53 protein-coding genes (2 of these 53 running past the window's edge) are annotated in these 57671 nt (G+C 61.2%); 21 read left to right on the forward strand and 32 right to left on the reverse strand.

Annotated elements, in window-relative coordinates; all coding sequences use genetic code 11:
* Both recJ and BMZ46_RS06555 read right to left on the reverse strand, forming a co-directional pair.
* On the reverse strand, positions 1-1055 hold the 5' portion of the coding sequence (gene recJ, locus BMZ46_RS06550; RefSeq protein ID WP_039769572.1) for a single-stranded-DNA-specific exonuclease RecJ. It extends 655 nt beyond the left edge of the window; the window shows 1055 of its 1710 coding nt (coding positions 1-1055); its start codon is at positions 1053-1055; its stop codon lies off the left edge, out of view.
* A gap of 54 nt (positions 1056-1109) precedes the next feature.
* Positions 1110-1652 (reverse strand): YaeQ family protein, encoded by a 543-nt coding sequence (locus BMZ46_RS06555; protein WP_064593644.1) that lies wholly within the window; start codon positions 1650-1652, stop codon positions 1110-1112.
* Positions 1653-1798: 146 nt separating this feature from the next.
* Here BMZ46_RS06555 and BMZ46_RS06560 point away from each other — a divergent pair, with 146 nt between their 5' ends.
* Both BMZ46_RS06560 and BMZ46_RS06565 read left to right on the forward strand, forming a co-directional pair.
* Entirely contained in the window at positions 1799-2998 is a 1200-nt protein-coding gene (locus BMZ46_RS06560) for a CaiB/BaiF CoA transferase family protein (protein WP_039769570.1), read from the forward strand.
* A gap of 13 nt (positions 2999-3011) precedes the next feature.
* On the forward strand, positions 3012-3905 hold the full coding sequence (locus BMZ46_RS06565) for a TIGR02285 family protein (protein WP_170844890.1): 894 nt from the start codon (positions 3012-3014) through the stop codon (positions 3903-3905).
* Positions 3906-4079: 174 nt separating this feature from the next.
* On the opposite strand, the gene BMZ46_RS06570 is transcribed toward BMZ46_RS06565, so the two are convergent.
* The 7 genes from BMZ46_RS06570 to xerD form a co-directional block, all read right to left on the reverse strand.
* Positions 4080-4361 (reverse strand): DUF3509 domain-containing protein, encoded by a 282-nt coding sequence (locus BMZ46_RS06570; RefSeq protein WP_064382409.1) that lies wholly within the window; start codon positions 4359-4361, stop codon positions 4080-4082.
* 163 nt (positions 4362-4524) lie between these two features.
* The gene (locus tag BMZ46_RS06575; RefSeq protein ID WP_039769567.1) at positions 4525-4932 is read right to left on the reverse strand and encodes a response regulator; all 408 of its coding nucleotides are present in this window, start codon (positions 4930-4932) and stop codon (positions 4525-4527) included.
* Positions 4933-5050: 118 nt separating this feature from the next.
* Entirely contained in the window at positions 5051-6421 is a 1371-nt protein-coding gene (locus BMZ46_RS06580; protein ID WP_039769565.1) for a transporter substrate-binding domain-containing protein, read from the reverse strand.
* 119 nt (positions 6422-6540) lie between these two features.
* Positions 6541-7950 (reverse strand): threonine synthase, encoded by a 1410-nt coding sequence (gene thrC / locus BMZ46_RS06585; protein ID WP_007954636.1) that lies wholly within the window; start codon positions 7948-7950, stop codon positions 6541-6543.
* 109 nt (positions 7951-8059) lie between these two features.
* The gene (locus BMZ46_RS06590; RefSeq protein WP_074691229.1) at positions 8060-9364 is read right to left on the reverse strand and encodes a homoserine dehydrogenase; all 1305 of its coding nucleotides are present in this window, start codon (positions 9362-9364) and stop codon (positions 8060-8062) included.
* A gap of 132 nt (positions 9365-9496) precedes the next feature.
* The gene (gene dsbC, locus BMZ46_RS06595) at positions 9497-10228 is read right to left on the reverse strand and encodes a bifunctional protein-disulfide isomerase/oxidoreductase DsbC (protein ID WP_039769559.1); all 732 of its coding nucleotides are present in this window, start codon (positions 10226-10228) and stop codon (positions 9497-9499) included.
* 143 nt (positions 10229-10371) lie between these two features.
* Positions 10372-11268: a site-specific tyrosine recombinase XerD gene (gene xerD / locus BMZ46_RS06600; protein ID WP_074691227.1), complete on the reverse strand. Its 897-nt coding sequence runs from the start codon at positions 11266-11268 to the stop codon at positions 10372-10374.
* A gap of 107 nt (positions 11269-11375) precedes the next feature.
* Here xerD and BMZ46_RS06605 point away from each other — a divergent pair, with 107 nt between their 5' ends.
* Positions 11376-13187 (forward strand): cation:proton antiporter, encoded by a 1812-nt coding sequence (locus BMZ46_RS06605; RefSeq protein WP_039769556.1) that lies wholly within the window; start codon positions 11376-11378, stop codon positions 13185-13187.
* 24 nt (positions 13188-13211) lie between these two features.
* On the opposite strand, the gene BMZ46_RS06610 is transcribed toward BMZ46_RS06605, so the two are convergent.
* The 6 genes from BMZ46_RS06610 to ffh form a co-directional block, all read right to left on the reverse strand.
* Entirely contained in the window at positions 13212-13625 is a 414-nt protein-coding gene (locus tag BMZ46_RS06610; RefSeq protein ID WP_011332614.1) for an acyl-CoA thioesterase, read from the reverse strand.
* 91 nt (positions 13626-13716) lie between these two features.
* The gene (gene rplS, locus BMZ46_RS06615) at positions 13717-14067 is read right to left on the reverse strand and encodes a 50S ribosomal protein L19 (RefSeq protein ID WP_003175895.1); all 351 of its coding nucleotides are present in this window, start codon (positions 14065-14067) and stop codon (positions 13717-13719) included.
* A gap of 45 nt (positions 14068-14112) precedes the next feature.
* Entirely contained in the window at positions 14113-14865 is a 753-nt protein-coding gene (gene trmD, locus BMZ46_RS06620; RefSeq protein ID WP_039769553.1) for a tRNA (guanosine(37)-N1)-methyltransferase TrmD, read from the reverse strand.
* A gap of 3 nt (positions 14866-14868) precedes the next feature.
* Complete coding sequence (gene rimM, locus BMZ46_RS06625) at positions 14869-15405, reverse strand: ribosome maturation factor RimM (protein WP_011332613.1); 537 nt, start codon at positions 15403-15405, stop codon at positions 14869-14871.
* A gap of 5 nt (positions 15406-15410) precedes the next feature.
* Positions 15411-15662 (reverse strand): 30S ribosomal protein S16, encoded by a 252-nt coding sequence (rpsP, locus tag BMZ46_RS06630; protein ID WP_003185073.1) that lies wholly within the window; start codon positions 15660-15662, stop codon positions 15411-15413.
* A 249-nt stretch (positions 15663-15911) separates the two neighbouring features.
* The gene (ffh, locus tag BMZ46_RS06635; RefSeq protein ID WP_039769551.1) at positions 15912-17288 is read right to left on the reverse strand and encodes a signal recognition particle protein; all 1377 of its coding nucleotides are present in this window, start codon (positions 17286-17288) and stop codon (positions 15912-15914) included.
* A gap of 209 nt (positions 17289-17497) precedes the next feature.
* Between ffh and BMZ46_RS06640 the strand changes: the two genes are divergently transcribed.
* From BMZ46_RS06640 to BMZ46_RS06655, 3 genes are all read left to right on the forward strand, one after another.
* Complete coding sequence (locus BMZ46_RS06640) at positions 17498-18310, forward strand: cytochrome C assembly family protein (RefSeq protein WP_039769548.1); 813 nt, start codon at positions 17498-17500, stop codon at positions 18308-18310.
* A 12-nt stretch (positions 18311-18322) separates the two neighbouring features.
* Positions 18323-19564, forward strand: a complete 1242-nt coding sequence (locus BMZ46_RS06645) for a transporter associated domain-containing protein (protein WP_074691225.1) — start codon at positions 18323-18325, stop codon at positions 19562-19564.
* Between the two features lie 235 nt (positions 19565-19799).
* Positions 19800-21116: an MFS transporter gene (locus BMZ46_RS06655; RefSeq protein ID WP_074691222.1), complete on the forward strand. Its 1317-nt coding sequence runs from the start codon at positions 19800-19802 to the stop codon at positions 21114-21116.
* A gap of 42 nt (positions 21117-21158) precedes the next feature.
* Here the strand turns inward: BMZ46_RS06655 and purT are convergent, their stop codons facing one another.
* The 5 genes from purT to BMZ46_RS06680 form a co-directional block, all read right to left on the reverse strand.
* Complete coding sequence (purT, locus tag BMZ46_RS06660; RefSeq protein WP_039769540.1) at positions 21159-22340, reverse strand: formate-dependent phosphoribosylglycinamide formyltransferase; 1182 nt, start codon at positions 22338-22340, stop codon at positions 21159-21161.
* A 100-nt stretch (positions 22341-22440) separates the two neighbouring features.
* Positions 22441-22908, reverse strand: coding sequence for a preQ0 transporter (locus tag BMZ46_RS06665; protein ID WP_074691220.1), 468 nt, complete (start codon positions 22906-22908; stop codon positions 22441-22443).
* 65 nt (positions 22909-22973) lie between these two features.
* Positions 22974-23189: a DUF1289 domain-containing protein gene (locus BMZ46_RS06670; RefSeq protein WP_007954618.1), complete on the reverse strand. Its 216-nt coding sequence runs from the start codon at positions 23187-23189 to the stop codon at positions 22974-22976.
* Positions 23186-23710: a gamma carbonic anhydrase family protein gene (locus BMZ46_RS06675; RefSeq protein WP_025112181.1), complete on the reverse strand. Its 525-nt coding sequence runs from the start codon at positions 23708-23710 to the stop codon at positions 23186-23188. Before BMZ46_RS06675 ends, BMZ46_RS06670 begins: the two co-directional genes overlap by 4 nt.
* Positions 23711-23757: 47 nt before the next feature.
* On the reverse strand, positions 23758-24357 hold the full coding sequence (locus BMZ46_RS06680) for a CoA pyrophosphatase (protein WP_039769535.1): 600 nt from the start codon (positions 24355-24357) through the stop codon (positions 23758-23760).
* 147 nt (positions 24358-24504) lie between these two features.
* On the opposite strand from BMZ46_RS06680, the gene BMZ46_RS06685 reads away from it, so the two are divergent.
* From BMZ46_RS06685 to nagE, 7 genes are all read left to right on the forward strand, one after another.
* On the forward strand, positions 24505-25056 hold the full coding sequence (locus BMZ46_RS06685; protein WP_039769534.1) for an NUDIX hydrolase: 552 nt from the start codon (positions 24505-24507) through the stop codon (positions 25054-25056).
* Between the two features lie 102 nt (positions 25057-25158).
* The gene (locus BMZ46_RS06690) at positions 25159-25674 is read left to right on the forward strand and encodes a L,D-transpeptidase family protein (RefSeq protein WP_074691218.1); all 516 of its coding nucleotides are present in this window, start codon (positions 25159-25161) and stop codon (positions 25672-25674) included.
* A gap of 330 nt (positions 25675-26004) precedes the next feature.
* Positions 26005-26736, forward strand: a complete 732-nt coding sequence (locus BMZ46_RS06695) for a GntR family transcriptional regulator (RefSeq protein ID WP_039769530.1) — start codon at positions 26005-26007, stop codon at positions 26734-26736.
* 30 nt (positions 26737-26766) lie between these two features.
* Positions 26767-27873 (forward strand): N-acetylglucosamine-6-phosphate deacetylase, encoded by a 1107-nt coding sequence (gene nagA, locus BMZ46_RS06700; protein ID WP_039769528.1) that lies wholly within the window; start codon positions 26767-26769, stop codon positions 27871-27873.
* Positions 27854-28876, forward strand: a complete 1023-nt coding sequence (locus BMZ46_RS06705; RefSeq protein ID WP_092163858.1) for an SIS domain-containing protein — start codon at positions 27854-27856, stop codon at positions 28874-28876. The genes nagA and BMZ46_RS06705 overlap by 20 nt, the downstream gene beginning before the upstream one ends.
* Before the next feature lie 35 nt (positions 28877-28911).
* Entirely contained in the window at positions 28912-31425 is a 2514-nt protein-coding gene (ptsP, locus tag BMZ46_RS06710) for a phosphoenolpyruvate--protein phosphotransferase (RefSeq protein ID WP_074691216.1), read from the forward strand.
* Positions 31426-31448: 23 nt separating this feature from the next.
* Entirely contained in the window at positions 31449-33164 is a 1716-nt protein-coding gene (nagE, locus tag BMZ46_RS06715) for an N-acetylglucosamine-specific PTS transporter subunit IIBC (RefSeq protein ID WP_074691214.1), read from the forward strand.
* 701 nt (positions 33165-33865) lie between these two features.
* On the opposite strand, the gene BMZ46_RS06720 is transcribed toward nagE, so the two are convergent.
* Together BMZ46_RS06720 and purL are read right to left on the reverse strand one after the other, a co-directional pair.
* Positions 33866-34177, reverse strand: a complete 312-nt coding sequence (locus tag BMZ46_RS06720) for a YqfO family protein (RefSeq protein ID WP_074691212.1) — start codon at positions 34175-34177, stop codon at positions 33866-33868.
* Between the two features lie 5 nt (positions 34178-34182).
* On the reverse strand, positions 34183-38079 hold the full coding sequence (gene purL, locus BMZ46_RS06725) for a phosphoribosylformylglycinamidine synthase (protein WP_074691210.1): 3897 nt from the start codon (positions 38077-38079) through the stop codon (positions 34183-34185).
* A gap of 285 nt (positions 38080-38364) precedes the next feature.
* Between purL and mltF the strand changes: the two genes are divergently transcribed.
* Positions 38365-39825: a membrane-bound lytic murein transglycosylase MltF gene (mltF, locus tag BMZ46_RS06730; RefSeq protein ID WP_011332593.1), complete on the forward strand. Its 1461-nt coding sequence runs from the start codon at positions 38365-38367 to the stop codon at positions 39823-39825.
* 124 nt (positions 39826-39949) lie between these two features.
* Here the strand turns inward: mltF and pdxJ are convergent, their stop codons facing one another.
* The 8 genes from pdxJ to lptF form a co-directional block, all read right to left on the reverse strand.
* Positions 39950-40693, reverse strand: a complete 744-nt coding sequence (pdxJ, locus tag BMZ46_RS06735) for a pyridoxine 5'-phosphate synthase (protein WP_064382428.1) — start codon at positions 40691-40693, stop codon at positions 39950-39952.
* Between the two features lie 47 nt (positions 40694-40740).
* Positions 40741-41430, reverse strand: coding sequence for a DNA repair protein RecO (gene recO / locus BMZ46_RS06740; RefSeq protein ID WP_039769514.1), 690 nt, complete (start codon positions 41428-41430; stop codon positions 40741-40743).
* Between the two features lie 167 nt (positions 41431-41597).
* A complete protein-coding gene (era, locus tag BMZ46_RS06745) occupies positions 41598-42500 on the reverse strand; it encodes a GTPase Era (protein ID WP_007957369.1) in 903 nt (300 codons plus the stop codon).
* Positions 42493-43182, reverse strand: coding sequence for a ribonuclease III (rnc, locus tag BMZ46_RS06750; RefSeq protein WP_011332589.1), 690 nt, complete (start codon positions 43180-43182; stop codon positions 42493-42495). The genes era and rnc overlap by 8 nt, the downstream gene beginning before the upstream one ends.
* Positions 43183-43364: 182 nt before the next feature.
* Positions 43365-44219, reverse strand: a complete 855-nt coding sequence (lepB, locus tag BMZ46_RS06755) for a signal peptidase I (RefSeq protein ID WP_074691207.1) — start codon at positions 44217-44219, stop codon at positions 43365-43367.
* 9 nt (positions 44220-44228) lie between these two features.
* Positions 44229-46025: a translation elongation factor 4 gene (gene lepA / locus BMZ46_RS06760; RefSeq protein WP_074691205.1), complete on the reverse strand. Its 1797-nt coding sequence runs from the start codon at positions 46023-46025 to the stop codon at positions 44229-44231.
* A gap of 172 nt (positions 46026-46197) precedes the next feature.
* Complete coding sequence (lptG, locus tag BMZ46_RS06765) at positions 46198-47259, reverse strand: LPS export ABC transporter permease LptG (protein ID WP_074691203.1); 1062 nt, start codon at positions 47257-47259, stop codon at positions 46198-46200.
* Positions 47252-48373, reverse strand: a complete 1122-nt coding sequence (lptF, locus tag BMZ46_RS06770; protein WP_039769504.1) for an LPS export ABC transporter permease LptF — start codon at positions 48371-48373, stop codon at positions 47252-47254. The genes lptG and lptF overlap by 8 nt, the downstream gene beginning before the upstream one ends.
* A gap of 306 nt (positions 48374-48679) precedes the next feature.
* On the opposite strand from lptF, the gene BMZ46_RS06775 reads away from it, so the two are divergent.
* The 5 genes from BMZ46_RS06775 (at position 48680) to rlmF (ending at position 55225) form a co-directional block, all read left to right on the forward strand.
* Positions 48680-50170: a leucyl aminopeptidase gene (locus tag BMZ46_RS06775; protein ID WP_039769503.1), complete on the forward strand. Its 1491-nt coding sequence runs from the start codon at positions 48680-48682 to the stop codon at positions 50168-50170.
* A 60-nt stretch (positions 50171-50230) separates the two neighbouring features.
* Complete coding sequence (locus tag BMZ46_RS06780) at positions 50231-50659, forward strand: DNA polymerase III subunit chi (RefSeq protein WP_074691201.1); 429 nt, start codon at positions 50231-50233, stop codon at positions 50657-50659.
* Positions 50660-50667: 8 nt separating this feature from the next.
* Positions 50668-51072: a hypothetical protein gene (locus BMZ46_RS06785; RefSeq protein ID WP_039769501.1), complete on the forward strand. Its 405-nt coding sequence runs from the start codon at positions 50668-50670 to the stop codon at positions 51070-51072.
* A gap of 151 nt (positions 51073-51223) precedes the next feature.
* Positions 51224-54070, forward strand: coding sequence for a valine--tRNA ligase (locus BMZ46_RS06790; protein ID WP_039769500.1), 2847 nt, complete (start codon positions 51224-51226; stop codon positions 54068-54070).
* Between the two features lie 132 nt (positions 54071-54202).
* The gene (gene rlmF / locus BMZ46_RS06795; RefSeq protein WP_074691199.1) at positions 54203-55225 is read left to right on the forward strand and encodes a 23S rRNA (adenine(1618)-N(6))-methyltransferase RlmF; all 1023 of its coding nucleotides are present in this window, start codon (positions 54203-54205) and stop codon (positions 55223-55225) included.
* A 125-nt stretch (positions 55226-55350) separates the two neighbouring features.
* Here rlmF and BMZ46_RS06800 read toward each other — a convergent pair whose 3' ends face one another.
* The gene (locus tag BMZ46_RS06800; RefSeq protein WP_007957357.1) at positions 55351-55632 is read right to left on the reverse strand and encodes an HU family DNA-binding protein; all 282 of its coding nucleotides are present in this window, start codon (positions 55630-55632) and stop codon (positions 55351-55353) included.
* 396 nt (positions 55633-56028) lie between these two features.
* Here BMZ46_RS06800 and yejK point away from each other — a divergent pair, with 396 nt between their 5' ends.
* Both yejK and BMZ46_RS06810 read left to right on the forward strand, forming a co-directional pair.
* Positions 56029-57033: a nucleoid-associated protein YejK gene (gene yejK / locus BMZ46_RS06805; RefSeq protein ID WP_039769496.1), complete on the forward strand. Its 1005-nt coding sequence runs from the start codon at positions 56029-56031 to the stop codon at positions 57031-57033.
* Entirely contained in the window at positions 57033-57383 is a 351-nt protein-coding gene (locus BMZ46_RS06810; RefSeq protein ID WP_039769495.1) for a glutaredoxin family protein, read from the forward strand. Before yejK ends, BMZ46_RS06810 begins: the two co-directional genes overlap by 1 nt.
* 31 nt (positions 57384-57414) lie before the next feature.
* Here BMZ46_RS06810 and BMZ46_RS06815 read toward each other — a convergent pair whose 3' ends face one another.
* On the reverse strand, positions 57415-57671 hold the final stretch of the coding sequence (locus BMZ46_RS06815) for a glutathione S-transferase family protein (protein WP_039769493.1). The gene runs 679 nt beyond the window's last position; the window shows 257 of its 936 coding nt (coding positions 680-936); its start codon lies off the right edge, out of view; the stop codon is at positions 57415-57417.

A 57671-nucleotide genomic window follows, 5' to 3' on the forward strand; every position in this document is an offset into this window, starting at 1 on the left:
AGGCACAAACCGAACGGCATCGACTCGACCGGCAAGTCCTTGAGCTGGGCCAGCGCTTCGCGCTGCATGCCTTGCTCGATGGATTTGCGGTCCTGATTCATGCCGTCCAGTTGTGCGGCCATTTCCCGCGCCAGCGCAGGGTCGTGGGTCAGCAGGCATTCGATGCCCAGGCTCATGTCATCCAGACGCCCCGCCGCGTTCAGACGCGGGCCGACGATAAAACCGAGGTCGGTAGACGTAATGCGCGAAGCTTCACGCTTGGCCACTTCCAGGATCGCCTTGATCCCCGGCCGCGCACGTCCGGCGCGAATTCGTTCCAGGCCCTGGTGCACCAGAATCCGGTTGTTGGCATCCAGCGGCACCACGTCGGCAACGCTGCCCAGCGCCACCAGATCCAGCAGTTCGCCGATGTTCGGTTGCGGTTTGCTCTCGTACCAGCCGAGGCTGCGCAGGCGTGCGCGCAAGGCCATCAACACATAGAAAATCACCCCGACCCCGGCCAGCGCCTTGCTCGGAAACTCGCAGCCGGGCTGGTTCGGATTGACCAGTGCATCAGCTTGCGGCAGTTCATCGCCGGGCAAGTGGTGGTCAGTAATCAAGACCTTCAGGCCATGGCGCTTCGCGGCCGCGACACCTTCAACGCTGGAAATACCGTTGTCGACGGTGATCAGCAGCTGCGGCTCGCGGGTCATTGCGACTTCGACGATTTCCGGGGTCAGGCCGTAGCCGTATTCGAAGCGGTTGGGCACCAGATAATCGACGTGCGCCGCGCCCAGCAGGCGCAGACCGAGCACGCCCACGGTGCTGGCCGTCGCGCCGTCGGCGTCAAAGTCGCCGACGATCAGGATCCGCTGACGCTGCTCCAGCGCCGTCACCAGCAGATCGACCGCCGCATCGATCCCTTTGAGCTGCTGGAACGGAATCAGCCGCGCCAGGCTCTTGTCCAGCTCCGCCTCGGACTGCACGCCCCGCGCCGCGTACAGGCGGGTCAGTAGCGGTGGCAGTTCACCGAGAAACGGCAGAGTGGCGGGCAACGGGCGAGGATCGATACGCATGGGGTGACAGGAGCTTCTCTTGGATACGTGGGATTTTTCGGGAGTAGCGCGGACTTAACCGCGCTCGCCTTGCAGCCAGCTGAGCTGGACTTCGTGCTGGCCACGGTCGTCGGTGACGAAGATCGTGCCTTCGCTGATCATCACGTCCCACTTGATGACGCGGGGCATGTCCTTGGCCAGGGTTTCCAGCACTTCCTGCGGAACAGCGGCAATGTTGACGTTCTTCAGGTTCTTGATCGCCGGAATCACCTTGCCTTCCCAGACGCGCAGGCTGCCGTAGGCCAGCAGGCTGGTGCGTTCGGTGCGGCGCGAGCACCAGGTCAGGCGATCGGCATCCGGCTGGCCGACTTCGATCCAGTGCAGGACGCGGTCGTCCAGGCTCTTTTCCCACAGCGCAGGTTCATCCACGTCCGACAGACCACGCCCGAACGACAGTTGCTCGTTGTACCAGAGCGCGTAGGCCAACAGCCGCACGGTCATGCGTTCTTCGGTTTCCGAAGGATGGCGGGCGATGGTCTGCTTCACGTTCTCGTAGACGCTGCGGTCAAGGTCGGTGAGGTTCAGTTCGAATTTGTAGGTAGTGGACGGCTGGGCCATGAACGGGCTTCTTGATACGAGGAAAGTCGGCAAGTCTAACCGATGCTGTAGGCAATCCACGAATTGATGGCGATCAACCTTGCGCGACTGACAGCCGGCTATGTTAAAACGCTGTATCTGCTCAGCCTTGTCCTACAGGATCTCGCATGCCGTTCGCCAACAAACCGCTCAGCGGTCTGAAAGTCATTGAATTGGGTACTTTGATTGCCGGGCCGTTTGCTTCGCGCATCTGCGGCGAGTTCGGCGCCGAAGTGATCAAGATCGAATCGCCGGACGGCGGTGATCCATTGCGCAAATGGCGCAAGCTGTACGAAGGCACCTCGTTGTGGTGGTTCGTCCAGGCGCGCAACAAAAAGTCCCTGACGCTGAACCTGAAACACCCCGATGGCCTGGCGATCCTGAAAAAACTGCTGGGTGAAGCCGACATCCTGATCGAGAACTTCCGCCCCGGCGTGCTGGAAAAACTCGGCCTGGGCTGGGAAACCCTGCACGCGCTGAACCCGAAACTAGTGATGGTGCGCCTGTCCGGTTTCGGCCAGACCGGGCCAATGAAAGATCAGCCAGGTTTCGGTGCGGTCGGCGAATCCATGGGCGGCCTGCGCTACATCACCGGTTTCGAAGACCGCCCGCCGGTACGCACCGGGATTTCCATCGGCGATTCGATTGCGGCTTTGTGGGGCGTGATCGGCGCGTTGATGGCCTTGCGTCATCGCGAGGTCAACGGCGGCCTCGGCCAGGTGGTCGATGTGGCGCTGTACGAAGCGATCTTCGCCATGATGGAAAGCATGGTGCCGGAGTTCGATGTCTTCGGCTTCATTCGTGAGCGCACCGGTAACATCATGCCGGGCATCACCCCGTCGTCGATTCACACCAGTGCCGACGGCAAACACGTGCAGATCGGCGCCAACGGCGATGCGATCTTCAAGCGCTTCATGCTGATCATCGGCCGTGAAGATCTGGCCAATGACCCGGCGCTGGCCAGCAATGACGGGCGCGATACTCGCCGCGATGAGTTGTACGGGGTGATCGACCGCTGGGTCAAGTCGCTGCCGCTGCAAACCGTGCTGGATCTGCTGAATCAGGCCGAAGTGCCGGCCAGCCGGATCTTCAGCGCCGAAGACATGTTCAACGATCCGCAGTACCTGGCCCGGGAAATGTTCCTCCACGCCAAACTGCCGGACGGCAAACCTTTCAAGATGCCGGGCATCGTGCCAAAACTCTCTGAGACACCCGGCACGTCCGAATGGGTCGGACCGCAGCTCGGTGAGCACAATGCGCAGGTACTCCACGATCTTGGCTACGACGAGAAGCAGATCGCCCGGTTGCGCGAAGACGGAGCCATCTGAGCTGAAGCCCCTGATGCCCTCGGCCTCGAACCGCGCCCACCATTGGTGGACCTGGCGGTTGTTCGGCCTGCTGTTCCTGCTGGTGCTGCCGGCGTGGGCGCAGGCCAAACCGACGCTGATCTGGCTGTTGCGCGACCTGCCGCCGCTGACGATTTTCGAAGGCCCGAAAAAGGGCCAGGGCGTTATCGATCAATTGATGCCGATGCTGATTGCCGGCATGCCGCAATACGAACACACCTTGCTGCGGGTCAATCGCGCCCGTGGCATTCAAATGCTTCATGAACATCCCTTCGCCTGCGATCCGTCGCTGATCTGGAACAAGGAGAGGGCGCAATGGATCGCCTTCTCCATTCCCGCGTTTCGTGCTGTCAGCAATGGCCTAGTGGTGCGTCAGAGAGATCGCGAAGTGCTGGAGCCGTTTCTGGTCGAAGATGAAGTCGATCTGTCGGCATTTCTGGCCAACGGCGAGCGAAAAGTCGGCGTGGTAGCCGAGCGCAGTTATGGCGAGTACATCGATACATTACTGCATCAGGCACCGAGCGGCGCGCTGACGCCCCATTACGGCAACGACGCGCTCAGCAGCCTGCTGTCGATGCAGCGCCTGGGACGTTTGCAGGTAGTTTTGGGTTACTGGCCGGAAATCCGCTATCAGGCGCGCCAGGCCGAGATCACCGAGGACGAACTGCTGTTCTTCCCGATTCGCGGCACGGGCAAGTACCTGTCGGGCCATGTCGGCTGCACCGACACCACGGCGGGTCGCCAGGCGATCACCGAGATCAATCAGCTGTTGCGCACCCTGCCCCACGATCACCTCAACCAGCTCTACGCCGACTGGCTCGACCCCGAAAGGCGTCAGGATTATCTGGAACAGGCGCGGATTTTCTTCCAGCGACAAGCCGCGCAGTAAAATCCGGGCAAAAAGAAACCCCGAGAAGTGGGGAGACGACTCGGGGTTAAACGTGGCCTGTATCAAAGACCCGTAGCAGCAAGCGACAAGCACCGGAGCACAATGCTTGCTCCTGCTGTTACGGGGTCTGACCGACCTGAATGCAGGAAGGTTCCCACAAATGAAAAATCAGTTTCAGAGGGCCGGGTGCTTGTCGAGGGCTGCGTTTCGCAACGCGGCGATCACACAGGGTTCCAGCCGGCCTTCGGCAATCAGGATGTCACGGTGCAGGCCATCGACCACATCCGTCAGTTGGCGCTTGTCGCTCAATTGCGCCTGATTGAATTCGCGCTCCACCACGATCGCGCCGCTGCCGTTCTTCAAGGTCACCAGGCATTCGCCATGGCGACCCCGAGGGGTCAACGTCACTTGATACGGGCTTAGAGCCTCACCGAGCAATAGACTGATACTTTCCATCTCGATCTCCACTCAATAGTCCGAAAACACAGTGCCTGGGGCGTGTTCACAGTAAATGACCACCGGCCCGAGAGGAAAGTTCTGCTTGTCGCCGGCTTCTCCCGGAGCGTCACCGGCCTATCGGAGCATGCATGGGGAAGATGACAGAAAAATAATCGGGGGCTCAGGCGTCGACGGAATGCCTGGGGAGGGTCATGTAGGCATCCAGCAGCGCCCTCATCAACACCGCCGAGACTGGCGTGTGCAAACGGCCCAGCAAGGTGATCCGGTGCTCGCCCAGCAAGGTTTCCAGATCGTCCAGCAGGCTGGGTGCCACGGCCCCCAGCAGAATCATCGCCCGCGCTTTCTGTCGGTCGGCCAGATGCCGAATCAGCGCAAGCCCGTCACCGTTCTGCAATTGTGGATTGCACAGGGTGATGTCCACGGCTCCGCGACGCTCCAGTGAGCGCTTTGCCGAGCCCAGCGACGGCGCGGTCAGAACATCGTAGATACCGATGGCGTTGAGCATCTGGTGCAACGCCATCAACTGGAACGGATTGGGTTCTAGAATCAGGATCTTGAGCGAGCGCATGGGACGACCTCTGGAGCGACAATCGCGGATTCACGCCGCAGTGGCCTGTCACTCTAGGGCAGTCGTCCTAAGCCTCCCATCAGAAAAGGAATCGCGGTTTATAGGACTTTTCCCATCTTTAATGCAGACATTGACACCCGCTCTCCTTCCGCCGCTCGGTGATGTCGGTCCAGCCTCCGAGCAGGCCACGCAGTTTTCCATCGGCACTGTAAAACGGCACCGTCCACTGATAAATCTGACGGGGGCCGCTCTTGAACATCAGCTGTCGTTTGCTGAAACGTGTTTTACGAGTGCCCAACTGCGCCATGAACTCGTCGTGCAACATCAGTGCCGTGGCCTGTGGAAGCGCATCGATCTCGAACAGCTTCCGGCCCTGTACCTGCTCCAGCCGAACCGACAGCGCATCTTCATAGCTGCGGTTGCACATGATCAACCGCCCCTGCAGATCGCGCACGAACACGGGGTCGGGCATCGCATCGATCAATGCATGTTGGAAAGCCAGTTGATCACTTAGATCTTTTTCGGCCGCACGCCGCTGTTTTACCTCGACCGTCAATCGACGGTTCCACAGCAACGGCAACAGCCCGAACACGCCGAGCCCACCCATCGCCCAGCACCCCCACTTGATCAGGAGCGAGCTGATCGAGGGTACCGGAGCGGGAGAAATGCCATCCAGCCATTTCAGGCGCATGGCGCGCAGTTCGGCTGCCGAGAAAGCGCCCAGTGCCTTGTTGAGGATGCTCACAAGCTCTGGCAGCCCCTTGCGCACCGCCAGATGATCGGCCTCCCACTTGCCTTCCACGAGACCCGAGACCCTGAGCAGGCCGGAGGGAAACAGCTGCGCGCCGATCTCGTTTTCGATGGTGGCGTAGGCCTCACCACTCTCGACCAGCGCCCGGGCCTCGGCATAGGTCTTGACCGAGCGGATCTCGATGGACGGATAGTCGCGTCGAATGCTGTCCTCCAGCGCGTGCCTTGCCGGCAGGACCAACACCCGTTTGGCCAGCGTTTCGAGCGACTTTATCGGCGGCTCGCCCGAACGACCGACGAATACCCAGCCGGCACCGCCGAACGCGTGACTGAAGTCCAGGAATGCCTTGCGCTCGTCATTCATTGCCAACGTCGTGCTGATGTCGGCCACGCCACTCTGGAGCCGTTCCAGCATGTGATCGGTGGAAAACGACTCCTGATGGACGAACTGCAATCCGGTCATGGCGCTGATATGCGTGAGCACATCGTTGTTCAAGCCGCTCCACTGACCATGTTCGTCCTGAAACAGATACAACGGGTATTGCACCGAGGCGACCGTCACCCGGGGATTGTCCCGAATCCACTGACGCTCATTTTCATCCAGCTCGATGGGCTGGACACTCTCCCCCCCTTCGGAATGCCTCGCCAGATGGGCAGCTTCGCTCGACTGCGACAACTCGAAGCCCCCCAATAAAAACAACCAGCACAGAGCTGCTTTCAATCCTGAAAAAAACCGCATTGCCACATCCTTCGTCATCGACTCGCCCGTCCTTCGTGGGCGAAACGCGCGCAGTGTGGCATGCAAAAACAAGAAAGCCCGTCAGGAGACGGGCTTCAAAATGTGACAGCTTTGCGGGCTTAAAGAGGCTTGCCGCGGTTGCCATGCTGACTGACAAAGGCCTGCACGGCTTTCAGCTCGTTTGCCAGCACTGTGCAGCGCTCTTCTCTCTCAAACAAATCAGAAAGATGTGCAGGTAGTTCGAGAGCTTTTCCTACACCAGCTTTCTCCACCGCGTCCGGGAACTTGACCGGATGCGCCGTGCCCAAAATCACCATCGGGATGTCCAGGCTGCGACGGCATTCGCGCGCGGCTTTCACGCCAATGGCGGTGTGCGGATCCAGCACCTCACCGGTCTGCTCGTAGACTTCGGCGATGGTTTCGCAGGTTTGCGCATCGTCCACGGCCAGCGAGTCGAACAGTTTGCGTGCTTCGGTCCAGCGTTCCTGTTCGACGCTGAAACCGCCGCCCTGCTTGAACGAATCCATCAGTCCGGCAATTGCCGCACCGTTGCGGCCGTGCAGGTCGAACAGCAGGCGTTCGAAGTTCGACGAGACCATGATGTCCATCGACGGCGACAGCGTGGCGTGCAGGGTTTCCTTGACGTACTGGTTGCCGCTCATGAAGCGGTGCAGGATGTCGTTGCGGTTGGTGGCGACGATCAACTGGTTGATCGGCAGGCCCATGTTGCGCGCCAGATAGCCGGCGAAGATGTCGCCGAAGTTGCCGGTCGGCACCGAGAACGACACCGAACGCGCCGGGCCGCCCAATTGCAGGGCCGCGTGGAAGTAGTAAACGATCTGGGCCATGATCCGTGCCCAGTTGATCGAGTTCACTGCCACCAGGCGGGTGCCCTTGAGGAAGCTCTGGTCGGCGAAGCTGGCCTTGACCATTTCCTGGCAGTCATCGAAGTTGCCTTCGATGGCGATGTTGTGGATGTTCTCACCGAGAATGGTGGTCATCTGCCGACGCTGCACTTCGGACACACGGTTGTGCGGGTGCAGGATGAAGATGTCGACGTTTTCGCAGTGCTTGCAGCCTTCGATGGCGGCCGAACCGGTGTCACCGGAGGTGGCGCCGACGATCACCACGCGCTCGCCGCGCTTTTCCAGCACGTAGTCGAGCAAGCGACCGAGCAGTTGCAGGGCGAAGTCCTTGAACGCCAGGGTCGGGCCGTGGAACAGCTCCAGCACCCATTCGTTGCCGTTCAACTGACGCAGCGGCGCAACGGCGTTGTGGGCGAACACACCGTAGGTTTCTTCAAGAATCTTTTTGAAATCGGCGTCCGGAATGCTGCCGGTGACGAACGGGCGCATGACGCGGAAGGCCAGCTCGTGATACGGCAGGCCGGCCCAGGAAGCGATTTCTTCCTGGGTGAAACGTGGCAGGTTTTCCGGGACGTACAGACCGCCGTCGGTGGCGAGACCGGCCAGCAGGACGTCTTCGAAATTCAGGGCCGGTGCCTGGCCGCGGGTACTGATGTAACGCATAGGGGCAAACCTTCGGTTTGAGCTTCAAGCTACGAGTTACAAGCTTCAAGTAAAAGCCGGACTGCTTTTCTCTTGCTGCTTGCAGCTCGAAGCTTGCAGCTGTTTCTGTTTAGTTCAAGTGCTCGACACGGATCCGCACGACCGGACCGACCACGCCCGCCAGCGCTTCGAGGGCGGCGATCGCATCGTTGATGTGCTGTTCCAGCACGCGGTGTGTCAGCAGGATCATCGGCACCAGGCCGTCGTGTTCCTCGACTTCCTTCTGCATGATCGACTCGATGTTGATGCCACGCTCCGAGAGGATGCTCGCCACCTGAGCGAGTACGCCCGGATGGTCCTTGGCCTGGATGCGCAGGTAGTAGGCGCTTTCGCAGGCTTCGATCGGCAGGATCGGATGGGCCGACAGCGAATCCGGCTGGAAAGCCAGGTGCGGCACGCGGTTTTCCGGATCGGAGGTCATGGCGCGAACCACGTCCACCAGATCCGCGATCACCGACGAAGCGGTCGGCTCCATGCCGGCGCCGGCGCCGTAGAACAGGGTCGAACCGGCAGCGTCACCGTTGACCATCACCGCGTTCATCACGCCGTTGACGTTGGCGATCAGACGATCGGCCGGGATCAGCGTCGGGTGTACGCGCAGCTCGATACCGGCGGCGGTGCTGCGTGCCACGCCCAGATGCTTGATGCGGTAGCCCAGCGCTTCGGCGTAATTCACGTCGGCGGTGGTCAGCTTGGTGATGCCTTCGGTGTAAGCCTTGTCGAACTGCAGCGGAACACCGAATGCGATCGACGCCAAGATCGTCAGCTTGTGCGCCGCGTCGATGCCTTCGACGTCGAAGGTCGGATCGGCTTCGGCGTAACCCAGCGCTTGCGCCTCGGCCAGCACGTCTTCGAAGGTGCGACCCTTCTCGCGCATTTCGGTGAGGATGAAGTTGCCGGTGCCGTTGATGATCCCGGCGACCCAGTTGATACGGTTGGCGGACAGGCCTTCACGGATCGCCTTGATCACCGGAATGCCGCCGGCGACCGCCGCTTCGAACGCCACGATCACGCCTTTCTCGCGTGCCCTGGCGAAAATTTCATTACCGTGAACGGCAATCAGAGCCTTGTTCGCGGTGACCACATGCTTGCCATTCTCGATGGCCTTGAGTACCAGCTCGCGGGCAACGGTGTAGCCGCCCATCAGCTCTATGACGATGTCGATCTCAGGGTTCGTGGCCACTTCGAAGACATCGTTGGTAATCGCAATACCGGTCGTCTGGAACTGAGGCTTTGGCGTGCGCGTGGCAATTTGTGCCACTTCGATTCCACGCCCGGCACGACGAGCAATTTCCTCGGCGTTGCGCTGAAGTACGTTGAAGGTTCCGCCACCGACGGTCCCTAACCCACAGATGCCTACTTTGACCGGTTTCACTGTGAACTCCCCATAAAACGGCCGACACGAGGCCGGCCGTGAAAACAACCGCAGGTTCGCGGCTCTCTGTTGATGGCCCGGCAATCCTGCCGCCGGACCACGCTCGTCAACGCCTGAGCGTGACGATGCGAATTACTTCGCGCCCAGCGCCAGTTTGGCGACTTGTGGCGCAGGCTGGTAGCCCGGAATGACTTGTCCGTCGGCCAAAACGATGGCCGGTGTACCGTTCACGCCGATCGACTGACCGAGGGCGAACTGTTTGGAAACCGGGTTATCGCACTTGGCGGCCTTGATTTCCTTGCCATCGACCATTTTGTCCATGGCCGCTTTCTTGTCTTTCGAGCACCACACCGCTTGCAGCTGTTCGTCACCCGGCGAATTCAGGCCCTGACGCGGGAACGCGACGTAACGCACTTCGATGCCGCGCTTGTTCAGCTCGGGCACTTCAGCGTGCAGCTTGTGGCAGTACGGGCAAGTGGTGTCGGTGAAAACGGTGATGTGCGACTTGGTTTCACCCACGGCCGGGTAAACCACGGTCTCGGCTACCGGGATCGCATTGATCAGTTTGGAAATGCCCAGGCGCTCGGTCTTCTCGGTCAAGTTGACCGGTTTGCCGTCCTTGAGCTGGAACATGTAGCCCTGAACGATGTACTGGCCGTCGGCGCTGGCGTAGAGCACGCGACTGCCCTTGAGCTTGACTTCGTACAGGCCTGGCAGCGGACTGGCGGTGATGGTATCGACCGGCACATCGAGCTGGAGGTTTTCCAGGCTTTGGCGAATCGCTTTGTCGGCCGCGTCATCGGCGACGGCAAAGGTGCTGACCAACGCAATGGCTGCGGCGGCGAAAATCTGGGTCAGACGCATGAGAACTCCTGAAGGCGGACAAATGGAACGATCAGAACGCCCGTGCCGGAACACCGGGTCATAACCGCCCATCGTGCAAACCGGCAAAGCCTACCACATAAGGCTCCCGTGGCCGAATGCGCCTGTCGCAAGACAAACGGCGCTCAGCCGCGCGGGTGATGTTTGGCATGCAGATCCTGCAAACGTGCCCGGGCGACGTGAGTGTAGATCTGCGTGGTTGACAGGTCGCTGTGGCCCAACAGCATCTGCACCACCCGCAGGTCGGCGCCATGGTTGAGCAAGTGGGTGGCAAACGCGTGACGCAAGGTGTGCGGCGACAGCGATTTACTGATGCCGGCGACCTTAGCCTGGTGCTTGATGCGGTGCCAGAAGGTCTGCCGAGTCATCTGCTCGCCGCGCTGACTGGGGAACAGCACATCGCTCGGGCGCCCGCCGAGCAGCTCACCGCGACCGTCACGCAGGTAGCGCTCGACCCAGACAATCGCTTCCTCGCCCATCGGCACCAGCCGTTCCTTGCTGCCCTTGCCCATCACCCGCAACACACCCTGACGCAGGTTGACCTGTTCCAGCGTCAGGCTGATCAGCTCGGTGACACGCAGGCCGCAGGCATACAAGACTTCGAGCATGGCGCGATCGCGCTGGCCGATGGCTTCGCTCAAGTCCGGCGCCTTCAGCAGCGCTTCGACGTCGGCTTCCGACAGGGATTTGGGCAGCGGCCGACCGAGTTGCGGCATATCCACGCGCAAAGTCGGATCAACCGAAATCAGTTTTTCCCGCAGCAGATAGCGATAAAAACCACGCACACCGGAGAGAAATCGCGCGGTGGAACGAGGTTTGTAGTTCTGTTCCAGACGCCAGGCCAGGTGATCGAGGATCAGTTCGCGACCGGCATTGACCAGTTCGAGACCTTTCTCCTGCAACCAGCCGTTGAACAGCGCGAGATCACTGCGGTAGGCGTCGCGAGTGTTGTCGGAGAGACCTTTTTCCAGCCAGAGGGCGTCGAGAAACTGGTCGATCAGTGGGTGGTCGATGGCAGGCATGGGCGCTCAAGACACGCAGGTTTGGCACTGCGCGCAAATAAAGAGTGAACGGTTGAAATGGCCGCTAGTCTTTCATAGCCCGCTATTTCAAGGAACAGGGAGCTTCAATGAACGAGCAGCAAATTCTGTTGGCTTTCGGTGGTATCGGCGCTGCCGCACTGGGCTGCCAATGGCTCGCCTGGCGCCTGAAGCTGCCGGCGATTCTGTTTCTGCTGCTGACCGGCATTCTGGCGGGCCCCGTGCTGGGCTGGCTCGACCCGCAGGAAATGTTCGGCCCGTTGCTGATGCCATTGGTGTCGCTGGCGGTGGCGCTGATTCTGTTTGAAGGCAGCCTGACCCTGCACCTGTCGGAATGGCGCGAGATCGGCAGCGTCGTGCATCGGCTGGTCACAATCGGTGCGCTCTCGACATGGGTAGTGATTGCGGTCGCGACCCACTGGCTGCTGGGCTTCGACTGGCTGTTGGCGATCCTGTTCGGCAGCCTGACCCTGGTGACCGGGCCGACCGTGATCGTGCCGATGCTGCGCGTGGTGCGGCCGAAGGCTTCGATCGCCAACATCCTGCGCTGGGAAGGGATTGTGATCGACCCGATCGGCGCGCTGCTCGCGGTGGTGGTCTACAGCTTCATCATCGCCCGGGCCGAAGGCCACGGCCTGGAACAGAGTCTGCTGACCTTCGGTGGTGTGATTGTCTGCGGCAGTGCGTTCGGCGTTGCCGGTGGCTGGCTGCTCGGCACGATCATCCGGCGCCAATGGCTACCGGAGTATTTGCACAATCTGGCATCGCTCGCCGCGGTGCTGGGGATATTCATCGCCGCCAACCAGGTCATGCACGAATCCGGGCTGTTGGCGGTGACGTTGATGGGCATGTGGCTGGCGAACATGAAGGGGGTGGATGTGCGGCACATCCTGCACTTCAAGGAAAATCTCAGCGTGCTGCTGATTTCCGGACTGTTCATCCTGCTGGCGGCACGACTGGATCTGAACGCGTTGATCGGTCTCGGGCCGCTGGTGTTGATCCTGTTGCTGGTGATTCAGCTGATCGCCCGACCGTTGAACGTGGTGCTGAGCACCGCCGGTTCGAGCCTGAGTTGGCGTGAACGTGCGCTGTTGTGCTGGATTGCCCCGCGCGGGATCGTCGCGGCGGCGGTCTCGGCGATCTTCGCGATTCGCCTGGATGAAGCGGGCCATGAAGGTGCGCTGTTGCTGGTACCGCTGACTTTCGCGGTGATCATAGGCACTGTCGTGCTGCAAAGTGCGACGGCCCGGCCACTGGCGCGCTTGTTGAAGGTTGCGGAACCGGCGCCGAGCGGGTTCCTGATTGTCGGGGCGAACGGGCCTGCGCGCTTGCTCGGCAAGTCGCTGCAACAGCTGGGCAGCCGGGTGCTGCTGACGGATTCAAGCTGGGAAAATATCCGCGCCGCGCGCATGGATGGCTTGCCGACCTACTTCGGCAATCCGGCCTCACAGCACGCCGATGCGCATCTGGACCTGGTCGGACTGGGGCATTTGCTGGCGCTGTCACCGTCGGGCGAACTCAATACACTGGCGGCCATGCGCTTTCGTCATGACTTTGGCCATCAGCGGCTGTTCGGGCTGGCCAGCGGTCAGGAAAGCCGTCGCAGCGACAAGCACCGCGCCAGCCTCGAACATCGAGGCAATCAACTGGGGAGCGAGGCGCTGACTTACGCCAGACTCGCCAGTCAACTGGGGCAAGGTGCCGATCTTTACAGCACGACGCTGACGGACGGGTTTGGCTGGGACGATTACCGCGCGCTGCATGGCAATCGCGCGACGCTGCTGTTCATGCGCGATGACAGCGGCTGGGTGCATGTCGTGACGCCGGAAACCGTGTTGAAGCCGGGGCCTGGGTGGACGTTGCTGGCGCTGATTCAGCCTGAGGCCAACGCCGCTGCATAAATAGATTCGCGGCTCGGTGCTGGATCAGGCCGCGAAACCCGGCAGCACCGGCACCGGACGCTTGTCATCATCGATGGCAACAAAGCTGAACTGCCCATGAATGGCTTTCTCACGCCCGTCACAGCTCATGCTTTCGACGAACACTTCCACCTCGACCTTGAGACTGGTGTTGCCAACCTTGATCACCCGCCCAACCAGCTCGACGATGGAACCTGCCGGGATCGCGTGATTGAAGTCGATGCGATCGGTCGACACCGTCACCAGCGGCAAACGGCAAAACCGGGTGGCGGTGATGAACGACACTTCGTCCATCCAGGCCAGCGCAGTGCCGCCGAACAGGGTGTTGTGGTGGTTGGTGGTCGGCGGGAACACCGCCTTGGTCACGCGGGTCACCGAGAGTTCGGTGCGGCGTTCGATTTCTTGCTCGCGAGGGGTCATGGGTCAGGCCTGAAACAGAAATGCGGTGGATAAATTGCGGGCAACAAAAAAGCAGCCCGTAGGCTGCTTTTTTCTGCATCGGAAGCTGGACTTAAGCCAGTTTTTCCTTGATGCGAGCTGCTTTACCCGACAGGTCGCGCAGGTAGTACAGCTTGGCTTTACGTACGTCACCGCGACGCTTGACAGCCATGCTGTCGATTTGCGGGGAGTAGGTCTGGAAAGTACGTTCTACGCCAACACCGTTGGAGATTTTACGAACGGTGAACGCACTGTTCACGCCGCGGTTACGCTTGGCGATTACAACGCCTTCGAACGCTTGCAGACGGGAACGATCGCCTTCCTTCACTTTCACCTGAACGACGATGGTGTCGCCTGGGGCAAAGGTAGGGATTTCTTTGGTCATCTGCTCTGCTTCGAGTGCAAGGATGATTTTGTTGGTCATGCTGTGCTCCTAAGGTAAATCGTCTGATCTACCATCGATACGTTGTTAACTATCGTCCCGCTCGCGGATGTATTCCTCGAGCAGCTTCTTCTCTTCTCCAGAAAGCGAGCGGCTTTCCAGAAGATCGGCGCGTCGTTCAAAGGTCCTGCCAAGGGACTGCTGTAAACGCCAACGCCGGATATGCGCGTGATTGCCACTCAGCAACACGTCGGGAACACGCTGATCCGCATACACCTCAGGTCGGGTGTAGTGCGGGCAATCCAGCAGACCATCCGTAAAGGAATCTTCCTCAGCGGAATCCGCATGCCCTAAAGCTCCGGGCAGCAGTCGTGTAACCGCATCGATCATGACCATGGCCGGCAGCTCGCCGCCAGACAACACATAGTCACCAATCGACCACTCTTCATCGACATGAGCCTCAATAAAGCGCTCGTCAATGCCTTCATAGCGACCGGCAATCAGGATCAATGCATCCGATTTCGCCAGTTCGCGTACCGCCGACTGAGTCAGTTGACGGCCTTGGGGGGACAGGTAAATCACCTTCGCCGCCTCCCCGGCTGCTGCCTTGGCCTGAACCAGTGCATCTTCCAGGGGCTTGATCTTCATCACCATGCCCGGACCACCGCCAAACGGGCGATCGTCCACAGTGTGATGTCGATCCGTCGTGTAATCCCGCGGATTCCAACAGGTCAGCTGCAAGAGCCCCTGTTTGACCGCACGACTGGTAATGCCGTACTCACTGATGGCCGAGAACATCTCGGGGAACAGCGTAATGACGTCTACGCGCAGGCTGGCCATTGCTTAGAAGTCCGCGTCCCATTCCACCCTCATCACGCCTGCTTCCAGGTCGATTGCCAGCACGCATTGCTCCGTATAGGGCAACAACCGCTCGCGATCATCCAGGCTGCCAACGCAGGGCTTGACCACCAATACATCGTTCGCGCCGGTCTCCAACAGGTGATCAACCTTGCCGAACAATTGTTCGTCCTGGTTGATGACGCTCAGACCTTCCAACTGGTACCAGTAGTACTCGTCGGCGGTCAGGTCGGGCAAAAGGCTTCGCGGGATGCAAATCTCGTAACCGCTCAGAAGACGGGCTTCATCGCGATCGTCGAGGCCTTTGAGCTTCACAACCAGATCCTTTTGAGTGGATCGGCCGCTGACCAGCTCGACCTGTTTCACCACGCCTTCGCGCCGAAGCGTCCAGTTGCGATAGCCCAACAGGTTTTCAATCGGATCGGTAAAGGAAAAGACCTTCACCTCGCCGCGAACGCCGTGAACCGAAAAAATCTTGCCGACAACGATCAGGTCATCAGCTTTTTCTGGCGTCGCGCTCATACTGCTCAGGCTGCAGCCTTGGCAGATTCCTTCAGCAACTGAGCAACACGCTCAGAAGGCTGTGCACCAACGCTCAGCCAGTAGGCAACGCGCTCTTGGTTCACGGACAGACGGATTTCCTGACCACGGGCAACAGGGTTGAAGAAGCCAACCTGTTCTTTGTGGGAACCGTCACGCGGGTTGCGGGAGTCGGTTACGGTCAGGTGGTAAAACGGGCGCTTTTTGGAGCCGCCAAGGGCAAGACGGATTGTTAGCATGTGAACATCGTTCCTGTAGTCGGTGCTGCAAATCTAAATGCACAGCGGGCATGGGTGCCCGAAAGGCCGCATATTCTAAGGAATATCCGGACTTTTGCAAATGACTTTTTCCGGCGCCTGTGGCATGCCGTGCAGATTTGCATATGGGGCCGTCGTTTAACACGGCCGGTCAGCTCCCGCCGAGTGCGGGTTTGCTGTGGATCCCGCTTCCTTGCGGGACTGCGCCGGTGCGACGACCGGCGAGTTCTTTTACATCTTTGGCATGCCGCCGCCGGGCAACATTCCGCCCATGCCGCGCATCATTTTCGCCATTCCGCCCTTGGCGGAGAATTTCTTCATCATCTTCTGCATCTGCTTGTGCTGCTTGATCAAGCGACCGATGTCCTGCACCTGGGTGCCGGAACCCATGGCGATCCGGCGCTTGCGCGAACCGCTGATCAGCTCAGGGTCGCGGCGCTCGGCCGGGGTCATGGAATTGATGATGGCTTCCATCTGTTTGAACTGCTTCTCTGCGGCGCTCTGGGCATTGCCCATTTGCGAGAGATTGACGCCGCCGATGCTCGGCAGCTTGTCCATGAGCCCGCCGAGGCCGCCCATGTTCTTCATCTGTTGCAGCTGATCGCGGAAGTCTTCGAGGTCGAAGCCCTTGCCCTTCTTCAGCTTCTTGGCAAGCTTGTCGGCCTTGTCCTTGTCGAGGGTCGCTTCAGCCTGTTCGATCAGGCTGAGCACGTCGCCCATGCCGAGGATCCGCGAAGCGATACGCTCGGGGTGGAACGGATCGAGCGCTTCGCTCTTCTCGCCCATACCGATGAACTTGATCGGCTTGCCGGTGATAGCGCGAACGGACAGCGCGGCACCGCCACGGGCATCACCGTCGACCTTGGTCAGGATCACGCCGGTCAGCGGCAGCGCATCACCGAAGGCCTTGGCCGTGTTGGCCGCGTCCTGACCGGTCATGGCGTCGACCACGAACAGGGTTTCAACCGGATTGATCGCGGCGTGCAGCGCCTTGATCTCGCCCATCATCTCTTCATCGATGTGCAGACGACCGGCGGTGTCGACGATGACCACGTCGATGAATTTCAGTTTTGCTTCTTTAATAGCTGCGCTGGCGATGTCGACCGGTTTCTGGCTCAGGTCGGACGGGAAGAACGTCACGCCGATGTCGTTGGCCAAAGTTTCCAGCTGTTTAATAGCAGCAGGACGGTAGATGTCCGCCGACACGACCATGACCGACTTTTTCTTGCGCTCTTTAAGGAAGCGCGCCAGTTTGCCGGCGGTGGTGGTTTTACCCGCACCCTGCAGACCGGCCATCAGAATGACGGCAGGCGGCACGGCGCTCAGGTTCAAGTCTTCGTTGGCCGCGCCCATCAGGCTTTCCAGTTCGGCCTGGACGATCTTCACAAACGCCTGGCCCGGCGTCAGGCTGCGCGACACCTCGGTGCCGACAGCGCGCTCCTTGACCGAATTGACGAAGTCCTTGACCACCGGCAGGGCGACGTCGGCCTCGAGCAACGCCATGCGCACTTCGCGCAGGGTGTCTTTGATATTGTCCTCGGTCAGCTTCGCCTTGCCGGTGACATGGCGCAGCGTCTGCGAGAGACGGTCGGTTAAGTTTTCAAACATTGCGCGATCCTTTCAGGCCCTGTGTAGACCGGGATAATGGCGGCCCAGACCGGAATCAACATGTGCTCGGCGAGCCTGCGGCGTGGGCAGGTCGCGGATTATAGCGAAGACTGCGGCTGGCGGACACCTCGCTGTCAGCTTGCCGGTCTTTCGTGCAACGGCGGTTCTATGCCAAACTCAGCCCCTTTCGGGCTTGCCTAACAGGATTTATGCTCCCCTTGTCACCGAGTTTGCTGACCACCCTCGCCGCCGCCCTTCTCTACGCCGCTGCGACCCTCTATCAGGGCACCCGCCTGGCCACTGGCGCCAAGGCCAACAAGCGCCTGCTGGTCTCGCTCGGCGTTCTCGCCGTGCTGGCCCACAGCGCCAGCCTGCTTACGCATTTATTGACACCGATCGGTCTGGGCCTGGATTTCTTCAGCGCTTCGAGCCTGATCGCTGCGGCGGTCATTGCCCTGACCCTGCTCGCCTGCTCGCGGATTCCGGTGGAAAACCTGCTGGTGCTGCTGTTCCCGCTGGGTGCGATCACGGTGCTGCTGGCGCAGTTCGCGCCGGCCGGTACGGTGCAGATCATCGATGAAGAACCGGGCATCCTCGCGCACATCCTGTTGTCGATCCTCGCCTACGGCATGTTCACCATCGCGGTGTTCCAGGCCTTGTTGCTGCTGGTGCAGGATCATCAGCTCAAGCACAAGCACCCGTCCGGGCTGATCAAGAACTTCCCGCCACTGCAAACCATGGAAAGCCTGCTGTTCGGCTTCCTCTGGGCTGGCTGGACATTGCTGTCGCTGTCGTTGATCTCCGGCTGGCTGTTCGTCGAGAACCTGTTTGCCCAGCATCTGGTGCATAAAACCCTGCTGGCCTGCCTGGCCTGGATCGTGTTCAGCGTCCTGCTGTGGGGCCGTAACCGCCTCGGCTGGCGCGGACACAAGGCAATCCGCTGGACCCTCGCCGGTTTCTGCCTGCTGATGCTCGCGTATTTCGGCAGCAAACTGGTCCGTGAATACATCCTGCACATCTGACGGGCGGCATAAATGGACGGTTTGCCCATAGGGCCGATGCTCGCGGTATTTGCCCTGCTGATTCTCTGGTCAGGGCTGTTTACCGCCGTCGAAGCGGCGCAACAGCACCTGCTCGCGCAACGCACCGCTTCCCGCGCCAGCGACAAGCCCCTGGCCAGGCTCAGCTTCCCGCTCGACAGCCTGATCCTCTGCAATACCCTGTGCCGCGCCCTCGCCGTCATTCTGGCCACGCTGCTGGCAATCTTTCTCTGTGAAGAAAACGGCCCCTGGGCGGCTTGCCTTGGCGCCGGCGCCCTGCTGCTGGTTTTTGCCGACTATTTCCCCCGCGCCCTCGCCCAGCGTTATCCGGATGCGGTGTTGTCGTTCGGCAATACGCTGCTGGCGGTACCGCTGAAGGTCGTTTACCCGCTTGCCTGGCTGCTCAGCCGCGTCAGTGGTTTGCTGATGCGCCCGTTCATCCGCAAGGCCCAGGTGGTGCAACAAAGCGAAGACGATGTGCCGGCGGAGCGTCATGATGACCCCGATCATCCAGTGCGCCCGCACCCGGTTTCGGGCATCCATGCGCTGGATAACATCACGGTCAACGACATTCTGGTGCCGCGCAGCGATGTCGACGGCATCAACCTCGACGATCCGATCGAAGAAATCACCGAGCAACTGCGCCACAACCGTCGTACTCGTCTGCCGCTGTTTCACAGCGATATCAATCAGGTCGAGGCGGTGCTCAACACCCGGCAGGTCCGCCATTTGCTGGACAATGGCAACCTGACCCGCGAAGCCTTGCTGGCGGCCAGTTACGAGCCCTACTTCGTTCCCGAAAGCACCCCGCTGCAACTGCAGCTGCTGAACTTCCACAAGCAGCAGCGGCGGCTGGGCATGGTGGTGGACGAGTACGGCGAAGTACTGGGGATTGTCACCCTGGAAGACATTCTCGAAGAGATCGTCGGCGAATTCGAAAGCGAGCACAGCCTCGACAACCCGCACATCCACCCGCAAGCCGATGGCCGCATGGTGATCGATGGCGCGGCGTCGATTCGCGAACTGAACAAATGCCTGGGCTGGCACCTGCCCAGCGACGGCCCCCGGACCCTCAATGGCCTGGTGACCGAAGCGCTGGAAACCATCCCGGAAAGCGCGGTCTGCCTGAAGATCGGCCGCTACCGGCTGGAGATTCTCGAAACCGAAGAGAACCGGGTCAGCAAGGTCCTGATCTGGCACACCTCCTCAGCCCCGGCGCTCGCCCCTGCCCGCTAGGCAGCCCCTTGTTCAATCGTTAGCCACCTTCCTATAATCGCGGTGCTTACCCAAGCCCCGCCGAACCGCGTGCTTACCCCGCACCCGACAAATTCCGGCCGGTTCATTGGCAATATCCGCACCACACCGACGACTGTTCCTACCTGAAGCAGCGATCGCGCCTCATCCCACATCCCTGGGTGTTCGACCATAATAATTCGCTCCAACGGAGCTCATGACTGTCAGGGATCACCGCATGACGACCAGTACCGCTTACAGCGACACCACGCCCGCCCAACCGACCAACTCCGCCACCCGCGTGGCCACCGCGAGTTTCATCGGCACGGCCATCGAGTTCTACGATTTCTACGTCTACGCCACCGCCGCTGCGCTGGTGATCGGGCCGGTGTTCTTCCCGCAGACCTCCGGCACGGCGCAGATGCTCTCGGCATTCCTTACCTTCGGCATCGCCTTCCTTGCACGACCGCTGGGCTCGGCGCTGTTCGGCCACTTCGGCGACCGCATCGGGCGTAAATCCACTTTGGTGGCCTCACTGCTGCTGATGGGTGTCTGCACCACGCTGATCGGCGTGCTGCCGGGTTATGACACTATCGGCGCCTGGGCACCGATCCTGCTCTGCGTGCTGCGCTTCGGCCAGGGCCTGGGATTGGGGGGCGAATGGGGTGGCGCGGCGCTGCTGGCGACCGAAAACGCCCCGAAAGGCAAACGGGCGTGGTTCGGCATGTTCCCGCAACTCGGCCCTTCGATTGGTTTTCTGGCTGCCAACGGTCTGTTCCTGACGTTGGCCATGAGCCTGAGCGACGATCAATTCCGCAGCTGGGGCTGGCGGATTCCGTTCCTGCTCAGCGCCGTGCTGGTGATGGTCGGGCTGTACGTGCGCCTCAAGCTTCACGAAACCCCGGTGTTCGCCAATGCCATTGCCCGCCAGGAACGAGTGAAAGTGCCGCTGGTCGAGCTGTTCAGCCAATACTGGGCGCCGACGCTGCTGGGCGCCGCCGCCATGGTGGTGTGTTACGCGCTGTTCTACATCTCGACCGTGTTTTCCCTGAGCTATGGCGTATCAACATTGGGTTACAGCCGCGAGACTTTCCTCGGACTGCTGTGCTTCGCGGTGCTGTTCATGGCAGCCGCGACGCCGCTGTCGGCATGGGCCAGTGATCGTTACGGACGCAAACCGGTGCTGATCGTCGGCGGTGTGCTGGCGATTCTTTCCGGATTTCTGATGGAGCCGCTGCTGACTCAGGGATCGACCTGGGGCGTGGCGCTGTTCCTGTGCATCGAACTGTTTCTGATGGGCGTGACATTCGCCCCGATGGGAGCATTGCTACCGGAACTGTTTCCGACGCACGTGCGGTATACCGGCGCATCGGCAGCCTACAACCTCGGCGGCATCGTCGGAGCCTCGGCGGCGCCGTTCTTCGCGCAGAAACTGGTGGCGACGGGTGGTTTGAGTTACGTCGGCGGGTATGTGTCGGCGGCAGCGGTGCTCAGCTTGATCGCTGTGCTGTGCCTGAAGGAGACGCGCAATAACGACCTGAATCAGGTGGTGTAAGCGCAAAGATCGCTCCCGGGCGGGAGCGATCAGATGGCGTGATTACAGCTCTACAACAACAGCCTGGGAAGCACGGGTCGCCTTGGCGCGGGCCGCTTCAATCGACTCGTCACGCGCCAGCGCAACACCCATGCGACGCTGACCATTGACTTCAGGCTTGCCGAACAGACGCAGCGCGGTATCCGGCTCGCTCAGTGCAGCACCGAGGTTGGCGAATGCGGTCTGGGTCGACTGGCCTTCCACCAGAATCACCGCCGAAGCCGATGGGCCGAACTGACGGATCAGCGGCACCGGCAGACCGAGGATCGCCCGGGCGTGCAGGGCGAACTGCGACAGGTCCTGGGAAATCAGGGTCACCAGACCGGTGTCGTGCGGGCGCGGCGACACTTCGCTGAACCACACCTGATCGCCTTTGATGAACAGCTCGACGCCGAACAGGCCACGACCGCCCAACGCTTCGGTCACGGCTTTGGCAACGCGCTCGGATTCAGCCAGCGCCACCGGGCTCATCGCCTGAGGCTGCCAGGATTCCTGATAGTCGCCCTTTTCCTGACGGTGGCCGACTGGAGCACAGAACGTCGTGCCGCCGACATGACGCACGGTCAGCAGAGTGATTTCGTAGTCGAAATCGATAAAGCCTTCGATGATCACCCGACCTTTGCCGGCGCGACCGCCCTCTTGCGCGTAATCCCAGGCTTTCTGCACGTCATCGGCGCTGCGCAGCAGGCTCTGGCCCTTGCCCGAAGAACTCATCACCGGTTTTACGACGCACGGAAAGCCGAGGTCCTGAACGGCCTTGCTGTAATCCTCGAAGGTGTCGGCGAAGTGGTACGGCGAAGTCGGCAGGTCCAGCTCTTCGGCAGCCAGTCGACGGATGCCTTCGCGGTTCATGGTCAGTTGCGCGGCGCGAGCGGTCGGGATCACGGTGAAGCCTTCGGCCTCCAGTTCGACCAGCGTGGCAGTGGCGATGGCTTCGATTTCCGGCACGATGAAGTGCGGCTTCTCGGCTTCGATCACTGCACGAAGGGCGGCACCATCGAGCATGTTGATCACGTGGCTGCGATGGGCAACCTGCATGGCCGGCGCGTTGGCGTAACGGTCAACGGCGATCACTTCAACGCCCAGGCGTTGCAGCTCGATCACCACTTCCTTGCCCAACTCACCACAGCCACACAGCAATACGCGGGTCGCGGTCGGCGACAATGGAGTTCCGATACGGGTCATCTCAGGTCCTCAAAGAAGCGGATCATCGAGGAAAGCAACGCCAGACGCGCTTTCCATGGGGAGAAAGCGCGGCATTTTACATGAACCTGAGGGTTTGGCTTCAGCCGGCGACAGCCTGTTTGCGTTCGCGCCAGGCCATGATCAGCCAGACGGCGGTAACACCGGCGAACTTCGAGGCCAGCGCGGTGATAAGCACTGGCGGCGTCAGCAGGTCGATCATGCCAAAGAAGATGAAGGTATCGAGGGGAATGCTCAGCGCCGAACTGATCCACAAGCGGTCGCGCAACGGGCGCCTGGTGATGGTGAATACCAGCCAGTCAATGCACTCGGAGACCGCGAACGCCGTGGCGCTGGCCAGCGCAATCGATGGATCGGACGTGACATAAGACAGCACCAGTGCCGCCAGCATCGCCACGATCGCGCCATGACCGAAACGGGTCTGCACCATGTCGCGCAGCACGAACACCAACCCGCCCCAGGCCGACCAGATGATGTCCAGGTGCGGCGCGGTGGAGAAGGCGAAGTTGATCAGCACGACGCTGCTGATGTAAGAGATGAGGAAAATCATGGGGCGTGACCTGTCAATTTGGCGCACAGGTTACTTCAGCCCTTCGATGACGCCAATCAAATCGGCTATTGCCCCGGCGTTTTGCCGATCATCCAGACCAGGCCACTGGCCTTGGCCCGCTCATGGCACAGCCCGAGCACAACCCGGCGTTCATCATTGGTCATGCGGCTCCAGCGAGTGATCTCCTCGACCGTGCGCTGGCAACCGGTGCAAATATCGTCTTCGTCCAGCGCGCAAATGCTCACGCACGGCGAGGCGACAGGTCTTTCCGGGGTTGTCATTCTTCCTGCTCGACCAGATCGCGCGCATAGCGCTGGGAGTTATGCACATAGTGCGCGGCACTGGCTTCGAGCATTTTCTTCTGCGGCTCAGTGAGTTCGCGCACCACCTTGCCCGGCGAGCCCATCACCAGCGAGCCGTCAGGAATTTCCTTGCCTTCGCCGATCAGCGAGTTGGCGCCGATGATGCAGTTCTTGCCGATCTTCGCGCCGTTGAGAATGACTGCGTTGATGCCGATCAGGCTGTAGTCGCCGACCGTGCAGCCGTGGAGCATGGCGTTGTGGCCGATGGTCACGCCGGTGCCGATGGTCAGCGGATAGCCCATGTCGGTGTGCATCACCGTGCCGTCCTGAACATTGCTGTTCTTGCCGATCAGGATCAGTTCGTTGTCGCCGCGCAGCACGGCGTTGAACCAGACGTTGGCGCCCTCTTCCAGTCTGACCTTGCCCACCAGCACGGCATTGGGGGCGACCCAGCTCTGCGGATGGGTGTCGACACGGGCGTCGCCCAGGCGGTATTTCATCTTGTTTTCCTCAGGGCTCACGATGGCTGGCCGTTCGAACGATGGCTTCAGGTATTGATGAAGCTTTTGGGCGGTTGATGCAGGCTGATTCTGGCGTCATAGAGCAGGTTGATCAACTCGACGATCATGATTGCCGTCAGCCCCCAGATCTTGTATTCGCCGTAACGATAGCTCGGCACGTACCAACTGCGACCCTGATAGTCGATGCGGTGGGTGTGTTCGCGCGGATCCTTGCGGAAGAACTCCAGCGGCACACTGAACACCGCAGCGATCTCGGCATCATTGGCCTGGTATTCGACAAAATCGGGAATCACCCCGACATACGGAGTGACCTTGATGCCATGCAGGGAAATCAGCGGGCTGAGCGGACCGATCACTTCGACCAGTCCCGGCGGCAGGCCGATTTCCTCTTCGGCTTCACGCAGAGCGGTAAACACCAGGTCCGGGTCTTCCGGATCCCGTCGTCCACCGGGGAAGGCGACTTCGCCGCCGTGGGTCGAAAGGCCGCTGGCCCGCAGGGTGAGGACAAGTTCGGGTTCGTCACTGCGAGTAATCGGCACCAGGACAGCGGCCTCGGGGAAACGCGTGTCGGTCTCCAGCGTGCGCGGCGTGTGATTGCTTACCCGGTGCAGTAGCTCGTCCAGCATAAGTGTTCTCGATCGGTGCCTTACCCTGCATCATGCACCAATCATTGCGACCGCCCAACCCCCGAACGGGGGTCATGTCGCGAAACGACAACTTGCCGACTGACACCGCTGCACGCCAAGATAGGCGCAGCATTCAGGAACCCCAGCATGAAATTTTGCAGCCAGTGCGGCAACCCGGTGACCCAGCGCATTCCCGAAGGCGACTCGCGGCTGCGATTCGTCTGCGACAGCTGTCAGACGATTCACTACCAGAACCCCAATATCGTGGCCGGTTGTGTACCGACCTGGGGCACCAAGGTCCTGCTGTGTCGCCGCGCCATCGAGCCACGCCTCGGTTACTGGACCCTGCCTGCCGGTTTCATGGAGAACGGCGAGACCATCGAACAGGCCGCCATCCGCGAAACCGCCGAGGAAGCCTGCGCCCGGGTGCGCAACCTGAGCATCTACACCCTGATCGACGTGCCGCACATCAGTCAGGTGCATGTGTTTTTCCGCGCCGAGCTGGCGGATCTGGACTTCGCCGCCGGACCCGAAAGCCTGGAAGTGCAATTGTTCGACGAGAAAGACATTCCCTGGGACGAGCTGGCTTTCCGCACGGTGGGCCGTACTCTGGAATGCTTCTTCGCTGACCGGCGCGTCGAGGTCTATCCGGTTCGCTCCGAATCGATCCCGCCGCTCGCTCAACCGGCCATCACTTGATTTCGGCGGCGGCCGGCCGATAACCGGCTAACGCAGCCCGCGACAGCGCCTGCACACTATCTATAAATAAAGTATCTGCTTCATTTCCGGGGAATCGTTTCAATGCGCTGGTTGCTTGCCCTGTTCTACCTGTCATTCGTCACCGCCTCCCAAGCGTCATTCGTGACCACCGTGACGCCTTCGAACACCCCATTCATCGAAAAAGTACTGGTGCTCAAATCGGCTCATCAACTGCAGCTCATAGCCGGCGGCAAGCCACTCAAGAGCTATCGTATTTCCTTGGGCAAAGGGGCGAAAAAAGGCCCGAAACTGATTGAAGGCGACAAACGCACACCGGAAGGTTTCTATTGGATCGACTGGCGCAAGACCAGCGACAAGTTCAACCTGTCGATGCACATTTCCTACCCGAACATCAGCGACTCCGCCCGCGCACGGCGCGAAGGCGTCGAGCCTGGCGGAATGATCATGATCCATGGCACACCCGACTCCGAGGACACCCCGGAACAACTGTTCCACACCCTCGACTGGACCGACGGCTGCATCGCCATGCGCAACATCGACATGCGCGAAGTCTGGAACCTGGTGCCGGATGGCACGATGATCGAAATCCGCCCCTGATTCTTTCACCAGGGTGCCAGCTCTCTGCGGGCCGCGATGCGGCCCTTTCTCCTGACCATTGGTCGCCCGTAAAAAATAAATTCAAAAGATCGCAGCCTGCGGCCAGGCCTGAACGGTGATACCACTTTCACCCGCCAGAACGGCCGCAGACTGCGATCTTTTGCGTTTTACAGTCCACCTCTAATACCACTTGAAACCACCCACCTTGAAACCCTCGAACCCATAGGCCTACAGGCATTTCCGACGCGTTGACATGGTATGCAAGTGGTATTAGTTTTCGCCCGACAACCGAGCGACAACAATCCTACATCAGCGCCGGAAATGCCTTACATGAACGACCTCCACGCCCTACGCCCCGACGACTCCCAGCCGACGCCGCTATACCTGCAACTGGCGCGCAACCTGGAAGCGGCGATCCATGCCGGCCAGTGGAAAGCCGAACAGGCGATGCCGTCGGAGCGCAATCTCAGCGAACTGCTGGGGATTTCCCGAGTGACCGCGCGCAAGGCATTGGAAGTCCTGCTCGACCAAGGTTTGATCCGCCGCCTGCAAGGTTCCGGCACCTTCATCACCCCACGCCTGGAACAACCGCTGTCACGCTTGTCGGGTTTCAGCGAAATGCTGCGCCTCAAGGGCTTCGTACCCAGCTCGCAATGGCTGGAACGGGAAATCACCCTGCCCACCCACGAAGAACTGATCCGCCTCGGCCTATCACCGAACGACAAGGTCGCGCGCATGAAACGCCTGCGCAAGGCCGACGACACCGTGATGGCCATCGAGATGAGCACCCTGCCCGCCTCGATCATGCCCAAGCCACAGGTGGTGGGCGATTCCCTCTACGAACACCTCGACAGCATCGGCAAACCGATCGTGCGCGCCCTACAGCACATCCAGGCCATCAATGCCTCGGACGAGTTCGCCGCACTGGTCGGCATCGCCCCCGGCACCGCGATGCTGCTGATGACCCGGGTCGGCTACCTGGAAGACAACACGCCGATCGAAGTCACCGACACCTATTGCCGCAACGACTACTACGACTTTGTTGCAGAGCTTCGCCGCTGATCAGCAGCCAGGCCAAACGAGAGAAGCGAAATGTCTGAAGACAACATCCTCACCGCTGGCGGCTGGATTCGCGGCCGGCTGATCCACGAACACGGCAGAGTCGTGTCGATCGAAGGCGCGCCTTGCGATCCGGCGACCAATGACTTGCCGTATCTGCTGCCGGGTTTCATCGACCTGCACGTCCACGGCGGTGGCGGCAAGGACATCATGGAAGGCGCCAGCGCGTTCGAGACCATCACCAAGACCCACGTGCGCTTCGGCACCACCTCGCTGCTGGCCACCACCATGACCGCGCCGAGTGCCGAAATCTCCAGCGTGTTGAAGGACGTCGGAACCTTCTGCGAACAGCGTCCGAATGGCGCCGCCCGGGTCCTCGGCGTTCACCTCGAAGGCCCCTACATCAATCCCGGAAAACTCGGCGCCCAGCCGAACTTCGCCCACACCGCGTTGATGGCCGAAGTCGAAGACTATCTGGCGCTAGCACCGATCCGCGTGATCACCATCGCCCCGGAAATCGCCGGCCATGACGGCTTGATTCGTGAACTCAGCAGCCGTGGCATCCGCATGCAGATCGGCCACACCCTCGGCAGTTACGAGGAAGGCGTCGCCGCCCTCGAAGCCGGCGCCACCAGTTTCACCCACTTGTACAACGCCATGAGCCCGCTGCATCACCGCGAGCCGGGCATCGTCGGCGCCGCCCTCGCCCACGCCACATTCGCCGAGCTGATTCCGGATTTGCTGCACGTGCACCCCGGCGCGATCCGCGTGGCCCTGCGTTCGATTCCGTGCCTGTACTGCGTGACCGACTCGACCGCCGCCGCCGGCATGCCCGACGGCGAGTACAAGCTCGGCAGCCACACCGTCACCAAATGCCTGGGCGGCGTGCGCCTGCCCGACGGCACGCTGGCCGGCAGCACCCTGACCATGGATCAGGCCCTGCGCAATCTGGTGAAAATCGGTCTGCCGATCGCCGAGGCCTCACAGCGTCTTTCGCAATTCCCCGCCGACTACCTCGGCATCACCGAACGCGGGCGCCTTGCACCTGGCGCCTGGGCCGACTGCGTGCGGCTGGATCGCTCACTCACACTGACCGCCGTCATGGTCGAAGGAGAAGACATTGACTTCAAAAATGCTTGAGGAGGCGCTGTCCTCGTTCGAGGCCGTGCAAGCCCAACTGCAGCAGCTCGACCCGCAAATGATCGAGATCGCCGGGCGCCTGCGCCGTCAGCCGCCGCAAGTGGCAATGACCGTCGCCCGAGGCAGCTCCGACCATGCGGCGAGCTACTTCGCCTACCTGACCATGCAGCAACTGGGGGTTCCGGTGGCGTCGCTGCCGATGTCGGTGGTGACCATGCAACAGGCGCCGTTGAAGGTCAGCGGTCAGGTTGCGTTCGCGTTTTCCCAATCGGGGCAGAGCCCGGATCTGGTCAACAGCCTGCGCCTGCTGCGCAAACGTGGCGCGCTCAGTGTGTCGATGGTCAACGCCGCCGATTCGCCGCTGGAGGCTGCGTGCGAATTCAGCCTGCCATTGCTGGCCGGCACCGAAAGCAGCGTCGCCGCGACCAAGAGTTTCATCGCCACCCTCAGCGCCAGCGCCCGTCTGATCGCCCACTGGAAAGAAGACGCCGAATTGCTGGAAGCGCACAACGCTCTGCCCGAAGGCCTGCGCGAAGCCGCGCAACAGGACTGGAGCCTGGCCATCGACGCCCTGCGCGATTGCGAGCGTTTGATGGTGATCGGCCGTGGCGCCGGTTTCGCCATTGCCCAGGAAGCCGCGCTGAAATTCAAGGAAACCTCGGCGATCCAGGCCGAAGCCTTCAGCAGCGCCGAAGTCCGTCACGGCCCGATGGCCCTGATCGACGAGCACTACCCGCTGCTGGTCTTCGCCCCACGCGGTGCCGAACAGGCCGGCTTGCTGAGCCTGGCAGCCGAGATGCGTCAGCGCGGCGCCCGCGTGCTGCTGGCCGCGCCGGATGACGTGAGCGAACGCGACCTAACCCTCAGCCGTGCCGAACACCCGGCCCTCGATCCGATCCTGGCGATCCAGAGTTTCTACGTGATGGCGGCCGGTCTGGCCGTGGCCCGTGGCATGGACCCGGATCAGCCGCGACACCTGAGCAAAGTCACCCGTACGCACTGAGTCCGAACCGAACGTTTTCCTGATGAGACCGAGCCATGCACAACAACAATAAAGAGCTGACTTTAAGCGCCCCGCTCAGCGGCCCGGTGCTCACGCTCGCCAACGTTCCGGACGCGGTGTTCGCCAGCGGCGCGATGGGCGACGGCATTGCCATCGATCCGCTGAACGACACCCTGTATTCGCCCTGCGCCGGGGTGGTGATCCACGTCGCCCGCACCGGCCATGCGCTGACCGTGCGCGCTGACAACGGCGCCGAGCTGTTGCTGCACCTCGGTCTGGACACAGTGGAATTGCAAGGTGAAGGCTTCTCGATGCTGGTCAAGGAAGGCGCGCGGGTCAGCAATGGCCAGCCGCTGCTGCGCTATGACCTGGACAAGGTCGGCCGCCAGTGCAAAAGCCTGGTCAGCCTGCTGATCCTGACCAACAGCCAGGATTTCCAGGCGCGCCCCATCACCCTGAAAACGGTGAAGGTCGGCGAGCCGCTGCTGCACATCGTCGCTCGTCACAGCACAGCGGCGAATGCAGAAGAACTCGGCGGCCCGGAAGTTCTCGGTCACGTGCAGGTTGCCCATCGCGGCGGTCTGCATGCGCGCCCGGCGGCGTTGATCCGCCAGACCGCGCAAGGGTTCAAGAGCCAATCGCAGCTGCATTTCGCCGGCAAGTCGGCATCGTGCAACAGCCTCATCGGCTTGATGGGCCTGGCGATTGGCGAGCAGGACGAAGTGCAAGTCAGTTGCCAGGGCCCGGACGCACAGGCTGCGCTGCAAGCCTTGCTCACTGCGCTGGCCACCGCACTGCCCGAAGACCATCATGCCGCCGCACCGGTTGCCGCCGCTCCACGCAATCGCCCGGCAGAGGCTGGCGTGTTGCACGGTGTGTGCGCCGCACCGGGCCTGGTCGGCGGGCCGCTGTTTCGTCTGAACGCGATCAGCCTGCCGGCCGACAGCGGCAATCATCAGCCCGAACATCAACTACAGATTCTCGACACCGCGCTGAATCAGGTTCGCAGCGAAATCGACGGCACCCTCGCCCAGGCGAAAAAACAGCGCAATGCCGACGAAGAAGCGATCTTCGCCGCGCACCTGGCCTTGCTGGAAGACCCGGCCTTGCTCGACGCCGCCCAGCAATCGATTGAAACCGGCACGGCGGCGACCCACGCCTGGAGCCAGTCCATCGATGCGCAATGCCAAGTGCTGCAAAACACCGGCAGCCCACTGCTGGCCGAGCGCGCCAACGATCTGCGCGACCTCAGGCAACGAGTGCTGCGCGCCCTGCTCGGCGAAGCCTGGCATTACGACGTGCCGACCGGCGCCATCGTCGCCGCCCACGAACTGACGCCGTCGGACCTGCTGCAACTGAGCGCGCAAGGCGTCGCCGGTTTGTGCATGGCCGAAGGTGGCGCGACTTCCCACGTGGCGATTCTGGCTCGGGGCAAAGGCCTGCCGTGCGTGGTCGCACTGGGCTCGGCGCTGCTCGATCAAGCGCAAGGCCTGTCGGTGGTCCTCGACGCCGACGGCGGTCGCCTCGAGCTGACGCCGAATGCCGAGCGTCTGGCCGAAGTGCAGCAGGCGCAAATCGACCGTCAACAACGGCGCGACGCCCAGCAGGCCCAGGCCCATCTGCCGGCCGAAACCCGCAACGGCGTATCCATCGAAGTGGTCGCCAACGTCGCCTCCAGCCACGAAGCGGCGGATGCGTTTGCCAACGGCGCCGACGGCGTCGGCCTGTTGCGCACCGAGTTCCTGTTCGTCGATCGCCACACTGCGCCGGACGTCGAAGAACAACGCGCCGCCTATCAAGCGGTGATCGATGCCATGGGCGACAAGTCGGTGATCATCCGCACCATCGACGTCGGTGGCGACAAACAACTCGACTACCTGCCGCTGCCGGTCGAAGCCAACCCGGTACTCGGCCTGCGCGGCATTCGCCTGGCCCAGGCCCGCCCGGAAATCCTCGACCAGCAACTGTGCGCACTGCTGCAAGTCAGCCCGCTGCAGCGCTGCCGGATCCTGCTGCCGATGGTCACCGAGGTCGACGAACTGCTGCACATCCGCCAGCGGGTCGATGCGCTGTGTCTGGAACTGGGCATCAATCAACGTCCGGAAATCGGCGTGATGATCGAAGTCCCGGCCGCCGCCCTGCAAGCCGAACAACTGGCCGAGCACGCCGACTTCCTGTCCATCGGCACCAACGACCTGTCGCAATACACCCTGGCCATGGACCGCGACCACGCCGGCCTCGCCGCACGGGTCGATGCCTTGCACCCGGCGCTGCTGCGCCTGATCGCCATGACCTGCGAAGGCGCGGCGGTGCATAAACGCTGGGTCGGTGTGTGCGGCGCCCTGGCTTCCGACCCGCTGGCGACGCCGGTGTTGATCGGCCTGGGCGTGACTGAGTTGTCGGTAAGCCCGGTACAGATCGGCGAAATCAAGGACCGCGTGCGCCAGTTGCACGAAGCCGAATGCCAACGCCTCGCCCGGGACTTGCTCAAGCTGAGCAGCGCCGCCGCGGTGCGTCATGCCTGTCATCAACATTGGCCTCTGCGCTAACAAAAACAACAAGGACAAACGCCATGTACCAACTCTTCATCGAAGGCCTGCAACGCCTCGGCCGCGCGCTGATGCTGCCGATCGCGATCCTGCCGATCGCCGGCCTGCTGCTGCGCCTGGGCGACACTGACCTGCTGAACATCGCGATCATCCACGACGCCGGCCAGGTGATCTTCGCCAACCTGGCAATGATCTTCGCCATCGGCATCGCGGTCGGCTTCGCCCGTGACAACAACGGCACCGCCGGCCTCGCCGGAGTGATCGGCTACCTGGTGATGATCTCCACCCTCAAGGTGCTCGACGCCAGCATCAACATGGGCATGCTCGCCGGGATCGTCAGCGGCCTGATGGCCGGCGCGCTGTACAACCGCTTCAAGGACATCAAACTGCCGGAGTACCTCGCCTTCTTCGGTGGTCGGCGTTTTGTGCCGATCGTCACCGGGTTCGCGGCGGTCGGTCTGGGCGTGGTGTTCGGCTACATCTGGCCGCCGATCCAGCAAGGCATCAACAGCTTCGGCAGCCTGATGATGGAAAGCGGCAGCTTCGGCGCCTTCGTCTTCGGCGTGTTCAACCGCCTGCTGATCGTCACCGGCCTGCACCATATCCTCAACAACATGGCGTGGTTCGTGTTCGGCAACTTCACCGACCCGACCACCGGTGCTCTGGTCACTGGCGATCTGTCGCGTTACTTCGCCGGCGATCCCAAGGGCGGCCAGTTCATGACCGGCATGTTCCCGATGATGATCTTCGGCCTGCCGGCCGCGTGCCTGGCGATGTACCGCAACGCCCTGCCGGAACGCCGTAAGGTCATGGGCGGGATCTTCCTGTCGATGGCCCTGACTTCTTTCCTGACCGGGGTGACCGAGCCCATCGAATTTGCCTTCATGTTTCTGGCGCCGCTGCTGTATCTGGTGCATGCGTTGCTGACCGGGTTGTCGATGGCGATTACCAATGCGCTGAACATTCACCTCGGCTTCACCTTCTCCGGCGGTTTCATCGACATGGTGCTGGGTTGGGGACGCTCCACCAACGGCTGGCTGGTGGTGCCGGTGGGACTGGTTTATGCCGTCATCTATTACGCGGTGTTCGACTTCTGTATCCGCCGTTTCAATCTGAAAACGCCGGGACGTGAAGACGTGACCGCTGCCGAGAAATCCGTGCTGACAGAAAACGAGCGCGCCGCTGCGTACATCAAAGCCTTGGGAGGTGCCGAGAATCTGGTCACCGTCGGCGCGTGCACCACGCGGCTGCGACTGGAAATGGTCGATCGCAACAAAGCCTCCGATGCCGATTTGAAAGCACTGGGTGCAATGGCCGTGGTACGTCCGGGCAAGGGCGGCAGTCTGCAGGTGGTCGTCGGGCCGATGGCCGACAGCATTGCCGACGAAATCCGCCTGGCGATGCCCGCATTGGGCCGAGCCGCAGCGACTGCTCCTGTCGCCGTCGTCGAAACCAGCGAGCCCGTTGCTATAGCCGCACCCCAGGTCCAGCAATGGCTGAGCGCCCTGGGCGGCAGCGACAACGTGCTGCAACTCGACTGCATCGCCATGAGCCGGATCCGCCTGCAACTGGCCGATGGCAAAGCGCTGTCGGAAAGCCGATTGAAAGAACTTGGATGTCTGGGTGTGAGCGCGCTGGAAGATGGCGTATGGCACTTGCTGGTGGGGGATCGGGCGCAGAGCCTGAGTGCGGCGTTGGAGGGGTTGGTTAATCGGAGTGAGGTGAGTGCAAAAGTCTGATGGTCGCCATCCAGTTTTGACTTTAAGCGATTACAAACAAGAGACCCGGCCCAGGCCGGGTTTCCTGTTTCATTTGAAGCAACCACCGCAGGACCGGAGCTTCCGAGGGGCAAGCTAAAACCAAATGGGAAGATTCGGTAAAACCCACACATCTTTAAACATTCGAAAATGGAACGCGGAGCGTCCCAGGCTGCATTCCCACGCGGAGCGTGGGAACGATCAAGCAGTACAAAGTTACCTTCTGCTTCCTGCTTCCTGCTTCCTGCTTCCTGCTTCCGCTTCTGCTTTCGCTCCCCACCACTCAACACGATGAGCGTTAGCTCGAGTAAGGCTTTGACGTGCCGGCCCCATCGGCAGGCTGAGTGGAGGGATTTATCCGGGGGTGGGAGCGCAGCGACCGTGCGGCGAAGCCGCATGCATCGAGAGGAGGTGCAGCGAAGCAAACCGTAGGCGATGCCCCCGGATGAATCCCGGAACGAAGGAACACCGAGCCAAAGCGAGGTGCCGAACGCCGGGGGCCCAGCGTTTTTGGTTACTTTTTTCTGGGCCGGCATTCCGGGCGTTTGAAAAAAGTGACTCGCCGTAAGGGCGAAACCGCCAGTGGCAACACCCGAAGCAACGGATATTCACTCAATCCCAAAAACCAAAAAACCCGCTGAAATCACTCCCAGCGGGTTTCCCGTATCAGCAGCCAAGGAAGATCAAAAATCCTCCAACCGCCACACTTCATAAGCCGGCGTCTCATAGGGATGGCTCAACTTAAGAGCCGCCACTACCGAGCGAATCAACTCATCGCCAACGACAAGCTCAACCTTCCACTCCTCGACCCGCTCAACCTGCCCAGCCTGACCAATGAACGGCTGACTCCCGTCCAGAGGCCGAAACTGACCCGTACCAAGCACCTGCCACGCACAGTGGTCATAGTCACCAATCCGCCCACCACCGGCAGCGAACACAGCATCCTTGACCACCTCGACATGGCTGTCGGGAACAAAAAACGCGAGCTTGTACACAGCGCTTAGTTCACCCACACACGAGCGTTACGGAACATACGCATCCAGGGTGCGTCTTCGTTCCAGTCTTCCGAACGCCACGAGTTCTGCACGGCACGGAACACACGCTCCGGGTGCGGCATCATGATCGTCACGCGACCGTCGCGGCTGGTGAGGCCGGTGATCCCGCGCGGCGAACCGTTCGGGTTGGCAGGGTAAGCTTCGGTGACCTTGCCGTGGTTGTCGACGAAACGCATCGCCACGCAACCCGACAGATCGGCTTCCAGCAGTGCCTCTTCGCTTTCGAATTCGGCATGGCCTTCACCGTGAGCGATGGCGATCGGCATGCGCGAACCGGCCATGCCCTGCAGGAAGATCGAGTTCGACTCTTGAACCTGTACCATCGCCACGCGCGCTTCGAACTGCTCGGAGCGGTTGCGCACGAAGTGCGGCCAGAACTCGCTGCCCGGGATCAGCTCGTGCAGGTTGGACATCATCTGGCAACCGTTGCACACGCCGAGGGTGAAGCTGTCGTTACGTTCGAAGAAGCCCTGGAACGCATCGCGGGCACGGCTGTTGAACAGTGCGGACTTGGCCCAGCCCTCACCGGCGCCGAGAACGTCGCCGTAGGAGAAACCACCGCAGGCCACCAGACCCTTGAACTCGTTCAGGTCGACGCGGCCGGCCAGAATGTCGCTCATGTGCACGTCGATCGCATTGAAACCGGCGCGGTCGAACGCTGCCGCCATTTCCACCTGACCGTTGACGCCCTGCTCACGCAGCACGGCAACCTGTGGGCGAATGCCTTTCTTGATGTAAGGCGCGGCGATGTCCTGGTTGACGTCGTAGCTCAGCTTGACGCTCAGGCCCGGGTTGTCTTCTTCCAGCAGCGCATCGAACTCTTGCTCGGCGCAGTCGGCGTTGTCGCGCAGACGCTGGATCTGGTAGCTGGTCTCGGCCCACTGACGTTGCAGCAGACGACGCTGGCCTTCGAACACGGTGTCACCGTTGAAGGTGATGTTGATCTGGCCGTTGTTGATCGGTTGACCGATCACCGACACGCAGTCGCCCAGACCGGCAGCGCTGAATTGGGCGAGGATGTCCGGGGTGGCGTCCTGGCGAACCTGGATCACGGCACCCAGTTCTTCGTTGAACAGGATGGCGGCGATTTCAGCGGAGCTTTCGGCAACGCTGTCCAGGTTCAGGCTCAGACCGCAGTGACCCGCAAAGGCCATTTCCACCACGGAAGTCAGCAGACCACCGTCGGAACGGTCGTGGTAAGCCAGCAGGTGACCGTCGGCGTTGAGGCCCTGGATCACGGCGAAGAACGCTTTCAGGTCTTCGGCGTCGTCGACGTCCGGAGCCTGCTTGCCGAGCTTGCCGTGAACCTGCGCGAGGATCGAGGCGCCCATGCGGTTCTGGCCGCGACCGAGGTCGATCAGGATCAGGTCGGTGGTGCCCTTGTCCATGCGCAGTTCCGGAGTCAGGGTCTGACGGATGTCAGCCACTGGCGCGAAACCGGTCACGATCAGGGACATTGGCGAGGTGACGGTCTTGTCTTCGCCGTTGTCGTTCCAGCGGGTGGCCATGGACATCGAGTCCTTGCCAACCGGAATGGTCAGGCCCAGCTCAGGGCACAGTTCCATGCCGACCGCTTTCACGGTGTCGTACAGACGCGCGTCTTCGCCCGGGTGGCCGGCAGCGGACATCCAGTTCGCCGACAGTTTGATGTCGGAGAGCTTGTTGATGCGCGAAGCGGCAATGTTGGTCAGGGTTTCGCCGATGGCCATGCGGCCCGACGCCGGCGCATCCAGCAGCGCCAGCGGAGTGCGCTCGCCCATCGCCATCGCTTCACCGGTGTAGACGTCGAAACTGGTGGCGGTGACGGCCACGTCGGCCACCGGAACCTGCCAAGGGCCGACCATCTGGTCACGGGCCACGAGGCCGGTGATGGTGCGGTCGCCGATGGTGATCAGGAAGCTTTTGCTTGCCACGGCCGGGTGGTGCAGAACGCGCTCGATGCTTTCGCCGATGTCGAGGTTCGACGGATCGAAGTCATCGCCCAGCTCGGCTTCGCGAACCACCGAACGATGCATGCGCGGGGCCTTGCCCAGCAACACTTCCAGTGGCATGTCCACCGGGTTGTTGCCGAAGTGGCTGTCGGTCACGGTCAGTTGCGGCTCGGCGGTGGCTTCACCGACAACGGCAAACGGGCAACGCTCACGTTCGCAGATCGCCTTGAAGCGCTCGAAGTCGGCCGGGCCGACCGCCAGAACGTAACGTTCCTGGGATTCGTTGGACCAGATTTCGTGCGGGGCCATGCCCGGTTCGTCGTTCGGAATGTTGCGCAGTTCGAAACGGCCACCACGGTCGCCGTCGTTGACCAGTTCCGGGAAGGCGTTGGACAGACCGCCCGCACCCACGTCGTGGATGAAGCTGATCGGGTTCTTGTCACCCAGCTGCCAGCAACGGTCGATGACTTCCTGGCAGCGACGTTCCATTTCAGGGTTTTCACGCTGAACCGAAGCGAAGTCCAGATCCGCCGAGCTGGTGCCGGTGGCCATGGAGGAAGCAGCGCCGCCGCCCAGGCCGATCAGCATCGCCGGGCCGCCGAGCACGATCAGCTTGGAGCCGACAACGATCTCGCCTTTCTTGACGTGTTCTTCACGGATGTTGCCCATGCCGCCAGCCAGCATGATCGGCTTGTGGTAACCGCGAACCTCGTCACCGTGCGGGGTGGTGATCGACTGTTCGAAGGTACGGAAGTAACCGGTCAGGGCCGGACGGCCGAATTCGTTGTTGAACGCAGCGCCGCCCAGCGGGCCTTCGATCATGATGTCCAGCGCGTTGACGATGCGCTCAGGCTTGCCGTACGGCACTTCCCATGGCTGTTCGAAGCCAGGGATCTGCAGGTTCGACACGGTGAAACCGGTCAGGCCGGCCTTCGGCTTGGCGCCACGGCCGGTTGCACCTTCGTCGCGGATCTCGCCACCGGAACCGGTGGACGCGCCCGGGAACGGAGCGATCGCAGTCGGGTGGTTGTGGGTTTCGACCTTCATCAGGATGTGCACCGGCTCCTGCACCGCGCCGTACTGGCGGGTTTCCGGATCCGGGAAGAAGCGGCCGGCGACGTTGCCGACGATCACCGAGGCGTTGTCCTTGTAAGCGGACAGCACGCCTTCGCTGTGCATCTGATAGGTGTTCTTGATCATGCCGAACAGGCTTTTTTCCTGGCTCTCGCCGTCAATATCCCAACTGGCGTTGAAGATCTTGTGGCGGCAGTGCTCGGAGTTGGCCTGGGCGAACATCATCAGTTCGATGTCGTGCGGGTTGCGCTTGAGACCGTTGAAGGCGTTGACCAGGTAGTCGATCTCGTCTTCGGCCAGGGCCAGGCCCAGTTCGACGTTGGCTTTTTCCAGCGCGGCGCGACCGCCGCCGAGGATGTCGATGGCGGTCAGCGGCTTCGGTTCGGCGTGGCTGAACAGACCGGCGGCCTGCTCGAGGTTGGCCAGAACGATCTGCGTCATGCGGTCATGCAGTACGTCTGCAATCTGCTGCGCTTCGGTTTCGCTGAACTGGCCGGCGACGTAGAACGCGATGCCGCGCTCCAGGCGCTGGATCTTGCTCAGGCCGCAGTTGCGGGCGATGTCGCTGGCCTTGCTCGACCATGGCGAGATGGTGCCGAAACGTGGCAACACCAGGAACAGACGACCGGTCGGCTCTTGAACCGGAACGCTTGGACCGTACTTCAGAAGGCGCGCAAGCACCTGCTGTTCGTCGCCGGTCAGGACGCCGGTGACTTCGGCGAAGTGAGCGAATTCAGCATACAGGCCACTGACAGCTGGAACCTTCTGGCTCAGTTGCTCAAGGAGTTTGCTGTGGCGAAAGGCAGAAAGGGCAGGAGCGCCGCGCAGGATCAACATCTTCGGGACAGCCTCGGGAAGGGGTGTGCTTTGAGGCCGTGCATTCTAGCCTAAACCGCCCTCAACATCACCCGAAACGCTACGCACGGTTGCACCCGGATGTCGAGTGGTGTTCCTGCCTTGAGGGTCAAATTTATCGGGTGTTGCAAGGCGGGTTATTTTTTCTGTCACAAAATGCCTTTCGGGCCCGTTTCTGCGGGGTTTCGCGCGGTTTTGTGATGCCTAGCAGACAACCCCTCGACTGTCGAGATATGGCGCCCGTTGTCCTTTGCGTATACTGCGCACATGTTTTCCCCAACGGCTTTGCGTCCGCGATACGCCAAATGGCTGATCGCTACCGGACTCTTCCTGATGCTCAGTGGCTGTGTTGATAAACCCAACACACTCGAGCGCGTAAAGGAGGATGGCGTGCTGCGGGTGGTCACCCGAAACAGCCCCGCCACCTACTTTCAGGATCGCAGCGGTGAAACCGGCTTCGAATACGAGCTGGTGAAGCGCTTCGCCGACGATTTGGGGGTCGAGCTCAAGATTGAAACCGCCGACAACCTCGACGATCTGTTCAACCAGGTCGGCAAGCCGAACGGTCCGGTACTGGCGGCCGCCGGCCTGGTCAGCAGCGAACAGCGCAAGAAGCAGGTGCGCTTCTCCCGCTCCTACCTCGAAGTCACCCCGCAGATCATCTATCGCAACGGCCAGTCACGCCCCACCGACGCCGGCGATCTGGTGGGCAAGAAGATCATGGTGCTCAAGGGCAGCACCCACGCCGAACAACTGGCGGAGCTGAAACAGAAATATCCTGGCATCCAGTACGAAGAGTCCGACGCCGTTGAAGTGGTCGACCTGCTACGCATGGTCGATGAAGGTCAGATCGACCTGACCCTGGTCGATTCCAACGAAGTGGCGATGAACCAGGTGTACTTCACCAACATCCGCGTGGCCTTCGACCTCGGCGACGCGCGCAGCCAGAGCTGGGCCGTGGCCGCCGGCGAAGACAACAGCCTGCTCAACGAGATCAACAGTTATCTGGACAAGGTGCAGAAGAACGGCACCCTGCAACGTCTGAAAGACCGTTATTACGGCCACGTCGACGTCCTCGGCTACATGGGCGCCACCACCTTCGCCCAACATTTGCAGCAGCGGCTGCCCAAATACGAACAGCACTTCAAGGCCTACGCCAAGAAAGAGAAAGTCGACTGGCGCCTGCTGGCGGCGATCGGTTATCAGGAATCGCTGTGGCAACCGGCGGTCACCTCGAAGACCGGCGTGCGCGGGCTGATGATGCTGACCCAGAACACTGCCCAGGCCATGGGCGTGTCCAACCGCCTCGATCCGAAGCAGAGCATCATGGGCGGCGCCAAGTACCTGGCCTACATGAAGGATCAGCTCGACGAGTCGATCCAGGAACCGGATCGCACCTGGTTTGCTCTGGCGGCCTACAACGTCGGCAGCGGTCATCTGGATGACGCACGCAAACTGGCGGCCAAGGAAGGGTTGAACCCGGACAAGTGGCTGGATGTGAAAAAGATCCTGCCGCGCCTGTCGCAGAAGCAGTGGTACAGCAAGACCCGCTACGGCTATGCCCGGGGCGGCGAACCGGTGCATTTCGTGGCGAACATCCGTCGCTACTACGACATCCTCACCTGGGTGACCCAGCCGCAGCTTGAAGGCGATCAGGTGGCAGAGGGCAATCTGCATGTGCCGGGGATCGACAAGTCGAAACCGGCTCAAGAGCCCGCCCCGTTGTAACAAACACCCCAAAATAAATGTGGGAGCGAGCCCGCTCGCGAAGGCGTCGTGTCAGCCGTCATCATCGTTGACTGATACAGCGCTTTCGCGAGCAGGCTCGCTCCCACAGCTTTTTTGTCGAGGCTTAGTGCTTGGCGGCGGCCAGGATCAGCGCTTTCATTTCAGAGACAGCAGACTTGAAGCCTACGAACAACGCGTGCGCCACCAGCGCGTGACCGATGTTCAGCTCGTTGATGCCCTTGATTGCGGCAACCGCCTCGACGTTGTGATAGTGCAGGCCATGGCCGGCATTGACGATCAGGCCCTGGGCCAGACCGAACGCTACGCCGTCCGCGACACGCTTGAGCTCTTCAGCCACTTCGGTCGGCGTTTCGGCATCCGCGTAACGCCCGGTGTGCAGCTCGATGGCCGGTGCGCCGACGCGCTTCGACGCAGCGATCTGCCGCTCGTCGGCGTCGATGAACAGCGATACCTCGCTGCCGATCTTCGACAGACGCTCGACCGCCGCCCTGATCCGCTCTTCCTGCCCTGCCACATCCAGACCGCCTTCGGTGGTCAACTCCTGACGAGTCTCCGGGACCAGACAGATGTGCGCCGGACGGATGCGCTCGGCGAACGCCATCATCTCTTCGGTGACGCCCATTTCGAAGTTCATGCGGGTTTGCAGCACATCCTTGAGCAGCAGCACGTCGCGCTCCTGAATGTGCCGACGGTCTTCGCGCAGGTGCACGGTGATGCCGTCAGCGCCCGCCTCTTCCGCGTCCAGCGCTGCCTTGACCGGATCCGGATAGCGCGTGCCCCGGGCCTGACGCAGGGTGGCGACGTGGTCGATGTTCACGCCAAGAAGAATGCGATTGCTGGTGGTCACGGATGCGCTCCTGAATGGAAAGATTCGGCGCACAGCATACGGCGAGATCAGGGCTTGCGAAACAGCTCGCGACTGACGAGAGGACGACCGCCCAGATGCACGGCCAAAGCTTGGCGCATCAAGCGCTTGGCGGCGGACAGCGCGCCCGGTGCCGACCAGTCGGCTTCGGCCATGGCCAGCAGTTCGGTGCCGTTGAACAGGCCGGGTTGCAGCAGATAGACCCGTTCGAGCCCGGCATCCACCTGCAAACGGTATAGGCCATCCGCAGCGATGGGTTCGTCGTTGATGTCGGTGTTCAGGGAGAAGCCGTAACCGAGGTCGTCGAGCAGCCGCCATTCGAAAGAACGCAGCAGCGGCTCCAGCGGCCGGCCTTCGGCCAATGCCAGCAAGGTCGCCGCGTAATGATCGAATACTGCCGGGTGTGGGTCTTCGGCGGGCAACAGGCGAATCAACAGTTCGTTGAGATACAGGCCGCTGAACAGCGCCTCGCCGACCATCCACGTGGCGTTGCCGACACTCTCCATGCGCCCCACGTTCTTCAACTCACCCTTGCCGCGAAACTCCACTTCCAGCGGCACGAACGGCCGCGCCAATGTCCCGGCCTTGCCCCGTGCACTGCGCAACACCGCCCGCAGCCGACCTTGTGGCGTGAGGAAGTCCACCAAGGCGCTGGTTTCGCGGTAGGCGCGGGAGTGGAGGACGTAGGCGGGTTGGGCGGGAGGCGGGCTTTGCGACATTGAGTTCTCGATGACGAAACGCAGTTTTACACACAAACCCAAAACTAATGTGGGAGCGAGCCTGCTCGCGATGAGGGTGTATCAGACAACAAGGATGTCGACTGAAATACCGCTATCGCGAGCAGGCTCGCTCCCACAGTGGGTATCGGTGTTCTCGGGATCAGCGCTTACAGGTCGCCGTAACCCAACGAACGCAGCGCACGCTCGTCGTCGGACCAGCCGCCCTTCACCTTGACCCACAGGTTGAGCATGATCTTGGAGTCGAACAGCAGCTCCATGTCCTTGCGCGCCTCGGTGCCGATGCGCTTGATGCGCTCGCCCTTGTCGCCAATGATGATTTTCTTCTGGCCGTCACGCTCGACGAGGATCAGCGCATGAATGTGCAGCGTCGCCCCCTGCTGCTTGAACTCTTCGATTTCCACGGTGATCTGGTACGGCAGCTCGGCGCCGAGCTGGCGCATGATTTTCTCGCGGACCAGTTCGGCGGCGAGGAAGCGGCTGCTGCGGTCGGTGATCTGGTCTTCCGGGAAGAAGTGATCGTTCTCCGGCAGATGGTCGGCGATGACCTTTTCCAGCGCGTCGAGGTTGTGCCCGTGTTGCGCCGAGATCGGAATGATCTGCGCATTCGGCAGCTGTTCCTGCAACCACGACAGGTGCGGCATCAGCTCGGCCTTGTCTTCGATGCGGTCGGTCTTGTTCAGTGCGACGATCAGCGGGCCGGTCACGTACTGCACGCGCTCGAGCACCATCTGGTCTTCGTCGGTCCACTTGGTGCGGTCAACGACGAAAATCACCACATCGACGTCTTTCAACGCGGCCGAAGCAGTCTTGTTCATGTAACGGTTCAGGGCCTTTTCGCCACCCTTGTGCATGCCGGGAGTGTCGACGTAGATCGCCTGCACGTCGCCTTCGGTCTTGATCCCGAGCATGTTGTGGCGAGTGGTCTGCGGCTTGCGCGAGGTGATCGCGAGCTTCTGGCCGAGGATGTGGTTCAGCAGCGTGGACTTGCCCACGTTGGGACGGCCGACGATGGCAACATAGCCACAGCGCGTTGCGTTTGTATCAGTCATTGCCATTCTCCACACCCAGGGCAATCAGTGCTGCGGCGGCCGCTACCTGTTCGGCAATACGACGGCTCACACCCTGACCCCGGCTTTTTTCATTCAATAGGACAACTTCGCACTCGACGAAGAAAGTACGGCAGTGCGGCTCGCCCTGGATATCCACCACTTCATAACGCGGCAATTCGCAGCCGCGCGATTGCAGGAATTCCTGCAGGCGGGTCTTCGGATCCTTGTTGGTGTCGACCAGCGTCAGGCCTTCGAACTCGCCGGCCAGCCAGGCCAGTACACGTTCGCGGGCGACTTCCATGCCGGCGTCGAGGTAGATCGCACCGATCAGCGCTTCAAGGGCGTCGGCCAGAATCGACTCGCGACGGAAACCGCCGCTCTTCAACTCGCCGGACCCCAGACGCAGGTAATCGCCCAGATCGAAACCGCGGGCCAGCACCGCCAGCGTCTCACCTTTCACCAGTCGTGCGCGCAAACGCGACAACTGGCCTTCGCGCGCCAGCGGGAAACGGTCGAACAAGGCTTCGCCGGCAACAAAATTGAGGATCGCATCGCCGAGGAATTCCAGACGCTCGTTGTTGCGTCCGGCAAAGCTGCGGTGCGTAAGGGCCAGGACCATCAGTTCCTGGTCTTTGAAGGTGTAACCGAGCTGACGCTCGAGACGGCTTAGAGAAACGCTCACGGTTTACCCACGCTGAGTTCGTGGCTGGATTCCACTGCCATCGCCGGGATACGGCGCAGGCCTGGGACAATTAACGCTGTGTTCAAAAATGACGTCCTGAATATCGTGGCTTCATGCCCCGGAGCCGGTTGTGCCGACGCCAGAAATGCATTCGGCGCTGTGGTCAACAGCGCCGTGTTTGTTTACTTGATCAGGCCGACCCGCGAGAAGTTCGGCAGGTGGCTGAGTTTCGGTTCCGGCCAGCTCATCCAGACCGCGAAGGCTTTGCCGACGATGTTCTGGTCGGGAACCATGCCCAGCAGATCCTTGGGAATGTTCGGATCATCCCAGTAGCGACTGTCGTTCGAATTGTCGCGGTTGTCGCCCATCATGAAGTAGTGACCGGCCGGCACGGTCCAGCTATGGTCCGGCGTGGCGCGGTAGCGGCTCATTTCCTTGCGGATCAGGTGCTCGGCGGCGCCGAGTTTTTCCTTGTAGAGTTCCGCGCTGCCCAACGTACCCGGCTCGGAGCCGACCAGTTGCTCGGCAATCGACTCGCCGTTGACGAACAGGCGCTTGTCGGCGGTGTACCGCACGGTATCGCCCGGCAGGCCGACCACGCGCTTGATGTAATTGACGTTCGGGTCGCTCGGGTAGCGGAACACCATCACATCGCCGCGCTGTGGGTCACCGACTTCGATGATCTTCTTGTCGATCACCGGCAAACGGATCCCGTAGGAAAACTTGTTCACCAGAATGAAGTCGCCGACGTCCAGGGTCGGTTTCATCGAGCCGGACGGAATCTGGAACGGTTCCACCAGGAACGAACGCAGCACCAGCACGATGAACAGCACCGGGAAGAACGACTTGCCATATTCGACCAGCAGCGGTTCCTTGTTCAGCTTCTCGACCACCACCACATCAGGCTGGCTGACGCTGCCCTGATAGGAGGCGATGGCGGCACGCCGACGCGGTGCCAGGATCAACAGATCGAGCAACGCCAACAGACCGCAGACGAACACGGCAATGACCAGCAACAGCGGGAAATTTAGTGACATAGGACCTGACTATTCCAACCTGAGCACGGCGAGGAAGGCTTCTTGCGGGATTTCCACGTTGCCGACCTGTTTCATGCGTTTCTTACCGGCCTTCTGCTTCTCAAGCAGTTTTTTCTTACGGCTGACGTCGCCGCCGTAGCACTTGGCCAATACGTTCTTTCTGAGTGCCTTGACGGTTGTCCGGGCGACGATCTGACCGCCAATGGCAGCCTGGATGGCCACGTCGAACATCTGACGAGGAATCAGCTCTTTCATCTTCTCGGTCAACTGGCGACCTTTGAAGTGCGAATTGTCACGGTGCACGATCAACGCCAGAGCGTCGACCTTGTCGCCGTTGATCAGCACGTCCAGTTTCACCAGATTAGCCGATTGGTAACGATCGAAATGGTAGTCCAGCGAAGCATAGCCGCGGCTGGTGGATTTCAGACGATCGAAGAAGTCCAGCACCACTTCGTTCATCGGCAGGTCGTAGGTCACTTGCACCTGATTGCCGAGGAACAACATGTCGACCTGCACACCGCGTTTCTCGATGCACAGAGTGATGACGTTGCCCAGATGCTCCTGCGGCACCAGAATGTTGGCGCGCACGATCGGCTCGCGCATGTCTTCGATCGACGAGACGTCCGGCAGCTTCGACGGGTTGTCGACGTAAATCGTTTCACCGGTTTTCAGCACCAGTTCGAAGATTACCGTCGGCGCCGTGGTGATCAGGTCCAGGTCGTACTCGCGCTCCAAGCGCTCCTGGATGATTTCCATGTGCAGCATGCCGAGGAAGCCGCAACGGAAGCCGAAGCCCAGCGCGTCGGAGCTTTCCGGCGTGTATTGCAGCGACGAGTCGTTCAGGGTCAGTTTCTGCAGCGCTTCGCGGAAGTCCTCGAAGTCGTCGGAACTGACCGGGAACAGACCGGCGTAAACCTGCGGCTGGATGCGTTTGAAACCTGGCAGCACCGGAACGTCCGGGGTGGAGCTCAGGGTCAGGGTGTCACCGACCGGCGCACCGTGAATGTCCTTGATGCTGGCGATGATGAAGCCCACTTCGCCGGCCTTCAGGTCAGCGGTGGCGGTGTGTTTCGGGTTGAACACACCCACGCTGTCGACCAGATGCACCTTGCCGGTGGACTTGACGAGAATCTTGTCGCCCTTCTTCACGCGGCCATGACGCACGCGCACCAGGGAGACAACGCCCAGGTAGTTGTCGAACCAGGAGTCGATGATCAACGCTTGCAGCGGATCTTCGATGTTGCCGGTCGGCGCAGGAATGGTGGCGACCAGACGCTCGAGCACTTCGTCGACACCCAGGCCGGTCTTGGCGCTGCAGGTGACGGCGTCGGTGGCGTCGATGCCGATGATCTTCTCGATCTCGTCCTTGACGCGTTCGGGCTCGGCCTGTGGCAGGTCGATCTTGTTCAGGACCGGCATGACCTCGAGGCCCTGCTCGATGGCGGTGTAGCAGTTGGCCACGGACTGGGCTTCCACGCCCTGCCCCGCATCGACCACCAGCAGCGCACCTTCACAGGCCGCCAGGGAACGGCTGACTTCGTAGGTGAAGTCGACGTGGCCCGGGGTGTCAATGAAGTTCAGCTGATAGGTGACGCCGTCTTTGGCCTTGTAATAGAGGGTAACGCTGTGGGCCTTGATGGTGATCCCGCGTTCGCGCTCCAGATCCATGGAATCCAGTACCTGGGCTTCCATTTCACGCTCGGCCAGGCCACCGCACATCTGGATGAAACGGTCAGCCAGCGTCGACTTGCCATGGTCAATGTGGGCGATGATGGAGAAATTGCGGATATGACTCAAATCACTCACGGATCAACACTCAAAAAGGCTGCAGGCTTGGCCCGCCGAAAAATAGCCGGGAATTGTACCTGATACACGGCGCAAGCGTCACGTTCGCCTGTCACCCGGATTGCATGCAAAAACGCCCCGGTCTGGCGACCGAGGCGTTTTCAAGGCTAAAGCGTGGGTGAAACCTTGTTCATCAACCGGCTCGGCGCAACAGCCAGACACCTGCCAGCGCACACACGCCAGCCGGCACCAGCACCGCGAACAGCGGCGAGAAGCCGAACACCAGACTGGACGGGCCCAGCAGATCCTGAACGATGCGGAAGGTGAAGCCCACCAGCACACCGGTGAACACCCGCTGACCGAGGGTCACCGAACGCAGCGGACCGAAGATGAAGGAGATTGCCATCAGCACCAGCGCGGCGGTCACCAGCGGCTGCAACACCTTGACCCAAAATGCCAGCCAGTAACGACCGTTGCTCAAGCCCTGATCAGCCAAATAGTGGATGTAACCCCACAGACCGGTAATCGAAAGCGATTCCGGCGCCATCACCACGGTGCTCAGCAGTTGCGGGCTCAGGGAAACGTCCCAGCGCTCGACCGGCGTATTGACCACTTCGGTGCTGCGCTCGTGGAATTTGGTGGTGGTCACGTCGGTGAGCTGCCAGTGATCGGTGTCGAACTCGGCGCGCTTGGCGAAGCTCGAGCTGAGCAGATGACGCTCCTTGTCGAAGTGATAGCGGGTCACGCCGTACAGACGACCGTTGGGTTGCACGGAGTTGATGTGAATGAATTCGTCACCCTGGCGGTGCCACATGCCGTGCTTGGCGCTTTGCGCGTCGCCGCTACCTTGCGCCAGCGAACGGTTGGCCTGGGCCATGCTTTCGGTGGCCGGCGCCACGTATTCGCCGATCAGCACACCGGCCAGCATCAGCACCAGCATCGGCTTCATCACCGCCCAGACGATACGCCCGATGGACACACCGGCGGCGCGCATGACGGTCAGCTCGCTGCTGCTCGCCAGACTGCCGAGACCGATCAGGCAGCCGATCAGCGCCGCCATCGGCAGCATGTCGTAGAGCCGACGCGGCGCGGTCAGGAGCACGAAGCTCAGAACGTCGACCAGGGTGTAGGTGTCACTGACGTCGCCCATCTCGTCGATGAAGGCGAACAAGGTGGCCAGGCCGAGAATGATCGCCAGCACTGCGATGATCGCCATGAACACGCTGCTGCCGATATAGCGGTCGAGTTTAACCACGGGCCACCTCCAGCGCTGCGCTGCGACGGCTGGCCAGCTTCAGGCGCAAAGGCTCCCAGTACAGCAGACCGAGACCGATGACCAGGAAGATCGCATGCACCCACCACAAGCCGAGCGCCGGTGGAATCTTGCCTTTCTCGAGGGCGCCGCGGGCGGCAATCAGGATGGTCAGGTAAGCCATATAAAGAAGAATCGCCGGCAGCAGCTTGAGGAAACGCCCCTGACGCGGGTTGACCCGCGACAGCGGCACCGCCATCAGGGTCACGATGAACACCAGCAACGGCAGCGACAGACGCCATTGCAGTTCGGTTTTCGAGCGAATGTCGTCGCTGCCCAGCAGGGACGAAGTCGGCATGGCGTCACGGTCGGTGACTTCCTCGCTGACATCCGGCTTGGGCAGCAGTACGCCGTAGGTTTCGTAGTGGATGGCGCGGTAGTTGGCCTGACCCGGGCTGCCGTCGTAGCGGTAGCCATTGTCGAGGATCAAGTAGCGGTTGCCGTCGGGACGCACTTCCTGACGACCTTTCTCCGCCACCAGCACGGAAATCCCGCGATCTTTCTGGTTGGCGCCGAGGTTCTTCTGCGAAATGAACACGCTGCCAAGGTTGACCCGATCGTCGCTCAGGGTTTCGGTGTAGGTCACCCGCGTACCGTCGCGCAGGGCCTGGAAGCGGCCTGGCTCGAGGGTGTCGAATTCGGTCAGGGCGTCCTGCTTGTTCAGCAGCAGCTGGAACTGGTTGGCGCCTTGCGGGGCCAGGCTCAGGCTCAGCCACGCAACCACCAGTGCCACCAGGGTGGCCGGGAACAGGGTCATGCGAAACAGCCGTTGCTGACTCATGCCGGTGGCCGAGAGCACGGTCATTTCGCTTTCCAGATACAGCCGGCCGTAGGCCAGCAGAATCCCGAGGAACAACCCCAGCGGCAGGATCAATTGCATGAAGCCCGGCAGACGGTAGCCCATGATCAGGAACAGCGATCCCGGATCGAGCTGGCCCGCGGCGGCCTGGGCAAGGTATTTGATGAAGCGACCGCTCATGATGATGACCAGCAGCACGGCACTTACCGCACTCAGGGTCAACAGGACTTCGCGGGACAGATAACGGAAGACGATCAAACCAGACACTCCAGGGTTGTCAGGCTAAGGCGGCCAAACAAGCAAACGTATCGACGGGCCCGCAAGGCAGAGCCGTCAAAAAAGATGCGGCATTATCCTGTGATTGAGGGCGCCTGTCACTGCGCACACTCACGCAAGCATGCAATCCGTTGAAGATCGTACAACCGAGGGTTGTCAGGCGCGGTGAGCGAGGTTCAAACTGCCGCCTCTGTCGCAGGCACTGGCCTGCGCCTCTTCTCTCTATAAGCAGGCGACGGCGGACACGTCGAACGCCTGCGTGTTGACCATTCATTCAGGGATCCGGACATGGAACTGGTTGTAAAAAGCGTTAGCCCAGAAACGTTGAAAACCGCCACCCTGGTGGTTGCCGTCGGCGAAGGCCGCAAACTCGGCGTTGCCGCCAAACAGGTCGACGAACTGAGCGGCGGCGCCATCAGCGCCGTGCTCAAGCGTGGCGACCTGGCCGGCAAGGTCGGCCAGAGCCTGTTGCTGCACAGCCTGCCGAACCTGAAAGCCGAACGCGTGCTGCTGGTCGGCGTGGGCAAGGATGAAGAACTGGGCGACCGTCCGTTCCGCAAGATCGTCGCCGGCATCCTCAACACGCTTAAAGGCCTGGGTGGCAGCGACGCCGTGCTGGCGCTCGATGAAATCATCATCAAGAACCGCGACAGCTACGGCAAGACCCGTCTGCTGGCCGAAACCCTGGTCGATGGCGAATACACCTTCGACCAGTTCAAGAGCCAGAAAGCCGAACCGCGCGCCCTGAAAAAAATCACCCTGCTGACCATCAAGGCCGCTCAGGCCGAAGTGCAACGCGCCGTGAACCACGCCACCGCGATCGCCAACGGCATGGCGTTCACCCGTAACCTGGGCAACCTGCCGCCGAACATCTGCCACCCGACTTTCCTGGGCGAACAGGCCAAAAACCTCGGTAAAGAGTTCAAGGATCTGAAAGTCGAAGTCCTCGACGAGAAGAAGATCAAATCCCTGGGCATGGGTTCGTTCTACGCCGTCGGCCAGGGCAGCGCCCAGCCGCCGCGCCTGATCGTCATGCAATACAACGGCGGCAAGAAATCCGAGAAGCCGTACGCACTGGTCGGTAAAGGCATCACTTTCGATACTGGCGGTATCAGCCTGAAACCGGGCGCCGGCATGGACGAGATGAAGTACGACATGGGTGGTGCCGCCAGCGTGTTCGGTACCCTTCGCGCCGTGCTGGAACTGAAACTGCCGATCAACCTGGTGTGCATCCTGGCTTGCGCCGAGAACATGCCGAGCGGCACCGCTTCGCGCCCGGGCGACATCGTCACCACCATGAGCGGCCAGACCGTGGAAATCCTCAACACCGACGCCGAAGGCCGTCTGGTGCTGTGCGATGCACTGACCTACTCCGAGCGCTTCAAGCCGCAAGCGGTGATCGACATCGCCACCCTGACCGGTGCCTGCGTCGTTGCTCTGGGCGCCCATACGTCGGGCCTGCTGGGCAACAACGACGAGCTGATCGAGCAATTGCTGAGCGCCGGCAAGGCTGCCGACGACCGCGCCTGGCAACTGCCGCTGTTCGATGAGTACCAGGAGCAACTGGACAGCCCGTTCGCCGACATCGCCAACATCGGCGGTCCGAAAGCCGGCACCATCACCGCCGCCTGCTTCCTGTCGCGCTTCACCAAGAACCTGAACTGGGCGCACCTGGATATCGCGGGCACCGCGTGGACCAGTGGCGGCAAGGACAAGGGCGCCACTGGCCGTCCGGTTCCCCTGCTGACCCAGTACCTGCTGGACCGCGCCAAAGCCTGAAACCGATGACTGCGAGCGGCGCCTCTCTTGAGGGGCGCCGCTTGCAGCTCAGGAACCGCAATGACCAAAGTCGACTTTTATATCCTGCCCAGCGCCGATCCTTCGGCTCGCCTGGATTTTGCCTGCAAGCTCACCGATAAAGCCTGGCGCATGGGCCATCGCATCTATCTGCATTGCAGCGATGCCGCCCAGCGTGATGATCTCGATGCGCGACTGTGGGCATTCAAGGGCGAAACCTTCGTGCCTCATGGCCCGGCCGACAGCGAACCGGAAGGACTGATCGTGCTGGGACTGGGCGATGACTGCGGCCAGCACACAGACTTACTGGTCAACCTTGACCTGAAAGTCCCGGTTTTCGCCAATAAATTCGCCCGCGTTGCCGAGGTGGTGGTGGAAGATCCGGCGATCCGCACTGCGGCGCGGGAGAGTTTCCGTTTCTACCGCGAACAGGGCTATCCTCTGCAAGACCACCGTTTACAGCGACTCTGAGTACGCCGATGGACACTCCAAAACCGCTGCAAAAACCCGCGCACCTGCTGGACGACCTCGAGTCGATCCGCCAGTTGCTCGGCGATGACAACCTGCAACCGCCGCTTTTGACCGACACGGTCGATGATGGCGAACAGGAACAGATTCCGATGTTGTTCGATTCGGTCGACAACACACCGCAAGCCGTCGAAGCTGCACCCGCGCCAACGCCTGCTCCGCAATCTGCCGCTGCGCCTGTGGAGAAAGGCCCCGACGCTATCCTGCACCTGGACAGCGAACTGCGCGCCGCTGCGCAACTGATCATGCAGGACGTGATCGACGACTTCGCTCCGCACATCGAAACCGAAATCAAACGTCGCCTCGAGGCGCGGATGGAACGGCTTCTCGCCGCAGCTTCGAGCGGCAAGCTTTAAGCGGCGAGCAAAAGCCGCATACCTTCTGAAATCCACAGCTGCCTGAGTCCGCAGACAATAGCTTGCGGCTCGCAGCTTGTAGCCTGCCGCTGCCCCCCCAGCTATACTTCCCGGCTTTTCCTGAATAAATGCCAATAGGGTCCCGCCGCGCATGGATAAGACCTACCAGCCGCACGCCATTGAAACTTCCTGGTACAACACCTGGGAGTCCGAGAACTACTTCGCCCCGCAAGGCGCGGGCGACTCCTACACCATCATGATTCCGCCGCCGAACGTCACCGGCAGCCTGCACATGGGTCACGGTTTCAACAACGCGATCATGGACGCCCTGATCCGTTTCCGCCGCATGCAGGGTCGCAACACCCTGTGGCAGCCGGGCACCGACCACGCCGGTATCGCCACGCAGATGCTGGTGGAGCGTCAACTCGAAGCCCAGGGCCAGAATCGCCACGATCTGGGCCGCGAAAAATTCCTCGAGAAAGTCTGGGAATGGAAGGATCAGTCCGGCGGCAACATCAGCCGTCAGATCCGCCGTCTCGGCTCGTCCGTGGACTGGAGCCGCGAGCGCTTCACCATGGACGACGGCCTCTCGGAAGCCGTTAAAGAAGCCTTCGTGCGCCTGCACGAAGACGGTCTGATCTATCGCGGCAAGCGTCTGGTCAACTGGGACACCAAACTGCACACGGCGATTTCCGACCTCGAAGTGGAAAACCACGACGAGAAAGGTTTCCTGTGGAATCTGAAATACCCGCTGGCCGACGGCGCGAAAACCGCTGAAGGCAACGATTTCCTGATCGTCGCGACCACCCGTCCGGAAACCATGCTCGGCGACTCCGCCGTCGCGGTGAACCCGAACGACGAGCGCTACAAAGCCCTGATCGGCAAATTTGTCGAGCTGCCGCTGGTCGGCCGCCGCATTCCGATCATCGCCGACGATTACTGCGATCCTGAATTCGGCACCGGTTGCGTGAAAATCACCCCGGCCCACGATTTCAACGACTACGAAGTCGGCAAGCGCCACAACCTGCCGCTGCTGAACATCTTCGACAAGAACGCCAACGTGCTGCCGGCAGCGCAGGTGTTCAACCTCGACGGCACGCTGAACGACAGCATCGACGGCAAGATCCCGGCCGAATACGCCGGTCTCGAGCGTTTCGAAGCGCGCAAGCAGATCGTTGCCGCGTTCGACGCCGCCGGCCTGCTGGTCAGCGTCGACGACCACAATCTTAAAGTGCCGAAAGGCGACCGCTCCGGCACCGTCATCGAGCCGTGGCTGACCGATCAGTGGTACGTGTCCACCAAGCCGCTGGCCGAGCCTGCGATTGCTGCCGTTGAAGACGGTCGCATCCAGTTCGTGCCGAAGCAGTACGAAAACATGTACTTCTCGTGGATGCGCGACATCCAGGACTGGTGCATCAGCCGTCAGCTGTGGTGGGGCCACCGGATTCCGGCCTGGTACGACGAGTCGGGCAAGGTCTACGTCGGTCGCGACGAAGCCGAAGTGCGCGCCAAGCACAACCTCGGCCCGGACGTTGCGCTGCAACAGGACAACGACGTTCTCGACACCTGGTTCAGTTCGGGCCTGTGGACCTTCTCCACCCTGGGCTGGCCGGAAAAGACCGAGTTCCTGAAGAAATTCCACTCCACCGACGTGCTGGTTACCGGTTTCGACATCATTTTCTTCTGGGTTGCCCGGATGATCATGCTGACGATGCACCTGATCAAGAACGAGGACGGCACGCCGCAGGTTCCGTTCAAGACCGTTTACGTGCACGGTCTGGTGCGTGATGGCCAGGGCCAGAAGATGTCCAAGTCCAAGGGCAACGTCCTGGACCCGCTGGACATCATCGACGGTATCGAGCTCGAAACCCTGGTGCAGAAACGCACTTCCGGTCTGATGCAGCCAAAACTGGCGAAGAAGATCGAGAAGCAGACCCGTGACGAATTCGCCGACGGCATCGCCAGCTACGGCACCGACGCCCTGCGCTTCACCTTCTGCTCGCTGGCGTCCACCGGTCGCGACATCAAGTTCGACATGGGCCGCGTCGAAGGCTATCGCAACTTCTGCAACAAAATCTGGAACGCCGCGCGTTATGTTCTGGACAAGGGCGAAGACTGCGGCCAGAACGGCGAAGCCTACGAGCTGTCGCTGGCGGATCGCTGGATCATCTCGCAACTGCAACGCACCGAAGCCGAAGTGACCCGTCAACTGGATCAGTTCCGTTTCGACCTGGCGGCGCAAGCGCTGTACGAGTTCATCTGGAACCAGTACTGCGACTGGTATCTGGAACTGTCCAAACCCGTGCTGTGGGACGAAAACGCACCGATCGAGCGCCAGCGCGGCACCCGTCGCACACTGGTTCGGGTACTGGAAGTGGCGCTGCGCCTGGCGCATCCGTTCATGCCGTTCATCACTGAAGAAATCTGGCAGCGCATCGCGCCGCTGGCCGGCATTCAGGGCAAGACGATCATGCTGCAACCTTGGCCGGTGGCCAACGAAGAGCGTATCGATCCGGCGGCCGAAGACGACATCGAATGGCTCAAGGGTCTGATGCTCGGCACGCGCAACATCCGTGGCGAAATGAACATCGGCCCGGGCAAGCCACTGCCGATCTACCTGAAGAACGTCAGCGCTGAAGACCAGCGTCGCCTGACCGAAAACGAAGCGCTGCTGAAGAAGCTGGCGCGTCTGGAATCGATCACCGTTCTCGCCGCTGGTGAAGAAGCACCGTTGTCCGCCACTGCGCTGGTCGGCGAGATGGAAGTGCTGGTGCCGATGGCCGGTCTGATCGACAAGGGCGCCGAGCTGGCGCGCCTGGACAAGGAAATCCTGCGTCTGCAGGGCGAAGTCCAGCGGGTCGGCGGCAAGCTGTCCAACGCCGGTTTCGTTGACAAGGCCCCGGCCGAAGTCATCGAGAAGGAGCGCGCCAAACTGGCCGAGGCTGAACAGGCCTTGGGCAAACTGGCCGAGCAGCACGCGCGGATTGCCAGCCTGTAACGGCGTATCGCACTGAAAAGGGAGGCCCGCAACGGCCTCCCTTTTTTGTGCCCGGCACTTTTCCGGCCAACAACACGGCTCCCTGTGGGACAATGGCCGCCACTTTCAGCCCTACCCGAATCGACCACGCCCATGAACGCCCCACGTACACCGAAACCTGCGCGCAAGAAGCCTGACTCCGCCACCCCGGCCAAGCCCGTGGCGCCGCGTAAAGAGGCCAGCCTGCATCCGCGCAATCGCCATCAGGGTCGTTACGACTTCCCGGCGCTGATCAAGACCACGCCGGAACTGGCGAAGTTCGTGATCACCAACCCGTACGGCAAGGAAAGCATCGACTTCGCCAGTCCCGATGCAGTGCGTGTGTTCAACCGGGCGCTGCTCAAGTCGTTCTACGGCATCCAGCATTGGGACATCCCGGCCGATTATCTGTGCCCACCGGTGCCGGGCCGTGCAGACTACATCCACTTCCTGGCTGACCTGCTGGCCAGCAACAACGACGGCGTGGTTCCGCGCGGCGCCATCGTCAACGTGCTGGATATCGGCATGGGCGCCAACTGCGTGTATCCGCTGATCGGCAACAGCGAATATCGCTGGCACTTCCTCGGCTCGGAGATCGATCCGACCGCCGTGGCCGCCGCCAGGGCCATCGTCCAGTCCAACGACCTGAACAAGGTCATCCAGCTGCGCCAGCAGGAGAACCGCAAGCACATCCTCATCGGCCTGCTGGAACCCGGCGAGCGCTTTGACCTGACCATGTGCAACCCGCCGTTCCATGCCTCGATGGAAGAGGCCACCAAGGGCAGCGAGCGTAAATGGCGAGCCCTGGGCAAGGCCGACCCGAAACGCAAACTGCCGGTGCTGAATTTCGGCGGTCAGTCGGCCGAGCTGTGGTGTGAAGGCGGCGAAGCGCGTTTCGTGACGCAACTGATCGCCGAAAGCGCGAACTTTGCGCACAAGGTGTTGTGGTTCAGCACCCTGGTCTCGAAAGCCTCGAACCTGCCTGCCATCGAAACCGCACTGAAGAAGGCCGGCGCGCTGGAAAGCCAGGTGGTGGAGATGTCACAGGGGCAAAAGCAGAGCCGCTTCGTCGCCTGGACCTTCCAGACCAAGTCCGAGCAGCAGATCTGGCGGCGCGAACGCTGGGTGCGCACGTAATACGTTTCAGCTGGGGCGGCGCTAATTCGCAAAGCAGCCGCTGCTACTGCTGAAACACAATCGGCAGGCACAAAAAAACCGTGCCCGGATCACTCCGGTGCACGGTTTTCTTTTATCGCTGCGTCTTACTTGTTCACAGCGTCGGTCAGGCCTTTGGCCACAACCAGCTTGATCACTTTCTTGGCAGGGATTTCGATGGCAGCGCCAGTCGATGGGTTACGGCCAGTGCGGGCAGGACGCTCGGTCACTTTCAGCTTGCCGATACCTGGCAAAGTGATTTCGGCACCGTTTTCCAGCTGATCGGCAACGATTTGGCCCAGTTGGTCCAGAGCGGCACGCGCGGTGGTTTTCGGCGCGTCGATAGCTTCAGCGATGTCGGCGATCAGTTGGTCTTTAGTAAGAGCCATGTAGTGTTCCTTCCCTATCAAATTCATATGGATTGCAGAGTGCAGTGTCAGCCATCGAGCCCGATCTTCTGGATCTGGCACCCTCGGCGATAACCACGACGAGTCGGGGTTATAGATGCCGAAATCAAGGTTTGGTTCGACCTGACAAAAGCTGAATGCATGCTTGTCGCGGTGACTTCGCACAAGACCGGGCAAAACTAGCACAGAGACAAGGAAATATCCGCCTCCAGCTAGCCAAATGGTCAGGTTTATTGCGCTAAATCGGTAAATAAATGCATAAGGGCGGTCGGCTGACCCGGATTTGCCCTTCACCCCGCGCCAAATCCAGTGGTTGCGGTACACTGGGCGCTTTTTCGGGGGAGCCCGCCCTCCTCCCTTCCACCAGCCGAGAAGCCTATGCCGATCCGTCATTGCATCGTCCATTTGATCGACAAAAAACCCGACGGCACACCCGCAGTTCTGCACGCCCGTGACTCCGAACTGGCTGAGTCCGCAGCCATCGAGAACATGCTCGCCGATCTCAACGAGAGCTATAACGCCAAACAGGGCAAAGCCTGGGGGCTGTTCCATCCGGAGTCCGGTGCGTTTCCGTTCAGCGGCTGGCTGAAGGAATACATGGAAGGCGGCAAGGACTTCACTGCGTTCAGCAAGGTCGCGGTCGAGCACCTGCAAAAGCTGATGGAAGAATCGAACCTGTCGGTCGGCGGCCACGTGCTGTTCGCCCACTATCAGCAAGGCATGACCGATTACCTGGCCATCGCCCTGCTGCACCACAGCGAAGGCGTGGCGGTGACCGATGAACTGGATGTGACGCCGTCGCGCCACCTCGATCTCGGTCAACTGCACCTGGCAGCGCGGATCAACGTTTCCGAGTGGCAGAACAACAAGCAGTCCAAGCAGTACATCTCGTTCATCAAGGGCAAGAACGGCAAAAAGGTCTCGGAGTACTTCCGCGACTTCATTGGCTGCCAGGAAGGCGTCGACGGCCCCGGAGAGACCCGCACCCTGCTCAAGGCCTTCAGCGACTTCGTCGAGAGCGAAGACCTGCCGGAAGATTCCGCCCGCGAGAAGACCAAGACCCTGGTCGACTACGCCAGCAGCCAGGCCAAGCTCGGCGAGCCAATGGGCCTGGAAGAACTCTCGGAGTTGATCGACGAAGAACGCCCGAAAGCCTTTTACGATCACATCCGCAACAAGGATTACGGCCTCTCGCCGGAGATCCCGGCGGATAAGCGCACCCTCAACCAGTTCCGCCGCTTCACCGGTCGCGCCGAAGGCCTGTCGATCAGCTTCGAAGCGCACCTGCTGGGCTCGAAAATCGAGTACGACGAAGAAGCCGGGACCCTGGTCATCAAAGGTCTGCCGACCTCGCTGACCGATCAGCTCAAGCGCCGCAACTGATGCTCGGCAATGTGCTGAAAAAGGTTCTGCTGGTTCTGCTGGTGGTTGTGGTCTATCAGAACTGGGGCAAGATCGAGCGGGTGTTCAACCCGTCGCAGATGTCGTCCGAGCAGGTTCGCGCCAACGCCCATGTCGTGCTGTACGCCACGGACTGGTGCGGCTACTGCAAGCAGACCAAGCGCTTTCTCGACCAGAAAGGCATTGCGTTCAAGGAATTCGATATCGAGAAGGATACCGAGGCACGCAAGGCGTACGAAGCGCTGGGCGGGCGCGGGATCCCGCTGATCGACGTCAATGGCACGTTGATTCGCGGGTTCGATCCGGACGAGATTCTCGCTGCACTGAAATGAACGAGGGAGCCCAAGAGCTCCCTCATTTGTTTCAGCGTTTCTCGATTCGGAAACCGAAACGCGGGAAGTGCACATGCACCACCCCGCCACGTTCGTCTTCACGGCGCAGGATCAGCTCCTCTCGACCGGCAAACACCAGCTCACCGGCCACCGGATCAACGCCGTAGTCTGTCGCGGCGATCAGCACCTGCTGACCTGCCACGAACCCGTTCGGATCAGTGAATTCCTCGTCCGGCAACGCCGCTGGCTTCGAACTGCGCGCGATCTCCAGTGCTTCCTCCGAGCTCA

It is taken from the genome of Pseudomonas sp. NFIX49, assembly GCF_900115915.1.
In the GTDB taxonomy this organism is placed as follows: Bacteria; Pseudomonadota; Gammaproteobacteria; order Pseudomonadales; family Pseudomonadaceae; genus Aquipseudomonas; species Aquipseudomonas pharyngis.

Coding starts and splice junctions, on each gene's coding strand:
- ptsP (WP_074691216.1), top strand. CDS start 28,912: ATGCACAACAACAATAAAGAGCTGACTTTAAGCGCCCCGCTCAGCGGC.
- BMZ46_RS06685 (WP_039769534.1), top strand. CDS start 24,505: ATGAAATTTTGCAGCCAGTGCGGCAACCCGGTGACCCAGCGCATTCCC.
- BMZ46_RS06560 (WP_039769570.1), top strand. CDS start 1,799: ATGCCGTTCGCCAACAAACCGCTCAGCGGTCTGAAAGTCATTGAATTG.
- BMZ46_RS06670 (WP_007954618.1), bottom strand. CDS start 23,189: ATGACAACCCCGGAAAGACCTGTCGCCTCGCCGTGCGTGAGCATTTGC.
- rimM (WP_011332613.1), bottom strand. CDS start 15,405: ATGAGCGCGACGCCAGAAAAAGCTGATGACCTGATCGTTGTCGGCAAG.
- nagA (WP_039769528.1), top strand. CDS start 26,767: ATGTCTGAAGACAACATCCTCACCGCTGGCGGCTGGATTCGCGGCCGG.
- BMZ46_RS06655 (WP_074691222.1), top strand. CDS start 19,800: ATGACGACCAGTACCGCTTACAGCGACACCACGCCCGCCCAACCGACC.
- purT (WP_039769540.1), bottom strand. CDS start 22,340: ATGACCCGTATCGGAACTCCATTGTCGCCGACCGCGACCCGCGTATTG.
- recO (WP_039769514.1), bottom strand. CDS start 41,430: ATGTCGCAAAGCCCGCCTCCCGCCCAACCCGCCTACGTCCTCCACTCC.
- BMZ46_RS06565 (WP_170844890.1), top strand. CDS start 3,012: ATGCCCTCGGCCTCGAACCGCGCCCACCATTGGTGGACCTGGCGGTTG.
- BMZ46_RS06810 (WP_039769495.1), top strand. CDS start 57,033: ATGCTCGGCAATGTGCTGAAAAAGGTTCTGCTGGTTCTGCTGGTGGTT.
- BMZ46_RS06555 (WP_064593644.1), bottom strand. CDS start 1,652: ATGGCCCAGCCGTCCACTACCTACAAATTCGAACTGAACCTCACCGAC.
- trmD (WP_039769553.1), bottom strand. CDS start 14,865: ATGGCCAGCCTGCGCGTAGACGTCATTACGCTGTTCCCCGAGATGTTC.
- yejK (WP_039769496.1), top strand. CDS start 56,029: ATGCCGATCCGTCATTGCATCGTCCATTTGATCGACAAAAAACCCGAC.
- lepB (WP_074691207.1), bottom strand. CDS start 44,219: ATGTCACTAAATTTCCCGCTGTTGCTGGTCATTGCCGTGTTCGTCTGC.
- rplS (WP_003175895.1), bottom strand. CDS start 14,067: ATGACCAACAAAATCATCCTTGCACTCGAAGCAGAGCAGATGACCAAA.
- BMZ46_RS06605 (WP_039769556.1), top strand. CDS start 11,376: ATGAACGAGCAGCAAATTCTGTTGGCTTTCGGTGGTATCGGCGCTGCC.
- BMZ46_RS06610 (WP_011332614.1), bottom strand. CDS start 13,625: ATGACCCCTCGCGAGCAAGAAATCGAACGCCGCACCGAACTCTCGGTG.
- BMZ46_RS06680 (WP_039769535.1), bottom strand. CDS start 24,357: ATGCTGGACGAGCTACTGCACCGGGTAAGCAATCACACGCCGCGCACG.
- BMZ46_RS06645 (WP_074691225.1), top strand. CDS start 18,323: ATGGACGGTTTGCCCATAGGGCCGATGCTCGCGGTATTTGCCCTGCTG.
- BMZ46_RS06780 (WP_074691201.1), top strand. CDS start 50,231: ATGACCAAAGTCGACTTTTATATCCTGCCCAGCGCCGATCCTTCGGCT.
- BMZ46_RS06665 (WP_074691220.1), bottom strand. CDS start 22,908: ATGATTTTCCTCATCTCTTACATCAGCAGCGTCGTGCTGATCAACTTC.
- purL (WP_074691210.1), bottom strand. CDS start 38,079: ATGTTGATCCTGCGCGGCGCTCCTGCCCTTTCTGCCTTTCGCCACAGC.
- rpsP (WP_003185073.1), bottom strand. CDS start 15,662: ATGCTAACAATCCGTCTTGCCCTTGGCGGCTCCAAAAAGCGCCCGTTT.
- thrC (WP_007954636.1), bottom strand. CDS start 7,950: ATGCGTTACATCAGTACCCGCGGCCAGGCACCGGCCCTGAATTTCGAA.
- BMZ46_RS06640 (WP_039769548.1), top strand. CDS start 17,498: ATGCTCCCCTTGTCACCGAGTTTGCTGACCACCCTCGCCGCCGCCCTT.
- dsbC (WP_039769559.1), bottom strand. CDS start 10,228: ATGCGTCTGACCCAGATTTTCGCCGCCGCAGCCATTGCGTTGGTCAGC.
- BMZ46_RS06775 (WP_039769503.1), top strand. CDS start 48,680: ATGGAACTGGTTGTAAAAAGCGTTAGCCCAGAAACGTTGAAAACCGCC.
- xerD (WP_074691227.1), bottom strand. CDS start 11,268: ATGCCTGCCATCGACCACCCACTGATCGACCAGTTTCTCGACGCCCTC.
- BMZ46_RS06575 (WP_039769567.1), bottom strand. CDS start 4,932: ATGCGCTCGCTCAAGATCCTGATTCTAGAACCCAATCCGTTCCAGTTG.
- rlmF (WP_074691199.1), top strand. CDS start 54,203: ATGAACGCCCCACGTACACCGAAACCTGCGCGCAAGAAGCCTGACTCC.
- nagE (WP_074691214.1), top strand. CDS start 31,449: ATGTACCAACTCTTCATCGAAGGCCTGCAACGCCTCGGCCGCGCGCTG.
- BMZ46_RS06580 (WP_039769565.1), bottom strand. CDS start 6,421: ATGCGGTTTTTTTCAGGATTGAAAGCAGCTCTGTGCTGGTTGTTTTTA.
- BMZ46_RS06800 (WP_007957357.1), bottom strand. CDS start 55,632: ATGGCTCTTACTAAAGACCAACTGATCGCCGACATCGCTGAAGCTATC.
- BMZ46_RS06790 (WP_039769500.1), top strand. CDS start 51,224: ATGGATAAGACCTACCAGCCGCACGCCATTGAAACTTCCTGGTACAAC.
- BMZ46_RS06690 (WP_074691218.1), top strand. CDS start 25,159: ATGCGCTGGTTGCTTGCCCTGTTCTACCTGTCATTCGTCACCGCCTCC.
- ffh (WP_039769551.1), bottom strand. CDS start 17,288: ATGTTTGAAAACTTAACCGACCGTCTCTCGCAGACGCTGCGCCATGTC.
- BMZ46_RS06570 (WP_064382409.1), bottom strand. CDS start 4,361: ATGGAAAGTATCAGTCTATTGCTCGGTGAGGCTCTAAGCCCGTATCAA.
- BMZ46_RS06785 (WP_039769501.1), top strand. CDS start 50,668: ATGGACACTCCAAAACCGCTGCAAAAACCCGCGCACCTGCTGGACGAC.
- era (WP_007957369.1), bottom strand. CDS start 42,500: ATGACTGATACAAACGCAACGCGCTGTGGCTATGTTGCCATCGTCGGC.
- BMZ46_RS06695 (WP_039769530.1), top strand. CDS start 26,005: ATGAACGACCTCCACGCCCTACGCCCCGACGACTCCCAGCCGACGCCG.
- BMZ46_RS06675 (WP_025112181.1), bottom strand. CDS start 23,710: ATGAAATACCGCCTGGGCGACGCCCGTGTCGACACCCATCCGCAGAGC.
- mltF (WP_011332593.1), top strand. CDS start 38,365: ATGTTTTCCCCAACGGCTTTGCGTCCGCGATACGCCAAATGGCTGATC.